This is a genomic window from uncultured Allobosea sp. (assembly GCF_945956895.1).
GTDB lineage: Bacteria > Pseudomonadota > Alphaproteobacteria > Rhizobiales > Beijerinckiaceae > Allobosea.
This window is the reverse complement of record NZ_CAMFJF010000004.1, coordinates 1-56,123: the sequence shown is the minus strand read 5'-3', so window position 1 is coordinate 56,123 and position 56,123 is coordinate 1. Positions and strand designations below refer to the sequence as shown.

The following is a 56,123-nucleotide window of genomic DNA, read 5'->3' as shown; positions in this document are numbered from 1 at the left end:
CCGGAAAAATGGCTGGCGCGGACGCGCAAGCTCGCCCTGCCGATCTCCCGCATCGACAGCCTGGGCGAGGGCGTGCGCGACACGGAGGTCGCCCCACTCGAGATCGAGGACCTGCTGGTGCGCTCGACCGTCGCGATCGATCGCGAGCGGCTCGGCTCGTTCCTCAAGGGCAAGCGCGTCATCGTCACCGGCGGCGGCGGCTCGATCGGCTCCGAGATCTGCCTGCGCTGCGCCGCCTTCGGCGCGGCCGAATTGCTCGTCGTCGAGAGCTCGGAACCCGCCCTGTTCCAGATCAGCGAACAGCTCTCGGTTCAAGCGCCTGACACCACCGTCTCCGGCGTTCTGGCCGATGTCCGCGACCGCGAGCGGATCATGCCGCTTTTCGCCGGTTTCAAGCCCGATATCGTCGTTCATGCCGCGGCGCTGAAGCATGTGCCTTATCTGGAGGCCGACTGGAGCGAGGGCATCAAGACCAATATCTTCGGTTCGGTGAACGTCATCGATGCCGCCGTCGCGGCCGGTGTCCGGACTTTCGTCATGATCTCGACCGACAAGGCGATCGAGCCCGTCTCGATGCTGGGCGCGACCAAGCGCTTCGCCGAGATCTATGCGCAATCGCGCGATGCCGAGCTCGTGGCCGCCGATTCCGGCATCCGCCTTGTCGCAGTGCGCTTCGGCAACGTGCTGGGTTCGGCCGGCTCGGTCGTACCGAAATTCAAGGCACAGATCGCCCGGGGTGGGCCGGTCACCGTCACCAGCCCGGAGATGATCCGCTATTTCATGACGATCCGCGAGGCCTGCGACCTCGTGCTGACCGCCGCCTCCCATGCCCGCGCCGGCGATGCCGAAGCTGATCGCGCCGCCGTCTACGTGCTCAAGATGGGCCAGCCGATGCGGATCATGGACCTGGCCGAGCGGATGATCCGCCTCGCCGGCTTCGAGCCGGGCGAGGACATCGAGATCGTCGTCTCCGGCGTCAGGCCGGGCGAGCGGTTGAACGAGATCCTCTTCGCCCGGGACGAGCCGATGGCCGAGACCGGACTCGACGGCATCATGGCAGCCAAGCCGATCTTCGCCGGCCGCGCCCGGATCGAAGCCTGGCTGGCGCAGCTCCAGGCCGCGGTGAAGGCCAATGACCATGCCGCGGCCAATGCCGTGCTCGACGAGGCGATTCCGGACTTCAGCCGGCGCGAGCAGCAGCAGCCAGCCGCGCCAGTGCCGATTTCGTCTCTGCCTGCGGCTGCCAGCCAGCACTGAGCAGGCGCTCCGGCCGCGCAACGAGGCTCCCCGCCAGCTTCAGGAACGTCTCCTCGCGGCCGGCGAGACGCGCCAGCCGGCGCAGCCAGGCCTCGGGCACGGGCAGCAGACCGGGGCCGCGCCCCAGTCCCGCGCGCATCGCCGCCAACATGTCCGCGACGCTGACGGGATCGGGGTCGGCAGCGGCATAGGCCCGTCGCGTCGGGCAGGCCGGCGTCAGCGCGAACAGGACGGCACTGGCCAGATTCTCGACGGCAAGCAGTGAGCGCGGCGCCTTCAGCCCGCCGAAAGGCAGGGGCACGGGCAGTTGCGCCAGCTTGAGCAGCGCCGCCATATTGGCCTTCACCCCCGGCCCGTAAATCAGGACCGGACGCAGCGCGACCCAATCGAGCTCGAGCGCGGCCAACCCTCGCTCCGCGGCGAGCTTGGAGCGGCCATAGGCGTCGCCAGGCGCCGGTTGCATGTCTTCCCGCAAGGGAGGACCGTCGAAGGCATCGGTCTGCGCCTTGATCGAGGACAGGTAGACGAAGCGCCGGACGCCGGCCGCTTCGGCCGTGCGGGCGAGCTCCAGCGTGGCCTCGGTGTTGATGCGCCGGTAGAGCGCCTCCTCAAGGCCGGGTCCCGCATGGGCGAGCCCGGCCATGTGCACGACATGGTCGACACCCTCGAGCGCGGCGCGCCAGTCGACGGGCGCCGAGAGATCGCCGGTCACGATCGCTTCCGCCCCCGCTGGGACTGGTTGCCGGCTGCGCTGAGCGAGGCGCAGGCGATAGCCGGCCTGCAACAGCGCTGCGACGACATGCGGCCCGACGAAGCCGCTGGCGCCGGTGACGAGAACCCGTCCCTCAGCCATGGCGGGGGCCGGTTGCAAAACGACGCAATAACGAGCCGGTGAGCAGGGCGGCAATGGCCAGGCAGACGAACTGGGCCGGGAGAGCCGGCCAGGCCAGCGAAATGCCGGCGAGCGCGACGAGCGCGAGATTGAGCAAGGCGACGCGGCCGACCACACCCATCACGCTGAATCCGTTCGTCGTCGCCTGCTGGTAGAAATGCGAGCGATGCGCCTCCCAGACCTTCTCGCCACGGGCGAGGCGCCGCAGCAGCGTGATCGTCGAATCGGCGATGTGATAGAGCGGCAGGATCACGGCGGCGGCGAAGGCGCCCGTGCCGGCAAGGCGGTAAAGCAGATAGGCGGTGAGGAGCCCGATCGGCAGCGAGCCGACATCCCCGAGAAAGAGACGGGCCACCGGCCGGTTGAAGGGAGCGAAGCCGAGGAGCCCGCCGCAGAGCCCGGCGGCAAGCCAGCCCGTCACCGGATCGATCGCGCCGGCCATGCCGGCGAGCGCCAGCGCCGCTGCCAGCGGCACCATGCCGGCCACCGTGATCCAGTCGAGCCCATCCATGAAATTGACGAGGTTGACGAACCAGACGCCCGCCAGGAGCGCCAGCGCGCGCTCGACCGACAGGGGCAGGAACTCGGGAAACAGGCGGAGCTCCGGCGCCGCGCGAAACAGCACGAAGCCGACGCAGAGCGCCTGCAATACGAGCCTGACGCTGGCCGGCAACGGGCGGATATCGTCCCAGGCGCCGACGATGCCGAGCCCCGTCACCGCGAACGCGAGCACCAAGACGGGGCGAGCCGCTTCACCCTCGACAGGAGCAAGCCACAGCGACGTGCCCAACGCGGCGAAGGCACCGACGAGAACGGCGATGCCGCCGCCCTGCGGCGTGGGAATCTTGTGGCTCGAGCGCGCATTCGGCCGTGCCAGCGCATAGCGCAAAAGGAGCGGGCGCAGCACCACGCAGAGCACCGCGGCCAGAGCAGCGGCGGCAGCACAGATCGTCAGGGGTCGGAGCACGTTATCCAAAGTGCCCGCACCATAGTCGAGGCGGCGCAAAAGCCTAGGGGCTACCTCGCCTTATCCGAGCCGCAACGACCCAGCCTATTGCCGGAAGCCGATCAGGACGCCGTCCGCACCGAGCTGAAGCTGGAGGCCCTGGCGGCGAGTCGCGAGCTTGAGCGTCACGCCCTTGTCGTTGCGCAGCCAGGTGGTGCCACGACCCGCGTCACCGACCGCCCAGCCTCCTTGAGCTGGACGTAAGCCCCAGCGAAGTCCGAGACGCGATGCAGCCCGTAAACCGTGCCCGTGGCGACCGAGCGCGCCGCGCCGATCGAACCGATGCCGAGCCCGCCGACCGTGACCGGATAGGAGCGGCCGCGAAAGCGCAGCGTCCCGCCGCCGGCCTCACCGGAAGCGATGAAGCCCGCCTGGACCTGCTCAAGGCGCACGGTCCCCGTCGAGGGGCCCAGCGAGCGCTGCTGCGCCATGGCGGGCGAAGCCAGCATCAGAACGGCGGCGATGGTGGTGGCTGTCTGCCTGATCGTGATCATATCCTGCTCCTTGCGCCGAATCGGCGGCGCAGGAGGTCAACCCGCGAAACGCGGATTCGATCCCATCACGCGAACGGGATTGCGTCAGCGATGCCACGATAACCGGGAAACCGCGCCGCGGTCCCGGAAAGCCTGGATCACTTGCTGCCCTTCTCGTTGCGCAGGGCGTTGGCGACCTTGTCGACGAGACGACGCGGATCAGGATGCCCGTCATATTCGATGACGCCGACTTTCAGCGTGTTCTGGAGCACCGTCTGGCCGTTGATCGAAAAATGGGTCGCGGCATAGCTTTGGACGATGCCGCGGGCGAAGGTCGCCGCTTCCCGGGCATCCGTCCCGACGCGGATGATCAGGAAGGTCTCGCGCCCCATGCTGAACACCGTATCGCTCGATCGGACCGCATTGAGCAGCATGGCGGCCGTCTGCTGCACGACCGTATCGGCGCCGCCTTCGCCGAGGCGGGCTCGCAAGGTATCGAATTGCGAGATCTCGAGCATGATCATCGAGAAGGAGCGGCTCGTCTTGCGGCGCAGCGCGACCTCCCGCGAGATCGCAGCCCGGAGGTAGCGACGGTTCAGCAAGCGCGACAGTGGATCCTTGGCGCCGCCCATGTCGAAGGAATGGCTGAACTGGACGCTGAGCAGGTTGTTGACCTGGCAGACGATCTGCCTGATCTCCCGCAGAAGCTTCTCGCGGCGTGACGCATCCGCCTCATCGCGCAACTGCCGGACGAGTTCGTCGGCCTCAACCACAAGCCGGGCGATCGACGCATATTCCGCCGTTCGGCCGAACAGGAGATTCGCCCTGTGGGAAAACCACAGGCCGAATTCGGAGCGGCTCAGCGGCAGCACGCCATCGGCCCCGCCGGCGATATGAGACCCGAAGAAGACGGCCTGCGCCCATTCGGCCAGCGATGCTTTCTGCTTCTCCCGCTCGGCACGGAAATCATGGTCGATCGAGACCTGGCGAAGCGCATCTTCCGCCCGCAGGTTGCGATCCAGCCCGCTGAGATGGGCGGCGGTGATCGCCGCGGTCGCGACATCGATGACCCCCGAGACATAAAGCGCGGCATGGACGAATTCGTCGCGCGACAATCGCGTGTGCTTGAGATTGTTGTAGATGCCTCGCTTGAACGCGCGCGCCACGAGCATGCTCAGCGAGGTCGGAATCTGGATGCGGGCATGCGTCGACCCGATCTCCGACTGGCGCATGAGGAAAGGCGTGGCGTCGATCGGCTCCTTCGGAAATATCTCGACGAGCCATTGCGACAGGGCGCCCTGAAATCGGCGGGCAATGACCTCATTGTCGAACAGGGCCTGAACCCGGGCATGGTGCGCGAGATCCGCCCAGAGCTCGTCGACCAGCTCAACGGCGAAATGCTTGACCGTACTCGCCACCATAGCGCGCACCGGCGCTGGCACATTGCTGCTCAAGGTTGAAATCTCAACCTTCAGTTGCGCGAAATCTTCGTCTTCCCAGAGCACTGCGCTCAGCATCTCACCTCTTCCGGCAGAATATAGGCTCCTGATGATGTCAATCGATAGTATCTTATAGTTATCAAACGGCAACAAACCTATGTCCAGCCCGTTAATAATACATTAATACCTGTTAACGCGTTAACAGAAAATCGCCCAAAACCACGCCCAGGAAACCGAAATCGCGGCTAGGCGCGGCGCTTCTTCCCTAGAAGGAGGCTACGATTCGTTAATTCGATTGATGCCGCTCAACTTCGTTAACAAGGCATTAAACACATCCCCTAACGGCAGATCTCGTTATTTAACTTGGCTAGAGCTTTCTTCCTTGCGTCGCATCGCGTCGGGACGGACAATGGGCTTCAATATTTTCAGCAAAGACACTGCTGCGGCGCAGATCGAGGCGGTCCATCGCTCTCAGGCCGTGATCGAGTTCGACCTCGCGGGGGCCATCCTCTTCGCCAACGATCATTTCCTGTCGACGACGGGCTACCAGCTGGCGGAGGTCGTCGGGCGCTCTCACGCGATCTTCCTACGCAAGGAGGAGGCGGAAGCGCCGTACTACAAGGCATTCTGGAGCGCGCTGCGCCAGAGAGAGCCGCAGGAGGGCCAGTTCCTGCGGATCGGCAAGGATGGTACGCCGTTCTGGCTCCAGGCGATCTACGCGCCGGTTCTCGGGCGCGACGGCAAGCCGACCAAGATCGTGAAGTTCGCGACCGACATCACGGCCCAGAAGGCGGAGATCGCCAATTCGGAAGCGCAGATCGCCGCCATCCGCAAATCCCAGGCCGTGATCGAATTCAACCTCGACGGCATCATCCTCGATGCCAACGACAACTTCCTGAACGCCGTCGGCTATCGTCTCGACGAGATCCGAGGCCAGCATCACCGCTTGTTCGTCGGATCGGAGGAGCATCAGTCCGAGACCTACAAGCGCTTCTGGTCCAAGCTCGGCCGCGGCGAATATGACGAGGGCGAATATTTGCGCATCGGCAAGGGCGGCCGCCGGATCTGGATCCAGGCCACCTACAACCCGATCCTCGATTCGGCCGGACGGCCCTACAAGGTGGTGAAATTCGCCTCGGACATCACGCAGCGCCATCTCGAACAGGAGGCGCTCCAGCTCACGGTCGCGGAGACGCAGCAGGTCGTTGCAGCGGCGAAGCAGAGAAACCTCAATCCACGCATCGACATGGCCGGTAAGGCCGGTGATCTCCGCAATCTCTGCGAGGGCGTGAACGCGCTGATCGAGACGCTCTGCGACGTCGTGACGACGACCGCCGACATTTCCGGCACGCTCACGGCCGGCTCCTCGACGATCAACCAGGACAGCCGCAACCTCGCCCAGCGAACCGAGGAACAGGCGAGCAGCCTCGAAGAGACGGCGGCGACGACCGAGGAGCTCGCGGCGTCCGTCAAGCAGAGCGCCGCGCGGGCGCAGGACGCAACGGCCCTTGGCGAGAACGCCAATGCCATCGCCAATCGCGGCGGGGAGATCGTCAGCGCCGCCATTGCAGCGATGGAGCGCATCGAGAGCGCCTCGGCCAATATCGCCGAGATCATCAACGTCATCGACACGATCGCCTTCCAGACCAATCTGCTGGCGCTGAACGCCGCAGTCGAGGCGGCGCGGGCCGGCGAGGCGGGCCGCGGCTTCGCGGTGGTGGCTTCGGAAGTGCGGGCGCTGGCCCAGCGCTCGAGCGATTCGGCCAACGATATCAAGAAGCTGATCACGAACTCGGCCGAAGAGGTCTCCGCCGGCGTGAAGCTGGTCCAGGAAGCCGGCACCGCGCTCACCGAGATCGTGCAGTCGTCGCGGCAGGTCTCCACAGCGCTTGCCGACATCTCGATCGCCTCGCAGGAACAGGCCAACGGAATCGAGGAGGTCGCCAAGGTCGTGGCGCATCTCGACGAAATGACGCAGCAGAACGCCACGATGGTCGAGCAGAGCCACGCCGTTGCCGGCACACTCGAGGATTCGGCAAAGCGCCTTCAGTCCCTCGTCTCCTCGTTCCAGATCCCGCTGGAGCGGCTGAATGCCAGAGCCGACGCGATCTCCTTCGCGCGACCGGCGCCGGTCGAGGTCGAGCCGGCCGCGACCGCTCCCGCCCGGCTGCAGCGCAAGGTGCTGCGCGCCCTGAGCGGCGGCCGCGACGACTGGTCGGAATTCTGAGCCGCCCGGTTGCCCGCCTTCCGTCGGCGCCTTTCAGCCACCGCTCGAAGAGCGCACCATTTCCGAGGACAAGACGATGACCCAGGAAGACCTCAGCCATTGCGTCGCCGGGCTGGCCAGCGCCCAGATCAGCCTGTTCGGCATTCTGTTCAAGCATCTGGAGAACCGCTTCGGCAGCGGGATCAAGAACGACTTCGCGGATGAGCTCAGCCGGATCATGACGACCGCCGAGCAGAGCGGGCAGCCGATCCAGCCCTTTCAGCGCATCATTTTCGAGCATATCGCCGACTGGCTGAAATCCTCCGGGCGCGGCTGGACGCCGGTCGTGATCGACGGCGCGAAAGCGGCGCAGGCCATGGCGGGCGAAGCTACGCCGGCACGCCGTGGCTGAGCGTCGGGCAACCGCAGACCATCGATTTCCGGAGAAAATTGGAGCGGGCGATCGGGATCGAACCGACGACATTCAGCTTGGGAAGCTGACGTTCTACCACTGAACTACGCCCGCATGCCCTTCACGCTGGCGAAGCAACGCGCGGCAGGCCCGCGTTCATAGCGGGTCCGAGCCCAAGTGTCATCCGGGAATTGCTCGCGATCGAGGGAAGACCGGAGCGAGCGTCTGCTCAACCCTTGAAGTGCTTGGAGAGCTTCAGGGCCTGGCCCTGGTAGTTCGACTTGAGATCGGCGCCGTAAAGCGCTTCCGGCCTGGCCGCCATCGTCTCATAGACGAGGCGTCCGACGATCTGGCCGTCCTCGATGATGAAGGGCACGTCGCGGGAGCGGACCTCGAGCACGGCGCGCGCGCCCTGGCCACCGGCGGCGCGATGGCCGAAACCCGGATCGAAGAAACCGGCATAGTGCACGCGGAACTCGCCGACCAGCGCATCGAAGGGCGTCATCTCGGCAGCGTAATCCGGCGGGACATGCACCGCCTCCTTGGAGGCGAGGATGTAGAACTGGCCGGGATCGAGGATCAGGCTGGCCGAACCGTCGTTGTGGATCGGCTCCCAGAAATCGGCGGCGCGATAGGCGCCGACGCGATCGACATCGATCAGCGCCGTGTGATGTTTGCCGCGATAGCCGAGTAGACCGTCGAAACCGGAGAGATCGACGCTGACGGCGACGCCGCCCTGGAAGGAGGGCTCGGCCGCGCTGACCAGCGTCTCACGCTGATGAATCTCGCCGAGCGCGCGGTCGTCGAGGCGCGTCTCGCCGGCCCGGAAGCGGATCTGCGAGAGGCGCGAGCCGGAGCGGACCAGCACCGGGAAGGTGCGCGGCGAAATCTCGATGAAGAGCGGGCCTTCATAACCATCCTCGACCAGATCGAACTCGCGGGCTCGGTCGGTGATGACGCGGGTGAAGACGTCGAGCCGGCCGGTCGAGCTCTTCGGATTGGCGGCGGCGCGCAGGCCCTTGGGCAGGCGCAGGCCTTCCATCAGTTCGGCGATATAGACGCAGTCGGTCTCGAGCACCGCGCCCTGCGTCAGGTCGATCTCGTGCAGCGAGAGATCCTCGATCCGGCTGCGCACCGTGCGCTCCGGGCCGGGAAGGAACGAGGCGCGGACGCGATAGGCACGCGCGCCCAGGCGCAGGTCCAGGCTCGCGGGCTGGATCTGCCCTTCGGCCGGCGGCTTTGCGAGCGTGATCGCTCCCGCCTCAATGAAGGCGCGGATGGAGCTGTCGGGCTGGATGCCGGGCTTGAAGGTCAGCATGCGCGTTCCGCAAGGGATAATCGATCATAGCTAGCGAACGAGACCCTGAAGGCCAAGCACGGGGGCAACGGGGCATGCACGGGTTGCCGGGTTGTCCACGCCAGAATCGCAGCCTCGCCGCATTGACGCTGGCGCCGGCAGGCCGATAACACATCAGCATCGGTAGAGCCGCTACCGGCCGAGGCGGAGCCTTCGATGTATCAGGCCCAGACGCATGGCGTGCGTGTGACCGCGGCGCCCAGTTTCATGGATGCGGAATCCTCGCATGCGCAGGGCCGCTATTTCTGGGCCTATGCAATCGAGATCGTGAATCTCTCGACGCAAACCGTGCAGCTGATGACCCGGCACTGGTTCATCACCGACGGACGCGGCGAGATCCACGAGGTCCGCGGCGAAGGTGTGGTCGGCAAGCAGCCGGTGTTGCGGCCGGGCGAGAGCTTCAACTATACCTCGGGCTGCCCGCTGACGACGCCCGACGGCTCGATGCATGGTTTCTACGCCATGCAGGATGAGAACGGCACGATCTTCGATGTCGAGGTGCCGCTCTTCCCGCTCGATTCCCCCTATGTGAAGAAGGTTCTGCATTGACCGCCTCCGTTCCAGCCGGGCAGCGCCATACGCCGCTCGAGATGCTCGCCCGCCTCGTCGCCTTCGACACGGTGAGCGACAAGTCGAACCTCGCCCTGCTCGACTTCGTCGAGGACTATCTTGCCGGCTGGGGCGTCTCCTCGGTGCGCTTCCCGAATGAAACCGGCGACAAGGCGGCTTTGTTCGCGACCGTCGGCCCGCAGGATCGCGGCGGCATCGTGCTGTCCGGCCATACCGATGTCGTGCCGGTGGCGGGCCAGGCCTGGAGCCGCGACCCGTTCACGCTGCATGTCGAGGATGGCAAAGCCTATGGCCGCGGCGCCGTCGACATGAAGGCCTTCCTGGCGCTGGGTCTGGCGCTGGTGCCGGATTTCCTGGCGGCGAACCTGAAGACGCCGATCCATCTCTTCCTGTCCTATGACGAGGAGGTGACTTGCCTTGGCGTGGTCGACGGCATCGCTGCCATGGGCAAGACCCTGCCGCGGCCGCGCGCCGTCATCGTCGGCGAGCCGACCATGCTCGACATTTGCGACGCGCATAAGGGCGTGCGGACCTTCCAGACCGTGGTGAAGGGTTTTGCCGCGCATTCCTCCAAGCCGCAGCTCGGTGCCAGCGCCGTCCATGCCGGCGCCCTGCTCGCCGCCGAGCTCGACCAGATGGCGGAAGATGCCAAGCAGCGACCGGATACGAGCGGCCGCTTCGACCCGCCCTATGACACCATCCATATCGGCACCTTCCATGGCGGCATCGCCCGCAACATCCTGGCCGATCGCTGCGAAATCCTCTGGGAGATCCGGACGGTTCCGAGCTCCGATCCCGAGGCCGGCCCGGCCCGTTTCGCGAAGACGGCCGACAAGGTGCTGGCGCGGATGCGCTCGACCGCGCCGAGCGCGGCGATCGAGACGCAGATGACCTCGGACGTGCCGGGGCTGGCGCCCGATCCGGGCTCCGAGGCCGAGCGGCTCGCCATGCGGCTCTCCGGCCGGAACCACACGATCGCGGTCGCCTATGCGACCGAAGCCGGGCATTTCCAGCAGGCGGGGCTTCCGACCGTGGTCTGCGGCCCCGGTTCGATCGACCAGGCGCATCAGCCGGACGAATACATCACGCTGGAGCAGTTGGCGGCCGGCGAGACCTTCATGCGCAAGCTGATGGCGGAGTGTCAGGCGGGCTGAGGCCCATCCTCCATCGTCATTCCGGACAAGCTGCGAAGCGGCACCGATCCGGAATCCATCAAAGGGCGCCGCGCTCTATGATGGATTCCGGGTCTTCGCTGCGCTGCGCCCGGAATGACTGAGAGAGAGAGATAAATGGGCAGAGAACCTACTGCCCAGCTGCCTGCCCCTCTTCGACCTCGACCGGGTCGAAGGAATAGCGCCGCGAGCAGAACTCGCAGGTGACGCCGAGCCTGCCGTCATCGGCGATCATCGCCTTGCGATCTTCCGGCGCGAAGCCGCGCAGCATCGAGAGCACGCGCTCGCGCGAGCAACGGCAGGCCTCATGCACGGTGACCGGCTCGAAGACGCGGGCGCCACGCTCGTGGAACAGGCGATAGAGCAGCCGCTCGCTTTCCAGCGTCGGGTCGAGCAGTTCGTGGTCCTCGACCGTCTCGACCAGCGAGCGCGCCTCCATCCAGGCATCGTCGGCGATACCGTCAGGATCGGCATTGGCGAGAATCTCGTGGCCCTCGGGCGCGTCGCCAGGATGCATGTCGGCCGCGCGCAGGCGGTCCGGCGAATGCGGCATGAACTGCACGAGGATGCCGCCGGCGCGCCAATGCGGGCGCCCGCCCGTGGTGACCGTGCCGACGCCGAGGCGAACCCGCGTCGGGATCTGCTCGGACTGGCGGAAATACTGATGCGCGGCCTCTTCGAGGCTCTGGCCCTTCAGCGCGACGATGCCCTGGTAGCGCGTCGTGGCCGAGCCCTGGTCGACGGTCATGGCGAGATGGCCGTCGCCGAGCAACTCCCCGGTCGAGACCTTGTCGAGCGCAATCGCCTCGACCAGCTTGGCCTCGTCGATATGGGCAACGGCGCGGAAATTATCGGGCGCATTGAAATCGACCACCATCATCGTGATCGCGCCGTCGCTCTTGGTCTGGAGCTGGAAGCGGCCCTCGAATTTCAAGGCCGTGCCGAGCAGGACGGTGAGCGCCGCAGCCTCGCCGAGCACGCGCGAGACGGGCTCGGGATAGTCATGACGCTCGAGGATCGTGTCGATCGAGGCGCCCAGCCGCACGACGCGGCCGCGCACGTCGAGATCGGGCACGGCGAAGGGAATGACCCGATCGTCGAGCCCGGCGGCGCTCATGCTGTCGTCCACGGCCATCAGGCCGCCACTCCGCCGAAGCACCAGGCGAGAATGCCCTTCTGCGCGTGAAGGCGGTTCTCGGCCTCGTCGAAGACGGCCGATTGCGGGCCGTCCATGATCGCGTCCGTGACCTCCTCGCCGCGCGAGGCCGGCAGGCAATGCATGAAGATCGCGTCCTTCTCGGCGCGCTGCATCAACCGGTCGTCGACCTGATAGGGCCGCAGCAGGTTGTGGCGGGTGCCTTCCTCATCGCCCATCGAGACCCAGCAATCGGTGATGACGCAGTCGGCGCCCTCGACCGCCTCCTCAGGTCGGTTGGTCAGCTTGATCCTGGCGCCTTGCTTCTTGGCCCAGGCGATCAGGGCCGGCGGCGGCGCCAGCTCCTCGGGCGTCGCGACGGCAAGCTCGAAGTCGAGCCGGCCGGCGGCGTGGACCCAGGAGGTCAGCACGTTGTTGGTGTCGCCGGTCCAGGCGATACGCTTGCCTTCGATCGCGCCCTTGCGCTGCTCGAAGGTCATGACATCGGCCATGACCTGGCAGGGATGCTGGCGCTTGGTCAGGCCGTTGATCACCGGGACGGTGGCGTATTTCGCCATCTCGACCAGCGAGTCGTGATCCAGGATGCGGATCATGATCGCGTCGACATAGCGCGAGAGCACGCGGGCGGTGTCCGCGATGGTCTCGCGCTCGCCGAGCTCGATCTCATGGCCGGCAACCATCATCGGCGATCCCCCGAGTTCGCGGATGCCGACATCGAAGGAGACGCGGGTGCGCAGGCTCGGCTGCTCGAAGATGGTGGCGACGACCTTGCCCTCGAGCAGGCGGTCTCCGGCGGCGGCGGGGGTACGGCGTCGCGACTTGATCTCCTCGCCCGTGCGCAGGATCGCGCGCAGCTCGCTGCCGGAGAAATCGGAGAGATCGAGGAAATGGCGCGTCACGGGCGCTTCCTTCGCTTCGCTGGTGTGGGTCTGGGGTGAACTTATTCGGCGGCCGGCCGCTTCAGCGCGGCTTCGATCGCGCCCGCCGTCTTGTCGAGACGCGACACCGCTTCCGCGACATCGGCCTCGGTGATGATCAGCGGCGGCAGCAGGCGCACGACATTGTCGCCGGCGCCGACGACGAGCAGGCCGTGGGCGCGGGCCTCGTTGACGAAGTCGGTGTTCAGCGTGTGCAGCTTGAGGCCGAGCATCAGGCCCTCGCCGCGGATCTCGGCGATCACCTCGGGATGTTTGTCCTTGAGCTCGGCCAGAGACTGCTTGAGCCTGAGTGCGATCTGACCGACGCGCTCGATGAAGCCGGGCGCCAGCACCACGTCGAGCACGGCATTGCCGACCGCCATGGCGAGCGGATTACCCCCGAAGGTGGTGCCATGTGTGCCGAGCGTCATGCCGGAAGCGGCCTCTTCGGTCGCGAGGCAGGCGCCCATCGGGAAGCCGCCGCCGATGCCCTTGGCGATCGACATGATGTCGGGCGTGACGCCGTACATCTCATGGGCGAAGAACTTGCCGGTGCGGCCGACGCCGGTCTGGATCTCGTCGAAGATCAGCATCAGGCCCTGCTCGTCGCTGAGCTCGCGCAGCAGCTTGAGGAAGCGGGCCGGCACGGAGCGCAGGCCGCCCTCACCCTGGATCGGCTCGATCATCAGCGCGGCGGTTTCCGGCGTGATCGCGGCGCGCAGCGCCTTCTCGTCGTCGAAGGGCACCTGGTCGAAGCCTTCGACCTTGGGGCCGAAGCCGTCGATGTACTTCTGCTGGCCGCCGGCGGCGATGGTCGCCAGGGTCCGGCCATGGAAGGCCCCCTCGAAAGTGATGATGCGGTAGCGCTCGGGATGGCCCTTCGCGGCATGATATTTCCGCGCCATCTTGATGGCGCACTCGTTCGCCTCGGCGCCGGAATTGGTGAAGAAAACGCGCTCGGCGAAGGTCGCCTCGCAGAGGCGGCGGGCCAGCCGCTCGCCATCCGGCGCGCCATAGAGGTTCGAGGTATGCCAGATCTTGCCGGCCTGCTCGGTCAGCGTCTTGACGAGATGCGGATGGGCGTGGCCGAGCGCGTTGACCGCGATGCCGGCGCCGAAATCGAGATAGCGCGTGCCGTCGGCCGTGATCGCCCAGGGGCCTTCCCCGCGCTCGAACGCGACTGGGGCACGGGCATAGGTCGGCACGAGCACGGACTGGCTGGGGGAAACAGGGGCGGGAGCCATGAGACGAAGATCCTCGCGAAGGGGACGGGGTGAGAAACGGATTGGCGCTGAACGGAGAACGACGATCCGGGATGGATGCTGCAGGCATGCAGCCACGATAAGACCCGGCGGCGACGTTATCGTCGCACCCAGCTCCTGATCTCTCGTCGCGCCGTCATCCGCATCGTCGGAACCTTGATCCGCCAAACATAAGCGCCGCCCGAGCGGGGCGGCGTCACCTTGTGGATAAATATGCTTAAGGCGGCTGCGACTGTCAATTCAATGCCGCTGGAACAGTGTTGCCGAAAGGATTCGCTTGACCGCTCAATCGCGAATCGTCTGGGGAAAAGCCCAATTCGGATTCGCCGACTCTTGTTCGCGAGTCACCGCAGCTTGTATGGTCGGCTTCGTCAGATACGACATTTCGTGCGGCGCCTCCTGTACCGTCTGTTGCGACAGCAACGGCCTTGCCCCTGCGGCAGAGCCGCCGGTCCCGGATTCCGTCACGAAGCGCCCTTAAAGGCAGGTCCCGCGAGGAGCCGGCCGGACAAGACAGGTGATGCGGATGAACGAAGCCGGAGCATGGACGGAAGAGCGCGTCGAGCAGCTCAAGAAGCTCTGGAGCGACGGGCTGAGCGCCAGCCAGATCGCCGCCGAGCTGGGGAACGTCACGCGCAACGCGGTGATCGGCAAGGTCCACCGTCTCGGCCTGTCGGGCCGGGCCAAGAGCGCGGCACAGCCCGCCGCGCCGCGCAACAACGCCCCGCGCAAGGCCCCGGCCCGCTCGCCGAGCCATCCGATGGCTGCGCCCGCCCCGGCCCGCTCGCCGAGCCATCCGATGGCTGCGCCCGCCCCGACGCGCGGCGCCCATGCGCTGGCGCCCGTTTTCGCCCCCGAGGCGGAGATCGAGGTCGAGGCTGCGCCGCTGCCCTCCGACGACGTGGTGATCCCGTTCTCCGAGCGCGTCACCATCATGGACCTGCGCGAGTATATGTGCCGCTGGCCGATGGGCGATCCGACGACCCCGGAATTTCGCTTCTGCGGCGCCCGCTCGCAGACCGGCCTGCCCTATTGCAGCCACCACGCCCGCATCGCCTACCAGCCCGCCGCCGACCGTCGGCGCGACCGGAGCAAGGTCCGGGCCTGATCAGGCTTCACGGCACCGAATAAAGAAAACCGGCCGAAAGGCCGGTTTTTTTGTTGGACGGTCGAAGGGCGCGTCATGCTCGGGCTTGACCCGAGCATCTCATGACAAGGAGGCGCCAGAGCTTCCTCCTGAAAGAGATTGTCGGGTCTGCGCTGCGCTTCGCCCGAGAATGACGGCAACCTCATAGCCTCCGCTTCTTCTCCAGCGAGCGGCTCCAGCGCGACAGCGCGAAGCAGATCAGCCAGTAGATCGCGCCCGAGAAGGCATAGGCCTCCATGTTCATACCGACCCAGTTGGGATCGGCGAGCGAGGCCTGGGCGATGCCGAGCAGATCGAGGATCGAGACGACCAGCACCAGCGTGGTGTTCTTGATCAGCGCGATAAACTCGTTGGTCATCGCCGGCAGCGAGATGCGCAAGGCCTGCGGCAGGACGATCAGGCCCGTCGCCTTCCAGTAGTTCAGGCCCAACGCCGTCGCCGCCTCGCGCTGGCCCTTGGGCAGGGCCTGCAGGCCGCCGCGCACCGCTTCCGCCATATAGGCGGCGATGACGAAGCCGAGCCCGATCACGGCGCGCGCCAACCGGTCGATGCCGATGCCGCCGGGCAGGATCAATGGCAGCAGGAGCGAGGCCAGGAAGATCACCGCGATGATCGGCACGCCGCGCCAGAACTCGATGAAGATGACGCTGATCAGGCGGATGATCCGGAGTTCCGACTGCCGCCCGAGCGCGAAGAGGATGCCGAGCGGGATCGCGATCAGGCTCGAATAGACCGAGATGAACAGGGTGAGCATCAGCCCGCCCCATTCGCGCGTCTCGACATAGGACAGGCCGAGACCGCCCGAGAGCAGCCAGATGCCGAGCGGCGGCAGGATGACCAGCATCGCGAGGCCGAGCTTCAGCCGGAAGCGCTGCGGGGCGAAGACGACCGCCAGGACGCCGAGCACGGCGAGAATCCCGGCGATATCGACCCGCCAGCGCTGGTCGACGGGGTAGAGCCCGTACATGAACTGGCCGAAGCGGGCCCGGATAAAGACCCAGCAGGCGCCGCCGGGGGCGCAATCGGCCCGCGTCGAGCCGACCCAGGTCGCGTCGATCACGGCCCAGCGGATCAGCGGGATGGCGATCCAGGAGATCAGCACAAACAGCACCACCGAGACGAAGCCGGTGAAGGGCGTGCCGAACAGGCGCTCGCGCCAGATCGAGAGGGAGGAGGTGCGGGTCATCGCGTCACCAGGGCGATGCGGGCGTTGTACCAATTCATCAGGGCCGAGACCGCGAGGCCGATGACGAGATAGACCGCGAGCGTCATGGCGATGATCTCGATCGCCTGGCCGGTATTGTTGAGCGCCGAGCCCATGAACAGGCTGACCACGTCGGGATAGGCGATCGCAGCGCCGAAAGACGAGTTCTTGAGCACGTTGAGATACTGGTTCGTCAGCGGCGGGGTCATCACGCGCAAGGCCTGCGGGATAACGACGAGGCTGAGGATGCGGCCGGGCCGGAGGCCCAGCGCCGAGGCGGCCTCGCTCTGGCCCTTCGCCACGGATTCGATGCCGCCGCGCACGATCTCCGCGATGAAGCCGGCCGTATAGGTGACGAGCGCCGCGAGCAGCGCGACGAATTCGGGAATGACGACGAAGCCGCCGCGATAGTTGAAGCCGCGTAGCACGGGGATGTCCCAGCGCGTGGCGAGGCTGGCCCAGGCGATGGCGAGCGCCGGGACGACCAGGATCAGGCCGATGCCGATGGCGAGCAGCGGCGCATCCTGCCCGGTGCGGTCCTTGCGGCGGCGCGCCCAAGCGCTGGCCAGCCAGTAGCCGAGCCAGGAAACGAGGATCGCCAGCGCCGCCCAGCGGAAATTGCCGGGCGCGTCCGGCAGCGGAATGGTGATACCGCGGTTGTTGAGGAAGGCGACGCCGAACAGGCCGATGCTCTGGCGCGGCTGCGGCAGGGCGGCGATGACGCCGAAATACCAGAACAGCACGAAGAACAGGAGCGGGATGTTGCGGACGAACTCGATATAGGCGCCGGCGATCGTCGAGAGCAGCCAGTGCGAGGACAGCCGCGCGATGCCGATGGCGAAGCCGAGCAGGGTCGCCAGCACGATGGCGATCACGGTCACCAGCATGGTGTTGGCGACGCCGACCCAGAACAGGGCGAGGATGTCGTCAGACTGGGTGTAGCCGGTCAGCACGAAAGGCACCTCGATGCCCGAGGTGCGCCAGAGGAAGTCGAAACCCGAGGCGATGCCGGCCTTGACCATGTTCTCCGAGGCATTTCGCACGAAGAACACGGTGAGGCCGACGAGCAGCAGGATCAGGGCGATCTGGTAGAACCAGTCCCGGACGCGCTTGTCGTTGATGAAGGATAGAACCTGGGCCAAAGGCAGTCCTCCGGCAAGAGGCTGGGAGGAAAGCCAGCCGTCATTCCGGGCGAAGCGAAGCGGAGACCCGGAATCCATCGCAGGGCACGGTGCTCTACGATGGATTCCGGATCGGCGCCGCTACGCGGCTTGTCCGGAATGACGGCTGCGCTTCATTGTCGAGCAAAGACGTCCGAGAGCCCCGCTCTCACTGGAAGGGCGGAGTGAAGAGCAGGCCGCCCTTGGTCCAGAGCTGGTTCTGGCCGCGTTCCAGCTTCAGCGGGGAGCCCATGCCGACGGTGCGCTCATAGCTTTCGCCGTAATTCCCGACCTGCTTGATGGCATTGTACATCCAGTCGTTCGAGAGCCCCATCATCGCGCCGAAACCGCCCTCGGCACCGAGCAGGCGGCGCACTTCGGTGTTCTTCGAATTCGCCTTCATCTCGTCGACATTCTTGGAGGTGACGCCGAGCATCTCCGCCGCGATCGTGCCGTTCAGCACCCAGCGCACGATCAGCTGCCAGCGCTCGTCGCCCCAGCGCGTTACCGGGCCCTGCGGATCGTTCGAGATCGGCTGGGTTAGGATGACGTGCTCTTCCGGGTTCTTGAGTTTGGCGCGCTGGCCGGCAAGCGCGCCGACACCGGCGGTATAGGCGTCGCAGCGGCCGGCATCATAGGCGGCGATGGCGTCGTCGTTCTTCTGGAAATTGGTGATGGTGGTCTTGAGGTTGCGCTCGCGGAACCAGTCGGCGGCGTTCTTCTCCTCGGTCGAGCCGGCGGCGACGCAGACCGAGGCGCCGTCGAGGCCGGCAGCCTCCTTCACGCCCGCCGACTTGCGGACGATGAAGGTCTGGCCCTCGTAGAAATTGATACCCTGGAAATTCAGGCCGAGCGTCGCGTTGCGCGAGAAGGTGATGGTCGAGTTGCGCGAGAGCACGTCGACCTGGCCCGATTGCAGGATCGGCCAGCGCTGCTGCACCGAGGTCGGCGTGTACTTCACCTTGTTGGCATCGCCGAGGACGGCGGCGGCGAGCGCCTTGCAGTAATCGACGTCGAGCCCGCTCCACTCGCCCTTGTCATTGGCGAAGGAGAAGCCGGGCAGGCCGAGATGCACGCCGCATTCGAGATTGCCGCGCGCCTTGATGGCGTCCAGCGTCGGGCTCGGCGCGAGCTGCTGCGCCTGCGCCATCGAAGCTCCCGCGGCGAGCAGGGCCGCCGCACCCAAGATCCTGATCGTCATATCCGTCTCCCCGAAGCCGTCGGGCGGCTCTCTATGTTGCAGGGCGACTATGCAACAGGCGCAAGGAAAGCGGTAGCGGCGGAAATGCCAATCCGCGTCAATTGCCGAAGATGGTGTTGAGCTGGCTGCCGACCATGATGAAGGTGGTGCGCTTCGACATCTCCTTCAGGCGGACCGCGCCGATATAGGTCATGGCCGAGCGCACGCCGCCCATCAGTTCCTGCATCGTGCCCTCGACCGGGCCGCGATAGGGCACCTCGACGGTCTTGCCCTCGGACGCCCGGTACTTGGCGACGCCGCCGGAATACTTGTTCATCGCCGTGTCCGAGGACATGCCGTAGAAGGTCATCGCCACCGGCACCTTCTCGCCGTCGCGCTCCTCATAGCGGATCTCGCCCTCGCATTCGTCATGGCCGGCGAGCATTCCGCCCATCATCACGAAGTCCGAGCCACCGCCGAAGGCCTTGGCGACGTCGCCCGGCACGGTCAGGCCGCCATCGCCGCAGACCAGGCCCTTCAGACCATGGGCCGCGTCCGAACATTCGATGATCGCCGAGAGCTGGGGGTAGCCGACGCCGGTCATCTTGCGGGTAGTGCAGACCGAGCCCGGCCCGATGCCGACCTTGACGATATCGGCCCCGGCGAGGATCAGCGCCTCGGTCATGTCGCCGGTGACGACATTGCCGGCCATGATCGCCGCATCGGGGAAGGCCGCGCGCGTCGCCTTGACCGTGTCGACGAATTTCTCGGTGTAGCCGTTGGCGACGTCGAGGCAGATCTTGGTGATCGGCGACTGGGCGTGGACGGCCTTCAGCTTGTCATGGTCGGAATCGGTCGTGCCCAGCGAATAAAAGGCATTGGCGGAGCCGGGCTCGCGGAAGAAGGCGATCAGTTGCTTGGCGCTGTAATGCTTGTGCAGGGCGACCATGGCGCCATGCTTCAGGAGCGCGCGGGCCATGGCCATGGTGCCGACCACGTCCATGTTGGCGGCGATGAGCGGAAAGCCCGTCCACTCCTTGCCGGTATGGGCGAAGCGGAAGCTGCGCTCGACATCGACCTCGGCGCGGCTGCCCAGCGTCGAGCGCTTCGGACGAATCAGCACGTCGCGGAAGTCGAGCTTCGGGTCGTTCTCGATGCGCATGATCCGGCCTCTTGATGTCGTGCCGCGCGGGACAGAGCCGGGCGGCCGCACGCGGGAGAGGCGTGCGCCGATTCATAGCGCCAGCGACGGGAACCGCGCAATCCCGGCCCGGATGGCGATCAGACTGCCGCGGGCGGCGCAGTCGTGCGGGCGTTCTTGCGGATCGTGTAGAGCGTCGCACCGACGACGACGGCCGCGCCGAGCCAGGTGGTGAGCTCGGGAATCTCGGCGAAGAAGACGAAGCCGGTGAAGCTCGCCAGCAGCAGGCGGCTGAAATCGAGCGGGGCCAGCGCCGCCGCCTCGCCGACCTGATAGGCGCGGGTGATCAGCCATTGCCCGGCCGTACCGAACAGGCTGAGCGTGATCAGCCAGAACCACTGATCGGGCGTCGGCACCTGCCACCAGAGAAAGGTCGGCAGCGCCAGCAGGACGATCAGCACGATGCCCTGGTAGAGCAGGATCGTGTCCGTGCGCTCGCTTGCCGCGAGCTTGCGGACGCTGACGGTGATGGCGGCGCCGCAGATCGCACCGGCGACCGCGAGCATCGCGTAGATATCCAGCCCCTCCGAACTCGGCCGCAGCATGATCAGGACGCCGGCGAAGCCGATCACCGTCGCGACCCAGCGCCTGATATCGACAACCTCCTTGAGGAAGAGGACAGCCGCGATGGTGACGAAGAGCACCTGGCTGAAGCCGATCGCGGTCGCCTGGGCGAGCGGGATTTTGACGACGGCGGTAAAGCCGCAGAGCATCGAGAGCAGCGTAACCACGCTGCGGAAGACCTGCAGGCCAAGCCGGTCGGTGTGCAGCGCCTGCCGCAGGCTGCCGGCGGCGAAGAGCAGCAGGATCGCGGTCATGATCACCTGCCGGATCAGCAGGATCTGCACCAACGGGATGCCTTGCCCGACATGCTTGATGCCGGCGACCATCACCGCATAGACGAGCAAGGCCGCGAACATGAAGACCGAGCCGCGCAGATTCGGACTCGCACCGCGCCACCAGTAGCGCAAACGCTGCCTGCGGCTCTCGAGCCAGCCGCTTCGGCGTGAATGCGCGCCACCGGGCGGCTCGGCCTCGACGATCAGGACAGAGCGGGATGGCGCGGGCTCGGGAGGCACGAAAGCGGCCGGCTCGTGCCATGCCGGGGCATCACCCTCGAACCCCGGCCGACCTTGCCGGCCGGACTGCCGCTCCTCGCTCATCACCCTCAGCCAATGGTCGGCGGCCGATGCCCGGCCCGGCATTTCATCCCTGCCGCAAATCATTGAGGAAATGCGGCAATTCGGCCATCGACAAAGTCACATGGCCGCGTTGTCCCGGCCGCGCGACGCGCAGGGGCGGCATACCCGGCACGGGCTGTGCAAGGGGATAGCGAGATTCTAGGAGGAACCGGAAAGGGACCCTGCCGCTTGACGCTTCGAGACCGAGCCTCATCCCGCCTCCGGGCCATGGAGACCGACCGGCTGATCCAGCGCGGCGGAACAGGCCGATGAAGGTTCTGCTCGACGACTTCGTCGGCGGACTGCGCCAGCTGGCCCCCAACCGCTTTCCCTACCGCCGCTTCGCGCTGGCTCTTGCGCTCGGCGGGCTCGGCGGCTGGCTCTTCGTGCAGGCCAGATTGCCCCTGCCCTGGATGCTGGGCTCGATGGTGTTCTGCACTTTCGCGGCGCTGATCAGCCTGCCGGTCGCGGCGCCGGCCGTGATCCGCCCGCCGATGACGGCGGTGATCGGCGTGATGCTCGGCGCCTCCTTCAAGCCGGAGGTCGTCGCGCAATTGCCGAACTGGCTGCCGACGCTCGCCGGGCTCGTGCTGTTCATGATCGCCTGCGGACTGTGCTGCGTCAGCTATTTCCGCCGCGTCGCGGGGTTCGATCCCGTCACCGCCTTCTTCTCGGGCATGCCGGGCGGGCTGATCGAGATGGTCACGGTCGGCGAGGAGAAGGGCGGCGATGCCCGCATCATCGCGCTGATCCATTCGGCCCGCATCCTGCTCGTGGTGATGACGCTGCCCTTCATCGTGCAATGGATCGGCGGCGTCAGCTTAAGCGGAGGGCGCGTCGCCGGCCCGTCCTTCGCGCAGACGCCTGTCAGCTCCGAGCTTTGGCTGATCGGCTGCGGCATCGCGGGCGTCATCGTCGGGCACTGGCTCCGGATGCCCGCAAAATATCTTCTCGGCCCGATGCTGGTCAGCGCGGTCGTGCATGTCGCCGGCCTGAGCGCCGCCGTGCCACCGGCGGAAATCGTCAACGCGGCGCAGCTCGTGCTCGGCGTGACGATCGGCTGCCGTTTCGTCGGCACCGCGCCGCGCATCATCCTGCGCGTGCTCATGCTCTCGGTCGGCTCGACCGTGATCCTGCTGGCGCTGACGCTGGGCTTCGCCTGGCTCGTCGCACTGGTCTCGGTGCACGGCCATGTCCCACTGATCCTGGCCTATTCGCCCGGCGGCCTCGCCGAGATGAGCCTGATCGCACTGGCGCTCCACACCGAAGTCGCCTTCGTCGCGGCCCACCACATCATCCGCGTCTTCCTGGTGATGGTCTCGGCCGGGCCGATCTTCGGCCTGATCGGCCGCCGAAGCAGCAAGGCCGCCGCGGAATAGCCGCATCGGTCACGACAGCGACACGGCTCCAGGCAGGCCCGCCGGTCAGGAGCCTCTCGGCGAACTCACCGGCTCCGCCGGCCGCCGACCGACCGCCGCATATTGCCGGGCCATGCGCAGGAGGAAAGCCGGGTTTCCGAGCACATAGCGACGCCAGAGCCGACGCGGCTCGAGCCAGAGCCGATAGAGCCATTCGAGCCGCACCCGGCGCAGAAGCTCAGGCGCACGCGGCACCGCGTCGGCGAAGAAATCGAACAACGCCCCGACGCCCGCCGCAATCGAGCAGTGCTGCGGCCCAAGCTTGTCGGCGATGAAGCGTTCCTGCAGCGGATTGCCCATCGCCACCAGCAGCAGATCGGGACGCTGTGCCTTCAGCCTGTCGAGGAGCGCGCCTTCCTCGTCGGCGGAAAAATAGCCGTGCGAGAGCACGCTGAAACGATGCGCCGGATAGCGCTGCGCCAGATTCGCGACAGCCCGATCCGCGATGCCCGGCCGGCCGCCCAGCAAGGCGACCCGCATCGGCCGCCCCGAGCGGGCGAAAAGCGCCGGGAAGAAATCGGTCCCGTTGAGATTGGCCGGAAAGGCGCCACCGTAGAGCATCCGGCTGCCGAGATCGACGCCGAGGCCGTCGGCCAGGACGAGGAAACCCGAGAGGCTGCGTTGAAGCGCGGCATCGCCAGCGGCGACATTGACCAGATTGGCGTTGCAGAAGGCCAGCTTCATGTGGCCGCCCGTCAGCACCGTGTCGGTAACCTCGGCGATTGCGGCCTCGCGCTCCATCACGGCGATGCCGACGCCGCCGATATCGCGCTTGGCATAGCCCTGCAGCTTGCGGCCCCCGGCTTCGCTGGCGAGGGTGAGGGAGGCGGTTGCGCTCACGGCAATCTCGATCAGGGGCAAGGCGGCCCATTGCGACTATCACGACTGTCTTGGCTGTTCCGGGGCTCGGGTCAAGGCAAAGCCGGCTGGAAGGTGAACGGCTTATTTTCGCGATCCGCGAGCGCGCGTTAATGGCAATCCTCTTGCAGCAACAAGGCCTTGTACCGAGCAGACACAAAAGCTGCCGCCGGGCTCGCCGCCCCTCCCGGACCCGTCCCGCTCCGACACAAGCTCCGCCCCCGACTGTCTCGATCCGCCACGCCGCAGAGACCGTCCTTCTCGGTTTTTTTGCAGCCGCCCTTAACGGCGCGCATGGCTGGTCTGCGCATTTTTCCGAAGTGGCCGCGCCCTCTGGCCGGTGCCAATTCGGGCAGCTAGGGTGACCCGCACAAAAATTCGGGAGGGCTGGGCATGAACCAAATCGATTTAAAGAAGCGCGTCGCCATCGTGACCGGCGGGGCGCAAGGCATCGGCCGCGCCGTCGCCGAGCGTTTCGCCCAGAGCGGCGCAACGGTCGCGATCTGGGACGTGGATGCAGCGTTGGCCGCGAAGGCCGCAGCCGAAATCGGGCATGGCGCGATCGGCGTGGCTGTCGACGTGACCGATGCCGAGGCCGTCCAGAAGGCCAGCGACGCGCTGGAAACCCAGCATGGCAGCATCGACATCCTCGTCACCAGCGCCGGCATCGCCGGGCCCAACCACAAGACCTGGGAATACCCGCTGGAGGACTGGGCTCGGGTCATGAAGCTCAATGTCGACGGCACGCTGCATTGCTGCCGCTCGGTGATCCCCGGCATGGTCAGGCGCAATTACGGCCGCATCGTCCTCGTCGCCTCGATCGCGGGCAAGGAGGGCAACCCCAACGCCTCCGCCTATTCCGCCTCGAAGGCGGCGGTGATCGCGCTGACGAAATCGCTCGGCAAGGAGCTCGCCGACAAGGACATCGCGGTGAACTGCATCACGCCAGCGGCGGCGCGCACCCGCATCTTCGACCAGATGAGCGAGGAGCATATCGGCTACATGCTGGCGAAGATCCCGCGCGGGCGCTTCCTGCTGCCGGACGAGGTCGCCTCGATGGTCGCCTTCCTGGCTTCGGCCGAGAACAGCTTCACTACGGCCGGGGTATTCGACCTCTCGGGCGGCCGCGCTACGTACTAAAAGAGCTGCGTTATCCGACTTCTCGCCGTCATTCCGGGCTTGACCCGGAATCTATCGTAAAGCGTCGAGCCTTACGATGGATTCCGGATCGGCGCGGCTTCGCCGCTTGTCCGGAATGACGGCGTGTTCTGGTCGAGTAGAGCACGCTGCCTAGACCCCACCGATGCCGTGGCGGAGAAGCTGCTTGGCGAAATTGCCGGTCGCGGTTTTCGAAACCCTGCTCTAGCTTGACGGTATGACGCAGATGCTCCCCTCCGCCGCCGTCCTCGGCGCCCGTGCCTTCGCCGCGCTGGCCGGCCTCAACCGCTTCAGCGACGAGCCCGGCAAGCTGACGCGCCTCTATCTCTCACCCGCGCACAAGCAGGCAGCGGAATGGGTCAAGGGCGCGATGGAGGTCGCGGGTCTCACCGCCTTGATCGACGCCGCAGGCTCGGTGCAGGGCCGGCGCGAAGGCACCGTGCCGGGGGCGCCCGCCGTGCTGATCGGCTCGCATATCGATACGGTGAAGGATGGCGGGCGCTTCGACGGCAATCTCGGCGTCGTCGCCGGCATCCTGGCAGTGCAGGCGCTGCGCGATGCCGGAATCAGCCTGCCCTTCCCGCTGGAGGTGATTGGCTTCGGCGATGAGGAGAATGTCCGCTTTCCCACGCATCTCTCGACCTCGGAGGCGCTGGCCGGCGCCTATGACCCAGCCTGGCTGGAGGCGCGCGACAGCGAGGGCGTGAAGCTCGGCGATGCCCTCGTCGCCTTCGGTGGCAATCCGACGGGGATCGCGGCACTTGCCCGCAAGCCGGGCTCGATCCAGGCCTATCTCGAAATCCATATCGAGCAGGGCCCTGTCCTGGAGGCGGAAAACGAGCCGGTCGGCATCGTCACCGCGATCAACGCGCAGAGCCGCGCACAGGTGCGCGTCACCGGCGAGGCGGGCCATGCCGGCACCGTACCGATGGCGCTGCGCAAGGATGCCTTGACCGCGGCGGCCGAGATGGCGCTGGCACTGGAGCAGATCGCGGGCGCGCATGAACTCGCGGTCGGCACGGTGGGCGTGCTCCGGCCGGAGCCCGGCGCGACCAATGTCGTTCCTGGCGCGGCCGAGTTCACCATCGATTTTCGCGCGCCGAAGGACGAGACGCTCGCAGTCATGGATGCGGAAATCCGCAGCCGCTTCGGCGAGATCGCGGCGCGGCGCGGCGTCGGGCTGGAGATCATCCCTTACGCCAAGGCTGCGGCCGTGCCGATGGAGCCGAGGCTACAGGACGCCTTCGCCGCCGGCATCGCCCGGGCCGGCAGCAATCTCGCCGGCCGACGCCTGCCTTCCGGCGCCGGGCATGACGCGATGGCGATCGCGCAGGTCGCGCCCGTCGCCATGCTCTTCGTGCGCAACGAGAAAGGCATCAGCCACTCGCCGCTGGAGAACATGACCGAGGCCGATGCCGGCATCGCCATCCGCGTCCTCATCGAAACGATTCTGGAACTGGCCGAGCACGCGAAGTAGAACGATTCCAGCCGCGACACCGCGCACCATTCCGCAAACGGCCCGGAAGGCCTAGGAGAGGCGCGCCGCAGGAGGCTGGAATGGATTTCGAGAACTTCTTCCGCGAGGAGCTGGACGGGTTGCGCCGCGAAGGCCGCTATCGCGTCTTCGCCGATCTGGAGCGCCAGGCCGGCCGCTTCCCGCTCGCGACCTATCACGGCGAGGGTGGCCCGCGTGAGGTCACCGTCTGGTGCTCGAACGACTATCTCGGTATGGGCCAGCATCCGAAAGTGCTGGCCGCGATGCATGAGGCGCTCGACGGCAGCGGAGCCGGCGCCGGCGGCACCCGCAATATCGGCGGCACCAACCACTACCATGTCCTGCTGGAGCGCGAGCTTGCCGACCTGCACGGCAAGGAAGCCGCGCTGATCTTCAATTCCGGCTATGTCTCGAACTGGGCCTCGCTCTCGACCCTGGCCGCGCGCATCCCCGGCTGCATCGTGCTCACGGACGGGTTGAACCATGCCTCGATGATCGAGGGCATCCGCCATTCGCGCGCCGAGAAGCACATCTTCGCCCATAACGACCCGGCCGACCTGCGCCGCAAGCTCGCGGCGCTCGATCCGAACCGACCGAAGCTGATCGCCTTCGAGTCGGTCTATTCGATGGATGGCGACATCGCCCCGGTCCGCGAGTTCTGCGACATCGCCGACGAGTTCGGCGCGATGACCTATATCGACGAGGTCCATGCCGTCGGGCTCTACGGCGCGCGCGGCGGCGGCATTTCGGAGCGCGAGGGGTTGACCGACCGGCTCACCCTGATCCAGGGCACGCTGGCGAAATCCTATGGCGTGATCGGCGGCTATATCACCGGCTCGACCGCGCTCTGCGACTTCATCCGCAGCTTTGCGTCGGGCTTCATCTTCTCCAGCTCGCTGCCGCCGGCCGTGGCGGCGGGTGCGATCGCCGCGATCAGGCATCTCAAGGAAAGCTCCGCCGAGCGCGAGCGCCAGCAGGACCGCGTCGCTGCGCTGCGCGCCAAGCTCGATGCAGTCGGCATCCCGCATCTCGCCAATCCCAGCCATATCGTGCCGGTGATGGTCGGCGAGGCGAAGGCCTGCAAGGCGATCAGCGACGAGCTGCTCGCCCGCTTCGACATCTATGTCCAGCCGATCAACTACCCGACCGTGCCGCGTGGCACGGAGCGGCTGCGGATCACGCCCTCGCCCTTCCACTCCGACACCGATATCGACCGGCTGGTGGCAGCGCTCGGCGCGATCTGGGCGCGGGACGGGCTGAAGCGGGCGGCCTGAGGGGCGCCAAAGGGCGTCATTCTCGGGCGGAGCGAAGCGCAGACTTTCCCTTCTCCCCTTGCGGGAGAAGGTGGCTCGGCGAAGCCGAGACGGATGAGGGGTCTCTCACGCTCCAATCGCAAGCGGAGCGCGAAACGCAGACGATTCAGAGGTGCGCGACCCCTCTCCCCAACCCTCTCCCGCAAGGGGAGAGGGGGCAGGCCGCGGTTCCCTTGCCTCAGAGATTGAAGACGCGGTGGGGGATGAACTCGCCGTTCTGGACCGAGCCTGTCGAGACCAGCGTGCCGGCGCAGGTGGCGTAGGCGGCCTCCAGCTCGATCGGGGCGCCGGCACCGCGCAACAGGGCGCTCTGGCCGCGCTTGAGGCGGGCGGCGGCGTCGCGATGAAGCACGATCTCCGGGATCAGCGTCAGCGCCGCCTTGACCGGCTGCAGGGCGGCCAGCGCGCTTTCCGGGCTTTCGCGCAGGGTCTCGACGCTCGCGGCTTCCGTGACCGTGAAGGGGCCGACGCGGGTGCGGCGCAGATGCGCGACATGGCCGAGGCAGCCCAGCTCCAGGCCGAGATCGCGGGCGATGGCGCGAACATAGGTGCCCTTGCCGCATTCGGCCTCGAAGGTGGTGGTGGCGCCGTCATGGCTGACGATGCGGAGCGCGTCGATCTCGACGGGACGTGCCTCGAGTTCGACCTCCTCGCCGTCGCGGGCGAGATCATAGGCGCGCTCGCCGGCGATCTTGATCGCCGAGAATTTGGGCGGCGTCTGCAGGATCGTGCCGGTGAAGCGCGGCAACAGGGCTGCGATCGCCGCCTCGTCGGGGCGCTTGTCCGAGGTCGCGATGACGCTGCCCTCGGTGTCGTCGGTATTGGTCTGCGTGCCCCAGGCGACAGTGAACTGATAGGCCTTGCGGCCATCCATGACGAAGGGGACGGTCTTGGTCGCCTCGCCGAGCGCGATCGGCAGCAGGCCGGAAGCCAGCGGGTCGAGCGTACCGGCATGGCCGGCCTTCTTGGCGCCGAAGGCGCGCTTCACGACGCTGACCGCATGGGTCGAGGTCATGCCGATCGGCTTGTCGAGGATGACCCAGCCATGGACGTCGCGCTTCTTCGGGCGCGGTGCCGGGGCGGCGTCCTGGTTCGGGGCGGCTTCGGATGGATTCTCAGCGGTCATCGTCACGGCGGTCGTCTTCAGGGGCTTCGTCTTCGTGATCCTGGTCGATCCTGAGGCGCTGGACCTGCGTGTCGCGGCGCACGGCCTCGGTATCGAGCAGCGCATCGATGCGCTCGGCCTCGGCGAAGCTCTCGTCAGCGCGGAAGCGGAGATCCGGCGCGTATTTCAGGTTCACGCGATGCGCGATCTCGCCGCGCAGATAGCGCTTGTTGGCGTCGAGAGCCTTGAGCACCGGGGCGATGTCCAACCCGCCGAGCGGCATGATGTAGCAGGTCGCGAGCTTGAGATCCGGCGAGAGGCGCACCTCCGGCACGGTCACGACATGCTTCGCGAGCACGTCGTCATGGATGTCGCCGCGCGCCAGCATCTCGGCCAGCGCATGGCGGATCAGTTCGCCGACGCGCAATTGCCGCTGGGACGGGCCGGAAGGTTTTGCAGGTTTTGCCATGGTTCTCGTTTCTCCGGGATCGGACCGGACCAAACGTCCCGGCGGGCCAGGCCCGCCGTCTCAGGATGATCAGGCGCTGGACGCGCTCTTCTCGTCACGAGATGGCCGGGCCCCAAGACCCGGCCATGACGCGCTGTTTCGGGCAACGCAGCCCTCAGAGGCTGCGCTTGATCTCCTCGACGCGATAGCACTCGATCACGTCGCCGACGCGCATGTCCTGGTAGTTCTCGAAGGACATGCCGCATTCCTGGCCGGCCACGACTTCCTTGGCGTCGTCCTTGAAGCGCTTGAGCTGGCCGAGCTTGCCCTCGTGAACCACGACGTTGTCGCGGATCAGGCGGACATTGGCGCCGCGCTCGATCGTGCCGTCGGTGACGCGGCAGCCGGCGATCTTGCCGACCTTCGAGACGTTGAAGATCTCGAGGATCGACGCGTTGCCGAGCATGGTCTCGCGCAGGGTCGGCGCCAGCAGGCCCGACATCGCGTCCTTCACGTCATCCATGAGGTTATAGATGATGTTGTAGTAGCGGATCTCGACGCCAGCCCGCTCCGCCGCCTCGCGCGCTTCCTTGTGCGCACGGACGTTGAAGCCGACCACGACCGCGCCCGAAGCCTGGGCGAGCGTGACGTCCGACTCGGTGATCGCGCCGACGCCCGAGGAGAGGACGCGGGCCCGCACCTCATCGTTGCCGACCTTCTCGAGCGCACCGACGATGGCTTCGACCGAGCCCTGCACGTCGCCCTTGACGACGAGCGGGAATTCCTTGCGGCCGGCGCCTTCCTTGAGTTCGCGCATCATCTCGGCGAGCGAGCGGCCGGCGCCCGAAGCGGCGCCGCGGGCGGCAAGGCGGTCGCGACGCTGGCGCTCGCGATAATCGGTGATCTCGCGGGCACGCGCTTCCGACTCGACCACCGCGACGCGGTCGCCAGCCTCGGGCGTGCCGTTGAAGCCGAGAACCTCGACCGGCATGGAGGGCGGAGCCTCCTTCACCTGCGCGCCGGTATCGGCGATCAGGGCGCGGACGCGGCCCCATTCGGCGCCGGCCACGACGATATCGCCGGTGCGCAGCGTGCCGCGCTGGACAAGGACGGTCGCGACCGGACCGCGACCACGATCGAGCTTGGCCTCGATGACGGTGCCTTCGGCCGGGCGATGCGGGTTGGCCTTGAGGTCGAGCAGTTCTGCCTGCAGCGAGATCGCCTCGAGCAGCTTGTCGAGGTTGTGGCCGGTCTTGGCGGAGACCTCGACCTCGAGCGTCTCGCCGCCCAGCGTCTCGACCTGGATCTCGTACTGGAGCAATTCGGCGCGGACACGGTCGGGATTGGCGTCAGCCTTGTCGACCTTGTTGATCGCGACGATCAGCGGAACGCCCGCCGCCTTGGCGTGATGGATCGCCTCGGCGGTCTGCGGCATGACGCCGTCATCGGCCGCGACGACCAGCACGACGATATCCGTCACCTTGGCGCCGCGGGCGCGCATCGCCGTGAAGGCGGCGTGGCCGGGCGTGTCGATGAAGGTCACCTGCGAGCCCAGCGGCGTCGTCACCTGATAGGCGCCGATATGCTGGGTGATGCCGCCGGCCTCGCCGGTGACGACCTTGGTCTTGCGGATCGCGTCGAGCAGCGAGGTCTTGCCGTGGTCGACATGGCCCATGATGGTCACGACCGACGGCCGCGACTCCAGGGTCTCGTCGGTGTCCGGCGTGTCGAACAGGCCTTCCTCGACGTCGGATTCGGCGACGCGCTTGACGGTGTGGCCCATTTCCTCGGCGATGAGCTGGGCGGTGTCGGCGTCGATCACGTCGGTGATCTTGTGCATCGCGCCCTGCTTCATCAGCAGGCGGATGACGTCGACGCCGCGCTCCGTCATGCGGTTCGCGAGTTCCTGGATGGTGATCGTCTCGGGGATGATCACCTCGCGCATCACGCGCTCTTTCTGGGCATCCGACGCGCGATGGCCGGTCATGCGCTGCACGCGCCGGCGGAACGAGGCGACCGAGCGTGTCCGCTCGTCGTCGCCACCGGTGGCGGTGGCGAGCGTCAGGCGGCCGCGGGGCTTGTCGTTCGTGGTCTTCGGCGTCTTGGGCGCGGCGGGAGCCGGGCCACGACCGGGGCCGGCGCTCAGGCCGGGGCGACGGAAGGCGGCCTTGACGTCGACATCATCCGAGCGATTGCGCGTGGTGTTTGCCGAAGGCGCCTGGCGCGCCGGGCGGGCGACCGCCGGCTCGGCCGGGGCCGAGGTATCGAGCCGCGGCGGGCGCGGAGAATCGGAGCGCGGCGGACGGCTGTCGAGCCGCGGCGGGCGGGCGCCGGTGTCGCGCATCGGCGGGCGCGAGGTGAACTCGCGCGGGCCGGACGGAGCCGGGCGGCCGTAATACTGGGTGGGCTGCGGCGCCGGAGCCTGGGGCGCAGGCGCGGCCTCGCGAGCCTGCGGCGGCGGGGCAGCCGGGCGGACCGGCTGCTCGTCGCGCTGGCGCGCGGCCATTTCGACCCGGCGCTTCTGGTCGTCTTCCTGGCGGCGACGCTCTTCCTCCTGCCGCTGGCGGGCGGCGGCAGCTTCACGCTCCTCGCGCTCGCGCTCGGCGACGGCGGCACGCTGGCGCGCCTCGTCCTCGGCGATGCGGCGGGCTTCGGCCTCGCTGCTGCGGGCTTCCGAAAGGGCGCGCTGGCGGGCGTCCTTCTCCTCGTCGGAGAGGGTGCGCAGCAGCATGCTGCCGGCGGGACGCTGGGGCGGCTGCGGAGCGGCCGGGCGCGGCGGGGTCGCCTGCGGAGCCGGGGCCTGCGGCGCACGCGGAGCGACGGGCTCCTTGACCTCATGCCCGGCGGCGCGGCGCTTGACCTCGACGACGACCTGCTTCGTACGCCCATGCGAGAAGCTCTGGCGAACAGTGCTCTGCTCGACAGGCCGCTTCAGCGACAGGGTCTTGGGCGGGTTGACGGTAAGAGTCTTGTCGCCCGGGTTCTTGGTATCGGTCATTCCGCGTTCGGTCCTGCCGGTTCGGTCGTGTCTTCGGTGTCGTTCTGGTCGGATGCGGCGGTATCGTCCGTCCGATACCGGACGAGCCGACGCCAGCGGGAGAGCACACCCTCGGCCGCCGGTCCCGGAGCAAGCGCGGCATGTATCACATGTGCCCGCCCCAACGCCAATTCCAAATCCGCCGTCGTGAAAATAGCGACGACGGGCAGTTCGCGGGCCTTGAGCCCTTCGGCTTCGCGCGCCACGCCGAGCCGCCGGATGGCCTGGCCGATCTTGCGCTTGCCATCTTCGGCACCGTCACTGGCGGCGATGACGCCGACGCAGCGCCCGGAGCCGATCAGAGCCTCGACCTTGGCGAAGCCCGCGATCACGAGCCCCGCCTTGTTGGCCATCGACAGGGCCTGCAGCGCATCGCGCAGCATCAGCGCGTCGATCATCTCCGGAAGGTCGGCGGGAACCGCGACCTTCGCCTTGAGCGAGCGCTCGAAGGCCTTGCGCTTGATCGCCTCGGCCACCGTCTTGCGGCTGAGGCTCGCCCAGACACCGCGCCCGGGCAACTTCCGCCGCAGATCGGGCACCAGAGTGCCGTCCGGCCCCGCGACGAAGCGGATCAGATCTTCAGGCGCCTTCACGGTCCGCGTCACGACGCAGCTCCGTTCAGATCCCTCGTTCCGAGCCGCCTTCACCGCGACGATCCCGCTCAGGCCTCGGCCGCCTCGTCGGCTTCCGCCTCAGGCTCATCGGCCGGCGCCTCGATCCAACCCGCATGGATGCGCGCGGCCATGATGATCGCTTCCGCGTCCTGACGCGACAGGTCAAACCCGTCGAGATAGCCGGAGTGACGGGTGGTCTCGCCGTCCTTGCGTTCGGTCCAGCCGACGAGATCGTCCGTGGCGCAGCCCGCGAGATCCTCGACGCTCTTCACATCGTTCTCGCCGAGCGCGACCATCATGGAAGTGGTGACGCCATCGACCTCGCGCAAGGCGTCCTCGACACCGAGCGCACGACGCTTCTCGTCAAGCTCGGCCTCGACGGCGGCGAGATGCTCCTGCGCGCGGCTCTGGATCTCGCCGGCGGTGTCCTCGTCGAAGCCCTCGATCGAGGCGAGCTCGGAGAGGTCGACATAGGCGAGCTCCTCGACATTGCGGAAGCCTTCAGAGGCCAGGAGCTGGCCGACCGTCTCGTCGACGTTCAGCGCGTTCATGAACAGATCCGTGCGCTGCACGAATTCCTTCTGGCGGCGCTCGGACTCCTCAGCTTCAGTCAGAATGTCGATATCCCAGCCGGTGAGCTGCGAGGCGAGGCGCACGTTCTGGCCGCGGCGGCCGATGGCGAGCGAGAGCTGCTCGTCGGGAACCACGACCTCGATCTTGTCGGCTTCCTCGTCGAGCACGACCTTGGCGACTTCCGCCGGCTGCAGCGCGTTGACGACGAAGGTCGCGACATCCGGCGACCACGGGATGATGTCGATCTTCTCGCCCTGGAGCTCGCCGACCACGGCCTGCACGCGCGAGCCGCGCATGCCGACGCAGGCGCCGACCGGATCGATCGAGGAATCGCGCGAGATCACGGCGATCTTGGCGCGCGAGCCGGGATCGCGGGCGACGGCCTTCACCTCGACGATACCGTCATAGATCTCGGGCACTTCCTGGCCGAAGAGCTTGGCCATGAACTGCGGATGGGTGCGCGACAGGAAGATCTGCGGGCCGCGCGGCTCGCGGCGCACGTCGTAGACATAGGCGCGGGCGCGGTCGCCGACCTTGAAGGTCTCGCGCGGGATCATCTCGTCGCGACGGATGATGGCTTCGCCACGACCGAGATCGACGAAGACATTGCCGTATTCGACGCGCTTGACCGCGCCGTTGACGATCTCGCCGATGCGGTCCTTGTACTCGTCATACTGGCGGTCGCGCTCGGCCTCGCGCACCTTCTGGACGATGACCTGCTTGGCCGACTGGGCGGCGATGCGGCCGAAATCGAAAGGCGGCAGCGGATCGGCGATGACGTCGCCGACCTGCGCAGCCGGATTATGGCGCTTGGCCTCGTCGACCGTGATCTCGATCGCCGGGTTCTCGACGGTGTCGACGACCTGGAGATGGCGGGCGAGACGCAGTTCGCCGGTCTTGGTGTTGATCTCGGCATGGACGTCCGTCTCGATGCCGTAGCGCGAGCGGGCGGCCTTGGCGATGGCGTCCTGCATCGCATCGACGACGATCTGGCGGTCGATCGACTTCTCGCGGGCGACCGCGTCGGCGATCTGCAGCAGTTCGAGCCGGTTGGCGCTGACGACCATGACGCTCACTCCTCTTCGTTGTCTTCTTGCGGGGCCTGCGTGTCGGCCTTCTTCGGCCGCGGCCCCAGCGATTTCCCTCGGCCCTTCTTCGGGCTGGCGATGTCATCGGCCGGCGGCATTTCCGGCGGCAGGCCGGACTTGCCGCGGCGCAGCGCCTCGGTGATGAGCGCGTCGGTCAGGACGAGCCTGGCCTCGGCGATCGCGCGCATCGGAATCGCGACGTCGCGCTCTTCCTCGGTCTTGGCGTCGTCGCGCGTCAGCAGTGCATCCTGGCCGGCCGCGCCGCGCAGGATACCACGGAAGCGCTTGCGGCCGGCGACCGGCTCGCTCGTGTCGATCTTGGTGAGGTGGCCGGCCCAGCGCTCGAAATCGCTGGCGCGCACCAGTGGCCGGTCGATGCCCGGCGACGACACTTCGAGATGATAGGCCGCCTGGATGGGGTCGTCGACGTCGAGCGCCGGCGAGACCGCCTGGCTGATCTCCTCGCAACCCTCGACATTCATCGTGCCGTCCGGCCGCTCGGCCATGATCTGCACGGTACAGCCGTTCTGACCGGTGACGCGCACGCGCACCAGCCGGTAGCCGAGATCGACGATCGCCGGCTCGATGATCGCAGCGACGCGCGCCGCCACGCCGCCCTCGACGACGAGGCGGGGTTCCTGATCGGGTGCCGTTGTCGGCTCGTGGGTGGGTTCACTCATGGCCTGAGACCGTTCCGTCTGCCTCCGGCGGGTCGCGGCCAATAAAAAAGAGCGGGCCGGTGGGCCCGCTCTTGATCATCGGCGTTAACCGATACCAGAGCTGTTGCCGCTATTTAGTCCGCATCGCCCCGATATGCAAGCTCGGTTGCGGCGGCGCTAACCCAATGGTCATCCTTCGCGTGCCAGGTTACGCAACGGGATACCGGTTGAGGACTTGGTATGAGTGCGGTCGGCTCGCTGCTGCGAGATCTCGAATCCACGATGCTGCGCGGCTCGAGCGACGAGCGCGCCGACATCCTTTCGCGGCTGACGGACCTGTTCCTGGCCACGGCCGTCCATATGGACGAAGAGCAGATCGGCGTCTTCGACGTGGTGATCGGACGCCTGTCCCGCGCCATCGAGTTGCGGGCCCGTGTCGAATTGTCCGAGCGGATCGCGCCGGTTCCGAATGCGCCGAGCGGCGTCATCCGCCAGCTCGCCCTCGACGAGATCGCCGTGGCGCGCGCCGTGCTGGTGCAGTCGCCGCGCCTTTCCGACCAGGATCTCGTTGCCATCTCGGCTGCCAAGGGGCGCGACCATATGCTCGCCATCACCGAGCGGGCCGAGCTCGGCGAACCCGTGACCGATTTCCTGATCCTGCGCGGCGGACGCGTCGTGACCCATGCCGTCGCCGCCAACCAGACCGCGCGCTTCTCCCACCACGGCATGGGCGTGCTGGTGATGCGGGCGGCGCAGGACGATGCGCTCCAGGCCACGCTGGGCTTGCGGCGCGACATTCCGGCCGAGCTCGTCGCCCAGCTCATGACCGCCGCCAAGAACTCCGCCCGTCGTCGGCTCAGCGAAGGACTGGAGCCGACCTTGGTCGGCGATGTCGACAGCGCGGTCGAGCGCGGGGCGGATGCCATCGCCGCCGGCGGCCAGATGCCCGGTGAGCTCGGTGCGATCAGCGCGGCCCTCGTCGAAATCCGCGAACTCAACGAAGCCGGGCAGCTCGACGAGGCCAAGGTCCGCACTTACGCCCGCGAGGGCGCGACCGAGCATGCGACCTGCGGCGTCGCCGTGCTGGCACAGCTCAGCCTGCCGGCGAGCGAGCAGATCATCCTCGGCAGCGACCGCGAGGCCGTCCTGCTTGTGGCCCGCGCGCTCGGCTGGTCCTGGGAAACCACCGCGGCGCTGATCTCGCTGCGCAAGGATCTCGGCAAGTCGCAGGCCGCGGTCGAGCGCGCCCGCGAAAGCTTCCGCAACCTCGCCCAGGGCACCGCCCAGCGCGTGCTCGGCTTCCTCAGGATGCGCGACGCAAAGCCGTGAGATAGCTGGAGATGCGCCCCTCGCGGACCGCCTTCGCCTCATAGCGGGTGCGGATCCAGCCGGGATAGGGCGTGCGCCAGTCGCCCGGCCGCTCGTCGGTCCAGTCGAAATCAGGCGAGGCCATCAGGCGCGACAGGGTCCAGCCGATATAGTCGTCGATATCGCTGGCGAAGCGGAAGCGTCCGCCGGGCCTCAGCGCACGGGCAAACAGGCCCAACGTGTGCTCCGAGACGAAGCGGCGCTTGCGCTGACGGCGCTTCGGCCAAGGATCGGGGTAGAGCAGGTCGATCGCATCGAGGCTGCCGGCCGGGAAGCGGGGCAGCATGAGCGCGGCATCGTCGTCCCAGACCCGGATATTGGTCAGCCCTTCCCGCTCGGCCACCGCCAGGAACTTGGCCATGCCGTTAATGAAGGGCTCGACGCCGATGAAGCCGATCTGGGGGCTCTCGCGCATCCGCATCAACAAGTGCTCGCCGCCGCCGAAGCCGATCTCCAGCCGGACCGCCTCGACGGGCTGCGGAAACAACACCTTGAGGTCGGCAATCTCGCCTTCCGGCAAGCGCAGACGCGGCAGCGTATGCTCCATCAGATGGCTCTGGCCGTCGCGCAGGGCCTTGCCCTTGCGGCGGCCGTAGAAGGCGCGGTCGTCATGATCGGGGCTGTAGGTCATGATCGTCTTCGTATCGCTTGTCCGATAGAGCCGTCATTCCGGACGCAGCGAAGCGGAGATCCGGAATCCATCACAGAGCTGCGAAGCCTTACGATGGATCCCGGGTCAGGCCCGGGATGACGGGGGTGTTTCAGCGACCTTATCCACCAAGTCAAAGAAAAAAGGCCGGGCGAACCCCGGCCTTTCCATTCATGACCTCACGGTCGGTCTCAGGCGACGGCCTTCTTCAGCACGTCGACGAGATCGGTCTTCTCCCAGGAGAAGGAGCCGTCGCGGCCGGCCTTGCGGCCGAAATGGCCGTAAGCCGAGGTCTTGGCGTAGATCGGCTTGTTGAGGCCGAGATGGTTGCGGATGCCGTTCGGCGAGAGATCGACCAGCTTGCCCAGCACGTCCTCGAGCTTGGCCTCGTCGACCTTGCCGGTGCCGTGCAGGTCGACATAGATCGACAGCGGCTTGGCGACGCCGATGGCGTAGGAGAGCTGGATCGTGGCGCGGTCGGCGAGCTTGGCCGCGACGACGTTCTTGGCGAGATAGCGCGCCGCATAGGCCGCCGAACGGTCGACCTTGGTCGGGTCCTTGCCCGAGAAGGCGCCGCCGCCATGGGGCGCCGCGCCGCCATAAGTGTCGACGATGATCTTGCGGCCGGTGAGGCCGGCATCGCCGTCCGGGCCGCCGATGACGAACTTGCCGGTCGGGTTGATGTGCCAGACCGTGTCCTTGGAGATCCAGCCATCCGGCAGTGCCTGGCGGATATAGGGCTCGACGATCTTGCGGACGTCGGCGGAGGTCAGGCTCTCGTCGAGATGCTGGGTCGAGAGCACGATCTGGGTGACGCCGACCGGCTTGCCGTTCTCGTACTTGACGGTGACCTGGCTCTTGGCGTCCGGGCCGAGCTTGGCGGCGTCGCCCTCGCCCTTCTTGCGGGCGAGCGTCAGGGTCTCGAGGATCTTGTGAGCGTAGTAGATCGGGGCGGGCAGCAGCTCGGGCGTCTCGCGGCTGGCATAGCCGAACATGATGCCCTGGTCGCCGGCGCCGACATCCTTGTTGCCGGACTCGTCCACGCCCTGCGCGATATCCGCGGACTGCGGATGCAACAGCACGTCGATCTTGCACTTCTTCCAGTGGAAGCCGTCCTGCTCGTAGCCGATGTTGCGGATCGCCTTGCGCGCGGCCGACTTCACCTTCGACTTGATCTGCTTCTCGTCGAGATGGGTGCGGACCTCGCCGGCGATCACCACGCGGTTGGTGGTCGCCAGCGTCTCGGCGGCGACGCGGACCTTGGCGGGCTCATAGCCGGCCTTGATTGCTTCCTTGAAGAACAGATCGACGATCTCGTCGGAGATGCGATCGCAGACCTTGTCGGGATGCCCCTCCGAGACGGACTCGCTGGTGAACAGGTAATTCTGGCGTGACACGGTCGGGGATTCCCTGAATCGGCACATGGAAAAGGCCGGCGCAGCGACGCCAGCCCAATGAACGGTCCGTCATTGCAGCGGACGCGTTCGCCGTCAAGCGCAAAAATCCGCTTATCGGGAGGATCGTTCGTCACATCGAACGAAACGAGGATGATATCACGCTGTTCCGGCGTCTTCCTCGGCCAGAGCCTCGACGAGATCGATAATTCGCCGCCGCACCCGACCGCTCTTGATCCGCGTGAAGGCCTTGGTGAGCTGCACGCCTTCGCTGGTGGTGAGGAATTCGGAGATATAGGTCGTCGCGGCCGAATCGGCGAAGCCAGGTTCCGGCATGTCCCCGGTCGGAGCACCGTCGAAAAAGAAGGAGACCGGCACGTCGAGCATCTTGGCGATCTGCTGCAGGCGGCTCGCGCTGATGCGGTTGGAGCCCTTCTCGTATTTCTGCACTTGCTGGAACGTCAGCCCCAGCGCCTCGCCCAGCTTCTCCTGGCTGACTCCAGCGAGCATTCGACGCATGCGGACGCGGCTGCCGACATGCTTGTCGATCGGATTCGGGACCTTCTTGATCATGATTCACCCTGCTTAGGCATCAGTGTCATGACCAGGAGCCGCCATCCTGGTCGGCGCGCGGAAGCCGTCATGTATTATACGCTTGGCAGGTGGTCTACCCAAAAAGTCCCACTTGGGATCATTCCCGCGCCCGAAGACGGGAAGCCGCGAGGAAGAGAAACAAGAGCCCGGCGAAGACGATATCCCCCGCCCGCCCATAGAGGGTGACGGGCCCGGCGCGCGGCAATGTCGCGTCGAGCACGCCTTCCACGCCGAGCGGCAGGCTCGCCACGACCCGGCCGTAAGCGTCGACCACCCCGGAAATCCCGGTATTGGCGACGCGCACCAACGGCAGGCCTTCCTCGATGCTGCGAAGCCGGGCCTGCGCAAAATGCTGGTAGGGCCCGCTGGTCTGGCCGAACCAACCGTCATTGGTCACGTTCAGGAAGAAGCCGGCACGCGGGCCGCGCCCGGCGACCTCACCCGGAAAGACCGCTTCATAGCAGATCAGCGGCGCCGCGGTCGGCAACCCCTTGATCGCGAGCGGCGCCCGCGCACGCCCCGATGCGAAACCGCCGGGGATCGAGACGAATTGCGACAGGCCGGCGCCACGGATCAGCGTGTCCAGGAAGGGCGGCAGGTATTCGCCGAAGGGGACGAGGTGGACCTTGTCGTAGCTCGCGACGATGACGCCCTCGTCATCGACCACCTGGATCGCATTGTAGATCGGCGGCCGGCTCTCACCCGGCAGCATCTCGCCGGCGCGCGCCGCGCCGGTGATCAGCGTCACGTCGGGCGGGAGCACCGCGCCGATGCGCGACAGGGCGCCGGGCGTGCGGCCGAGCAGGAAGGGAAAGGCCGATTCCGGCCAGATCAGATGGGTGATGCCCTGCAGGCCGGGCGTCGTCGGGCTGGTCGCCCGGTCGCTCAACGCCAGGTAGCCGTTGAGGATCGCCTCGCCGTTCCGGCCGTTGAACTTCGCATCCTGCGGCAGGTTGGGTTGCATCAGCCGCAGCTTCACCCCCGCAACGACCGGCGAAGGGCCGGCCGGCACGCGCCCGTATCCGAACGCGAAGAGGCCGGCCAGCATCGCAAGCGCCAAAAGCGGCGGCATAGAGTGCCCCGCCGGGGTCCGTGCCGTTCCGAGCACGGCCGGAGCCGCGCCGATCGCCACCGCGAACAGGGTCAGGCCGTAGAGCCCGGTCAGCGATGCAGCCTGCGCGAGATGGATCTCGCCCGCCAGCATCATGCCGTAGACGTTCCAGGGGAAGCCGGTCAGGACATGGCCGCGCAGCCACTCGCTGAGTCCCAGCATCGCGGCGAGCACGAGGATGCGCCCGGCACCCTTGGGCCAGACCAGCCGCGCGACGCCGAAAGCGCTCGCCGGAAAGATGGCAAGGAAGGCCGGCAAAGCGACGACGCCAAGCGGCATCGCCCAGGCGAATTTGTCGGCCTCGACCAGAAAGGCGGCACCGAGCCACCACAATCCGGCGAGGAAGAAGCCGAAGCCCCACCACCAGCCGACCGCGAAACCGGCCCGGAACCGGCGCCAGGCACTGGTGCCGACGGCGCCGTCGATCAGCCAGACCGCGACGGTCATCGGCACGACGATGAGTGGCCAGAGATCGAGCGGAGGCAGGGCGAGCGCGCCGCTCGCACCGGCGATCAGCGCGATCAGGCGCTTCCGCCAACCCCAGCCCAGGATGACGGCCTCGGCGACCCGCGCCAACGCCATCAGCCCGACTCCATCGCCGGCTCTTCGGTCGCGGGTTCGCTGTGGCAATGGATGGTCAGGCGCTTCACGCGGCGCTGATCGGCATCGAGAATCTCGAAGCTGAGGCCTTCCGGCCCCTTCACCGTCTCTCCCACGGCCGGCACGCGGCCTGCGAGCGTGACGATCAGCCCGCCCAGCGTGTCGATGTCGTCGGCGACCTCGTTCCCGGAGAGGTCGACGCCGGTCGCAGCCTTGAGCTCGGCCAGCGTCGCGCGGGCATCCGCCGTGAAACGGTTCTCGCCGGCCGGGACGATCGGCGTCTCCTCGAGATCGTGCTCGTCCTCGATATCGCCGACGACGATCTCGATCAGGTCCTCGATCGAGACGAGACCGTCGGTGCCGCCATATTCGTCGATGATCAGCGCGATATGGGTGCGGGTCGCCTGCATGCGGACGAAGAGATCGACCGCCGGCATCGAGGGCGGAACGTAGAGGACGGGGCGCAGCAGTTTCGTCTCGGAGAGCCGTGTCGAGAGATCGACGGCGGAGAGCGTGTGCGGAACGGCGAGCTTGCCGCTCTCCTCCGAGAGATCATTCTCCCCGGGCCGGGCCTTCTCGGCGATGTATTCGAGGAAATCGCGGATATGGACCATGCCGCGGGGATCATCGAGCGTATCGTCGAAGACCGGCAGGCGCGAATGGCCGGCGGTGCGAAAATGCGCGAGCAATTCGTCCAGCGTCGCCTCGGAGGGGACGGCGACGATATCGGCGCGCGGTATCATGACATCGCCGACACGGCGCTCGCGCAGGCTCAGCACATTGCTGAGCATCGCACGTTCCTGGACGGAGAGGTCGGCGAGTTCGCCATTCTCCTCGGCCAGGGCCTCGACGATCTCTTCGCGCGCGGTGCCACCGGCGCGCAGGCCGAGGCGTTCGAGGAACTGACCGAGCCAGTGGCCGAGGCCGCGGCCGGCGGTTTCGTTCTGGGATTGTCGACTGTCGTCGCTCATGGTCGTGGGCTTACGCGGAAGAAGGGCTGGGCGCCGTGACAAGCTCGGCACCGGCATAGGGGTCGGACACGCCGAGACGGGCGAGGGCCGCGACTTCGAGCGCTTCCATGCGGCGCGCCTCGGCCTCGGTCTCGTGATCCTCGCCGAGGAGATGGAGCAGGCCGTGAATCGCGAGATGGCGCAGATGATCCGCCACGCTCTTGGATTCCGCCTCGGCCTCGCGCAGCACCGTCTCGTAGGCGATGACGATGTCGCCGAGCAGCGGACTCTGCGCGATGCGCTCCGGCGGTGCGGCCGGGAAGGAGAGCACGTTGGTCGCCTTGTCGAAGCCGCGCCAGTCGCGGTTGACGATGCGGATGCGCTTGTCATCGGTCAGCAGCAGGCTGAGCTCGGCGCCGGGCATGGGCTTGCGCGGAGACACCGCGATCCCGGCCTCGAGCGCCTCGTTCAGCAGCGCCCGCAGGCCCGGCAGCTTGCCAAGCTCATGCCAGCGGCGCGATTGCGCCCTGAGGTCGAGATGAATCTCCGGAGACGTCTTCTCGGGTGGCGGCACTGAGCGCCGCCCACGAGGTCGATCGTTCATCGCGGCCGCTCCCGCGCCAACATCCGCTTCAGCCCTTCGCTGTCGCCTTCCCGGTTGAGGTCCGGGGGCGTTTCGGGATTGCGCAAGCGCTCTTCCCGTTCCGCGCGCTCATGGCGCGCAGCGCTCTCATAGGCCATGACGATGCGCCGCACCAGTTCATGCCTGACGACGTCGCCCTCCTCGAAGCGGGCATAGCCGACGCCCTCGACATCCTTGAGCAGCTTGACGGCCTCGACCAGGCCGGAGCGCTGGCCTGCGGGTAAGTCGATCTGCGAGGGATCGCCGGTGATGATCATGCGCGAGCCCTCGCCCAGGCGGGTAAGGAACATCTTCATCTGCATGGAGGTCGCGTTCTGCGCCTCGTCGAGCAGCACCACGGCATTGGAGAGCGTGCGGCCGCGCATGAAGGCGAGCGGCGCGATCTCGATCATGCCGGTCTGCAGGCCGCGCTCGACATGGCGGGCCTCCATGAAGTCGTTCAGCGCGTCGTAGATCGGGCGCAGATAGGGATCGACCTTCTCGCGCATGTCGCCGGGCAGGAAGCCGAGCCGCTCGCCCGCCTCCACCGCCGGACGCGACAGGATCATGCGCTCGACCACGCCCTGCTCGATCAGCGAGACGGCGTGCCCGACCGCGAGCCAGGTCTTGCCGGTACCGGCCGGACCTTCGGCGAGCACCAGTTCGTGACGCTTCAGCTGGCGCAGATAGGCGTCCTGTGCCGCATTGCGCGCCCTGACCGGTCCGCGCTTGCGGGTCACGACCGCATCGAAGGAGGCCTTGCCAGCATCCGTCGTCGGGAAGAGCGAGCGCTGGACATTGCTCTCCTCGATCGCGCCGTCGACCTCGCCAAGCGTGACCGGCGCGCCGGCCTTGGCACGGGCATAGAGCGTCTTCAGCACGCGCCCGGCCTGCTCGGCCGTCTCGCGGGCGCCCTTCACGGTGACGTGATTGCCGTTGGGGCTGACCACGACGCCGAGCCGCCGCTCGAGATGGGCGAGGTTCTGGTCGTACTGGCCGAAAACGAGGCTCGCGAGGCGGTTGTCCTCGAAGGAGAGCACGACCTCCGTCGCCGCAAGCCCTTCGCGGCCCGCGCTTTCGCGCACGCCGCCCTCGGGGCGGGCGGGCGCCAGATCGCGCCGCGGGTTCCGGTCGGGTCTTTGCGTCGAGTCAGCCTGTGCCAAATGCGTCGCCTCTCGTCAGGCCGGGGTGGCCGATGGTCTGGCCCCGGCGCCTGTTCCAGCTGGGCAGGAGCGCCCGGCCGGATCGTCTCGCAGCATAACCGGACGCAACGATCTCAGCCTGATGACAGGCCGCCGCCCGTCCCTCGCAAATGGTCATGGGACCGGGCACGCTCAAGCGGCCAGGCCCTTTCCATCGGGTTCTCCGGCTTCCACCAGCCGGCCGAACAGGGAATTCGTGCTCGTCTTCTCGATCACCACCCGCACGATATCGCCGATCTGATTCGCATCGCTCTCGATTTGCACAGCCTGCAGGTAGGGCGACTTGCCGGCAAGCTGTCCGGGGTACCGTCCAGGCCTTTCCAGCAAGACATCCACCGTCCGTCCGACCATGGCCCGGTTGAAGGCCTGCCGGTGATGCTCGATGCGCTCCTGCAAACGGTAGAGCCGCTCGTTCATCAACTCGCGCGGAATCTGCGCCTGCAACTCGGCCGCCGGCGTGCCGGGGCGCGGCGAATAGTTGAAGGAATAGCTGGAGGCGAAGCCGATCTCGTCGACGAGGCGGATGGTGTCCTCGAAATCGGCATCGGTCTCGCCGGGGAAGCCGACGATGAAATCCGAGGAGAGCGCGATATCGGGCCGGGCCTCGCGGATGCGATCGATCAGGTGACGATATTCGTCGCCGGTATGCTTGCGGTTCATCGCGGCGAGGATGCGGTCCGAGCCCGCCTGCACCGGCAGATGCAGGAAGGGCATCACCTGCGGCAGGTCGCGATGGGCGGCGATCAGGTCATCGTCCATGTCGCGGGGGTGGCTGGTCGTATAACGGATGCGGGCGATGCCCGGCACATCGGCGACGCGATGCATCAGGCGCGCCAGGCTCCAGACGGCGCCGTCCGGCCCCTCGCCATGATAGGCGTTGACGTTCTGGCCGATCAGGGTGACGTCGCGCACGCCGGCCTCGGCGAGGCGTTCGACCTCGGCCATGATCTGCGCGACCGGCCGCGAGAACTCGGCGCCGCGCGTATAGGGTACGACGCAGAAGGCGCAGAACTTGTCGCAGCCTTCCTGCACCGTCACGAAGGCCGAGACGCCGCGTGCCAGAATCGCCTGCCGCTTCGGCGCCGGCAGGAAGCCGAACTTGTCCTCGACCGGCAGGTCGGTATCGACGACGCGGCGCTTGCCGGCTTCAGCCAGCAATTCCGGCAGGCGGTGATAGGCCTGCGGACCGACGACGAGATCGACGGCGGGCTGGCGACGCTGGATCTCGCCGCCTTCGGCCTGGGCGACGCAGCCGGCGACGACGATCTTCGTCTCCTGGCCTTCGGCGCCCTGCGCCTTCTTGATGTCGCGGAGCTTGCCGAGCTCCGTATAGACCTTCTGCACGGCCCGGTCGCGGATATGGCAAGTGTTGAGCAGAATGAGATCCGCGCCCTCCGGCGTGGCCGTCTCCTCATAGCCCTGATGGCTCAGGATGTCGGCCATGCGCTGCCCGTCATAGACGTTCATCTGGCAGCCGAAGGACTTGATATGGACTTTCTTCATCGGGGCGGATCGGGTCTCCAAAACGCATCCTTTACTGCGGATCGGGCGCCTTGGGAACGGCCGCGGGGCGCAGAGGCAGGAGAAGCAAGCAGCGGACCAACCGGCGTCATTCCTCGGAGCGGCCGGTGACGGCCTGACGCCGGGCCTTGCGCACCGAGGCTTCGGCGAGCCGCGTCGCTTCCTTGCGCGAGGTCGTGCGACCCATCACGATCGGCTCGCCCCAGACCAGTTCGACATCGATCGCGCCGCAGTCCAGCACATGCTTGAGATGCGGCCAGAGTTCCGTGTCCCCATACCAGGCGAGCGCCGCCCGGCCGACGCGTCCGCCCGGCAGGTTCTGCCAGCCGGTATAGGTGATGGTCAGCGGATAGACCGTGACGTCCGCCGTGGCATCACCCATCGCCTGATGCGCCGCGCCGAGCAGGGAGGAGCGGAAGGGCAAGATGCGCGTGCCGTCGCCGGTGGTGCCTTCGGCGAAAAGCACGACCTCCTCGCCATTGGCGATGCGCTCGCCCATCGTCGCCGCAACGCCGGCGGTGGCCCCACGGCGCTGCCGGTCGATGTAGAGGGTGCGCTGGAGATTGGCGAGGAAACCGACCACCGGCCATGTGCCCACCTCGCTCTTGGCGACGAAAGCCAGTTCGCGCTCGGCGCCGATGACGCCGATATCGAGCCAGGAAACGTGGTTGGACACGATCAGCGCCCCGGTTCCTGCCGGTGGCGGAGCGCCGCGTACCTGTCTGCGCACGCCGAGGCACCAGCAGGTCAGGCGATGGAAGCGCAGCGGCAAGGCCCCGCGCCGCGACGGCAGGGCCCGCATGACGACGAGCTGGGCGAGGACGAGCCCGAGCGTGCCGGTGCACAGCATCGCCAGACGGGCGAGCGCGCCGAAGCGGAGTCCGTTCATGCTGAGGCGTGTCCGGTCATCGACGAAAGAATGGTCTCATGGGAAGTCAGAGTGCCGTCAATGGCGCGATTGGGCCGTGTTGTCACGCGAGATCGAGCCGCATCGCGATCGCGGTCGCGCGCGTGCCATCCGGCTTGGGGTAGTAGCCCTTGCGCCGGCCAACCTCACGGAAGCCGAAATGGCGGTAGAGCCGCTCCGCCGGCAAGTTGCCCTCCTCGACCTCGAGGAAGACCTGGACCGCGCCTTCCTCGGCCAGTCGCGCGAGATGTGCGGCCAGCAACGCTCTGCCAAAACCGTCGCGGCGGCGGGCCGGTGCGACCACGATGCTCAGGATCTCCGCCTCGTCGGCGGCCTTGCGGGAGATGACGAAACCCTCGGGATGATGGCCACCGCCGCTGAAGACACCGTCGGCCGCGACCGCCGCATCGGCGATCAGCGCCGCGCATTCGGCCGGCTCCCAGCCACGGGCGAAACCGCCCTGATGATGCAGTCTCGCGACATCAAGGGCATGGCCGGCATCGAGCCGCATCGTCCGGAGCGGGACCGAATCAGGACGAAGCAGTTTGTGCAGCCAGGCCATGCCACCTGTTCGCACGGACTGACGCAGCGGCAACCACCATTTGGGGGACAAGCTCACCGGCGCGGCAAACGGGCTTTGTCCTGCGGCGTCGTCTCGGGCGCCTTCAGGTAGAGCGGCCGGGGTGGGGCGCTTTCAGGATCCGCGATGAAGCCCAACCGGGCGACCCAGGCGATATCGGGCGCCTTGGCATCGTCGATCACCAGCGCATCGAGCCCGATCGCCCAGGCTTCGTTGGCGACGGCCAGAGCCGAGGAGCCGACGAGGCTGACGGGGCCGGCGCCGATGGCACGGGCCGCGTCGCGATAGCTGACCTGCCGGAGCGAGACCAGCGGCTTGCCCTCGGCCGTCAGAGCCTGGAACCAGACCTGCCCGTGCCTGGCATCGAGCGCAGCGGCGATGACGCGGCCGGATTCGCGCCCGATCAGGGGCGCAGCGCAAGCGGCTACCGTGGTGACGCCGACAGCCGGAATACCGGCCGCGAAGGCGATGGCGCGCGCCGCGCTGACGCCGACGCGCAGGCCCGTGTAGCTGCCGGGGCCAACGGTCACGGCGACGCGCGAGAGCGAGCCGAAGCCGCCCTCGACATTCTTCATCACGCGCTCGACGAGCGGCATCAGCGCCTCGGCATGGCCGCGATCCATCGCGAGCTGCTCGACCGCCAGGGGCTTCACCATGTCGTCGGTGTCCAGCACGCAGGCCGAGCAGGCGCCGAGCGCGGTATCGATCGCGAGAATGCGCATCAGGGCAGAACTCGGCCTATTCTCAAGTACCCAGGAAATACGCGGTCATCCCGGACAAGCGGCAACGCCGCGCCGATCCGGGATCCATGCCTGAACCTATCCTCGATCTGCTCCGGCATGGATCCCGGGTCTCCGCTTCGCTCCGCCCGGGATGACGGCGCGGAGATGGGTTAAGTGATCAGACGGCTTCGACTTCGCGCACATCCGGCAGGAAGTGACGCAGCAGGTTCTGGATGCCGTGCTTCAGCGTCGCGGTCGAGGAGGGGCAGCCCGAGCAGGAGCCCTTCATCGCCAGGTAGACCGTGCCGTCGCGATAGCCGCGGAACGTGATGTCGCCGCCATCGCCGGCCACCGCCGGACGGATGCGGGTCTCGAGCAGGTCCTTGATCGTCTCGACGGTCTGCGCGTCGGCGGGGTCGAAGAACTCACCCTCCTCGATCACGTCTGCAGCCGAACCGGCGGCGAGGACCGGGGCGCCCGACATGAAATGCTCCATGATCGCGCCGAGGATCGCGGGCTTCAGATGCGGCCATTCGCCGTCCGACTTGGTGACGGTGATAAAATCGGAGCCGAGGAAGACGCCGGAGACGCCGGAGACGCCGAACAGGCGCTGCGCCAGCGGCGAACGCTCGGCGTCGGCGACATCGCGCAGGTCGAGCGTGCCGTCCGGCATGACGGCGCGGCCGGGAAGAAACTTCAGGGTCGCCGGATTCGGCGTGGCTTCGGTCTGGATGAACATGGACTTGCCTCCGGTACCGGCGATTCAAGGTCGCCGTTCCTGGCTCCGATATAGGCTGCCGGCTGGAATCATTCCAGCGCGAAGGGAGGACACGAATCGTCATTGCGAGGAGCGCAGCGACGAAGCAATCCAGGGGGGCTGGGCTAAACGGTTCGACCCAGTCCCCCTGGATTGCTTCGCTGCGCTCGCAATGACGGGATGCGGCACGTCAGGCGAGAGCGTCGATCTCCTCGTCCTCCAGATGCCCCGGCACGATGGCGACAGGGATCGGGAAGCTCGCCGAGGACTTGCCGGCGAGCGCGCTGACGAGCGGACCGGGCCCCTCGCGGCCGGTGCCGGCCGCAAGCACGAGCAGCGAGATATCCTCGTCCTCCTCGATCAGCTTGACGAGCTCGTCGGCCTTGTTGCCGACGCGCACGACCTTCTCGGGTTCAAGCCCCGCAAGGCTCCGCACCGCCGCGGCAGCGGTTTCAAGGCGCTTCTCGGCCTCGGCTTCGGCCTCGGCCTGCATGACCTCGCCGACGCCGAGCCAGGTCTCGTGCTCGGGCGGGGTGGCGACACCTAGCAGAACGATCGCCGCGCCGACACGGGCGCAGCGGCGCGCGGCGAAGCGAATCGCCTTGGCGCTTTCCTCGCTGCCATCGACCACGGCGAGAAATTTCGGGCGATGGCCCGTCTCGTAGGAGCGCCGTCTCTTGACCATGAACTGTCCTGCCGCGCTTCAGGGGCGGGCATGGTGGCCTGCGCCGGCATCCCGACGCAAGTGCACCCTGCGTCACCGGCTGCGGACGAAGCCGACGATGTCCTTGACCTCGCGCATGATCGGCGCCGCGATCGCATCGGCACGGGCCGCCCCTTCGCCGAGGATCGCGTCGATATGGCTGGGATCCGCCAGCAGGCGGCGCATCTCGTCGGCAATCGGCGCGAGCTTCTCGACCGCGAGATCGACCAGCGCCGCCTTGAAGCCGGAGAACTGGCCGCCGCCGAACTGCTTGAGCACGGCGTCCTTCGAGGTGCCGGAGAGGCCGGCATAGATGCCGACGAGGTTCTCGGCCTCCGGACGACCTTCCAGGCCCTTCTCCTCGGAGGGCAGCGCCTCCGGATCGGTCTTGGCCTTGCGGATCTTCTGGGCGATCGCCTCGGCATCATCGGTCAGGTTGATGCGCGAATAGTCGGACGCGTCCGATTTCGACATCTTCTTGGTGCCGTCGCGCAGGCTCATCACGCGCTGCGCCGGCCCCATGATGATCGGCTCCGACAGGGGGAAGTAGCCCTGCTCGCCCGTCCCAAGTCCGAGTTCCGCGATCCGCTCCGCGAAGTCGTTGTTGAACTTCTGGGCGATGTCGCGGGTGAGCTCGAGATGCTGCTTCTGATCCTCGCCGACCGGGACATGCGTCGCCTTGTAGAGCAGGATGTCGGCGGCCATGAGCACCGGATAGTCATAGAGGCCGACCGAGGCGTTCTCGCGGTCCTTGCCGGCCTTCTCCTTGAACTGCGTCATGCGGTTCAGCCAGCCGAGCCGGGCGACCGTGTTGAAAACCCAGGCCAGTTCGGCATGGCCGGCGACCTGGCTCTGATTGAAGATGACGCTCTTCTTCGGATCGACGCCAGCGGCGATGTAAGCGGCGGCGACCTCGCGAATCGCGCCCGTCAGCACCTTCGGGCCGCCCCAGACGTCGAGCCCCTGGGTGATCGCGTGCATGTCGACGACGCAATAGATGCACTCATGCGTATCCTGCATCGCCACCCAGTTGGTCAGCGCGCCCAGATAGTTGCCGAGATGCAGCGTCGAGGTCGGCTGCATGCCTGAGAATACGCGCTGATGAAAACCCGACATGGGGCGCTCCGTCGTCACGATGGAGAAGGGAAGCGGCGCTTCTGGCTCAACCCCGCCGCTTGCGCAAGGGGAGAGCGCCGAACGCACCGAGCGACCAGCCCGCCGCGCCATAGCTCGCAAGCCCCGCAAGGCAGAGCAGGCCGAGCGCTCCGACCCGGTGCAGGGCCGGCTGATCGAAGGCCAGCGGCCCCTTCAGCAACCTGAGCAGCAGTTCCAGCACGGCCAGCATGATCGCGCTGGCGGCAACGCCGGCGGCGATCGGCCGCAAGCTGCCGACGCTCGGACGCCAGATGCCATCGCGCAGCAGCATTCCGCCCAGCAGGCAAGCTTGCGCCACGAAAGCAAAGCTCGCGGCGAGAGCAGCCATTCCCGCTGCATTGCCCTCGCCCGCCAGGCAGAACCCGATCAACGCAGCGACGAGCACCGCAAGTCCGCCGGAGATCAAGGGCAGGCGCGGCGCGCGGCGGGCGAAATAGACCTGGCCGAAGACCTTTGCGGCAATGGCGAAGGGCAGGCCGTAGCCGAAGGCAGCGAGCGCCGCCGCCGTGCGGGCGCGATCGCCGGCATCGAAGCGGCCATATTCGAACAGCGCCGAAACGATCGGTTCGGCCAACGCCACAAGCGCTGTCGCAGCGGGCAAGGCGAGCGCGAGGCCCAGTGCGAGAGCCTGACCCAGCATGGCATCGGGGCCTTCGCGATCTGCCGCCAGCGCCATGTCGGAGAGCACGACGGTGCCCATCGCGACGCCGACGAAGCCGAGCGGAAGCTGGAAAACGCGATCGGCATAGTAGAGCGCAGCGACAGCCCCCGGGCCGGTCGAGGCGATCTGCGTCGCGACCAGCAGGACGAGCTGGGCGGCGGAAGCGGCGAGCAAGGTCGCACCGCCTGTACGGACGAGCCGCGTCATGTCCGGCGACCAGCGCAAGCTCAGGCGTGGCAGGCCGGGGCCGCGTAAGGCGAGCAGAATCATGACGAGATGGGCGAGGCCGGTCAGGCTGGTGCAGAGCGCAAGCCAGCGCGCGCCGGCTTCCGGCGGCGCGCCGCTCGCATGCAGCAGCAGGAGCACGACCAGCAGGATCGCGTTCATCAGCGCCGGAGCGAGCGCCGCGACGGCGAAGCGCTTCTCGGCATTGAGCAGCGCCGCCAACATGGCTGCAAGCGTGGTGAGGAACAGGAAAGGCAGCATCAATCGCGTATAGGACGCCGCGAGCGCCAGGGTTTCCGGTGCATCGGCGAAGCCGCCAGCTAGGCCGAGCACCAGCCAGGGCGCGAACAGTTCGCCCAGGCCGACCAGAACCAGCAGCAGCATGCCGATCTGCCCTGCCGCCTCGCCGGCAAAACGGCGCGCTGCAGCCTCGCCACGCTCGCCCTTGATGGAGAGATAGAGCGGCACGAAAGGCGCGTTGAGCCCGCCCTCTCCCAGCACGCGCCGCACGAGATTGGGCAGGCGCAGGGCTGCCAGGAAGGCATCGGCCACCGGCCCGCCCCCGAGCAACCGCGCGATCAGGACGTCGCGGGCGAAACCAAGCAGGCGCGAGGCGATCGTGGCCGCGCCGACGACGGCGGAATCACGAGCGAGGCGGGAAGGCGGTTCGCTCATGGCAGGGGATTCCCGGTCACAATCCGAAATCCTCGCGGAACCGATCGATCTGATGCATGCGTTCGTGAAGAAGCGTCACGATGCCGATATCGCCATTCGACAGCCTGCGCCAATACACGACATGGCTTTCATAGCGGAACGTAAAACCGTCGACGCCAAAGGCTGCCGGCACCGGGCGGGAGAGCGCGCCATGCGTCGCGATCTTGCCGAAGGCCTCGAAGAGCTCCTCGATATAGCGTGCAGCCTGAGCGGCACCGAACTGCTCCAGGGTGTACCGATAAATGTCGTCCAGACGACGCGACGCCGCTTCCTGGATTCGAACAGTCGTCACGTCCGCGCCTTGTTGCGCGCAATCACGTCCGCTGCCGTCAGGGGCTGGTAACTGGAATCGGGAGCGGCGAAGGCATGAGTCAGCTCGGCCTTGAGCCGCTCGAAAGCCTCGCTTTCCGCCCGTTCTTTGTCGCGTCGGATCAGGTCGCGGACATATTCGCTGACATTCTCATAAGGACCGTCATCGCCGACCTTGCCCGCCACAAACTCGCTCAGCGTCCTGCCGATGCGCACCGTCATGGTCGTCGTGCGTGTCATGGTTGCGGCTCCCTTCTGTCTTCAAGATACACAATCTTGAAGACAGAAGCCACGGCCGCGCTGGCTAGCTCACGCTCTCGTCAGAGAATGAACCGGCTCAGGTCGGCGTTCTTGGCGAGGTCGCCGATGCGGGCCTCGACATAGGCGGCATCGATGGTCACCGCCTCTCCGGAGCGGTCCGGCGCCGTGAAGGAGATTTCGTCCAGAATGCGCTCGATCACGGTCTGGAGCCGGCGGGCGCCAATATTCTCGACCGTGGAATTCACCTCGACAGCGATGCGCGCGATGGCGTCGATCGCATCCGGCGTGAAGGTGACCGTGACCTCCTCGGTCGCCATCAGCGCCACCGACTGCTTGATCAGACTGGCTTCCGTCTCGGTCAGGATGCGCTTGAAATCCTCGATGTCGAGCGGGTTGAGCTCGACGCGGATCGGCAGGCGGCCCTGCAGTTCCGGCAGCAGGTCGGAAGGCCGCGAGACGTGGAAGGCACCCGACGCGATGAAGAGGATATGGTCGCTCTTTACCGCGCCATGCTTGGTCGCGACCGTCGTGCCCTCGATCAGCGGCAGCAGGTCGCGCTGCACGCCCTCGCGCGAGACATCGGCGCCGCCCTTGCCCTCGCGAGCGCAGATCTTGTCGATCTCGTCGAGGAAGACGATGCCGTTCTCCTCGACCTCGCGGATCGCCGCCTGGATGATCGCATCCTGATCGATCAGCTTGTCGCTCTCCTCGGCCAGCAGCGGCTGGTAGGCATCCTTGACCAGAACGCGCTTGGGCTTGCCCTTCTGGCCGAAGGCCTTGCCGAGCATGTCGGAGAGGTTGATCGCACCGATCGAGGCGCCGGGCATGCCGGGAACCTCGAACATCGGCGCAGTCGCGCCGGCGCCAGCGGCCACCTCGACCTCGATCTCCTTGTCGTCGAGCTCGTTGTTACGCAGCTTGCGGCGGAAGGAATCGCGCGTCGCCTGGCTGGAATTGGCGCCGACAAGGGCATCGAGCACGCGCTCCTCGGCCGCGACATGGGCCTTGGCCTGGACATCCTTGCGCCGGCTCTCGCGCACCAGTGCGATCGCAACCTCCAGCAGGTCGCGCACGATCGATTCGACGTCGCGGCCGACATAGCCGACCTCGGTGAACTTGGTCGCCTCGACCTTGAGGAAGGGCGCGTTGGCGAGCTTCGCCAGGCGCCGGGCGATCTCGGTCTTGCCGCAGCCGGTCGGCCCGATCATCAGGATGTTCTTCGGCGAGACCTCCTCGCGCAGCGGCCCTTCGAGCTGCTGGCGGCGCCAGCGATTGCGCAGGGCGATGGCAACGGCGCGCTTGGCGTCCTTCTGGCCGACGATGAAACGGTCGAGCTCGGAAACGATCTCGCGGGGGGAAAAGCTGGTCATGGCAATACTATATCCGGTGAACGGGCCTGACGAGAACGTCAGGCCGTTTCGAGCGTCTCGATGACGAGCGAATGGTTGGTGTAGACGCAGATGTCGCCGGCGATCTTCATCGCCTTGCGCACGATCGCCTCGGCATCGGGCTCGACATCGATCAGGGCACGCGCGGCCGAGAGGGCGTAATTGCCGCCGGAGCCGATCGCCATGACCGCACCGTGCTCGCTCGCTTCCGGCTCCAGTACATCGCCGGTGCCGGAAATCAGGAGCGAGACCTCTTTGTCGGCGACGAGCAGCATCGCCTCCAGCCGGCGCAGGTAACGGTCGGTGCGCCAGTCCTTGGCGAGCTCGACGCAGGCGCGCAGCAGCTGGGTTGGATATTGCTCGAGCTTCTTCTCCAGGCGCTCGAACAGGGTGAAGGCATCGGCCGTGGCACCGGCGAAACCGGCGATGACCTCTCCCTTGGCGAGGCGGCGGACCTTGCGGGCATTGCCCTTCATGATGGTCTGGCCGAGCGAGACCTGGCCGTCGCCGCCGATGACGACGCGCCCGCCCTTGCGCACCATCAGGATGGTGGTGGCGTGCATCACGGGGGCATTGCTGTTTTCGGACATGAGATGGCTAACCGGAGATCGGGACGGGGCGGCGGATGACGCCAAACATGTTCAGGCGAGGCCGCTCTATCAAGGGGCAGGCCGGCATGCCACCCCGGCGGCCCAGAGGTTGAGCGTAAATCATAAGCTGTGTTGTCATGGATTATCGAAGACGAATGTCAGCTTTCGTGATGCAGCGGCAGCAGAAGTGGAACTTGCCAAAGTGCTAAACTTTTAAGCAGTTTTTTATGATTTCCGCCCAAAGGTCAGGGTTTAGATCGGCTTCCACTGTCGGGAAGCCGCCCGGGGCCACTCATGAAATCCATTCGCCTGAAAATCCTTGCCATGCTGGCCATCGTCGCCGGCGGCGCCATTCTGTCGGCGATCATCAGTATCTATGGCCTGTACAAGGCCGACGATCTGAACACGCGCTCCGAGATCCAGGGCAATGTCGCGCTGCTCACCCAACGCATCAACGGCGTGGTCACGGCCGTGGTGATGGATTCGCGTGGCATCTACATGGCAAAGACCAGCAAGGAGGCCGAGCCTTTCGTCAAAGGGGTCGAGGATCGCTTCCCGGTCCTGCGCAAGTTCACGGCCGACCTCCAGAAGACCGCCCCGGCGGAAGAACGCGAGACGGTCGGGCAGATCGCCAAGGCGGTCGAGGAATTCATTACCTTCCGGGCCGAGACCGTGCGCCTCGGTCGCGAGGTTTCGCCAGCGGCAGCGAACGAACAAGGTAACAACGAGGCCAATCGCGCCAATCGCAAGGCCCTGAACGACGTGCTGAGCGGCTTCAGCCAGCGCGTGGAAAAAGCCAGCATCGCAATCAGCGACGAGGCGACCGCCTTCACCCGGCAGGTCCAGTGGCTGTTGCCGATCGTTCTGCTGACGACGCTCCTGGTTTCCGTCGGTGTCGCGCTCGTCTTCGCGCAGCGCTCGATCACCCGGCCGATCCTCGACCTGAGTCAGGTCATGGAGAAGCTGACGGCCGGCGATACGCGGATCGATGTTCCTCATGCCCAACGTGAGGACGAGATCGGCGCCATGGCGCGCGCGGTCTCCGTACTGCGTGAGAGCACCGAGCAGGTCGCCTTGCTGCAGGAGCAGGAGCGCGCTGCCGCTGCGGCGCGCCTTGCGCGGGCGCAGTCGATGGAAGCCGTGGTCTCCGATGTCGGCGAAGTCGTTGCCGCAGCCGCGGCCGGCGATTTCTCGGCACGCCTGCAGATCGACGATGCCGACGAACAGATGCAGCGGCTGGTGGCCGGCATCAACGAGATCAACGCGGTTGTTGACGGTGCGACGACAGAGTTCGCCGGGGCCTTGTCGGCGATCGCGGGCGGCGACCTGACCCACCGGGTCGAGACCGCCTATCGCGGCCGCTTCGCCGACCTCAAGGGCGCGATCAACGAGACGGTGGACCGTCTCTCGGACACGGTCGCGACGATCCAGACCACCTCGGCCGATGTCGGCCTCGCCGCCCGCGAGATCAACATGGGCGCCGACGACCTGTCGAAGCGCACCGAGGAGCAGGCCTCCTCGCTGGAGGAGACCGCGGCCACGACCGAGGAGCTCGCAGCCTCGGTCAAGGCCTCGGCCCAGGCCTCGAAGGATGCCGCGCGCATCGCCGACGAGGCGATGCAGGCGGCCGAAAGCGGCGGCATGATCGCCGGCCAGGCGGTCGACGCCATGGCCCGGATCGAGAGCGCCTCGCAGAAGATCTCCGACATCATCCGGGTGATCGACGACATCGCCTTCCAGACCAACCTGCTGGCGCTCAACGCCGCGGTCGAGGCGGCCCGAGCCGGCGAGGCCGGCAAGGGCTTCGCCGTGGTGGCCTCGGAAGTCCGCACGCTGGCGCAGCGCTCGGGCGAGGCGGCCAAGGACATCTCGGCGCTGATTTCCTCGTCGAACACCGAGGTCGGCGAAGGCGTGAAGCTGGTGCGCCAGGCCGGCGACCAGCTGGCGCGCATCCTGGCGGCCTCGCAGAAGGTCGCGGCGACGATCGCCGACATCTCGGCGGCGTCCGGCGAGCAGGCCAACGGCATCGATGAGATGAGCCAGGCGGTGGCCCATCTCGACGAGATGACGCAGCAGAACGCGGCCCTGTCCGAGCAGAGCGCGGCCTCGGCCAATTCGCTCTCCGGCCGGATCGAGCAGCTCAACGCCCTGGTCGCGGCCTTCCGCACCGGCCGCGAAGCGA

51 protein-coding genes and 1 tRNA gene (1 of these 52 running past the window's edge) are annotated in these 56,123 nt (G+C 67.1%); 12 read left to right on the top strand and 40 right to left on the bottom strand.

Features of this window, described 5'->3' with window-relative positions; genetic code table 11:
• Window positions 1–1,257, top strand: the 3' portion of a protein-coding gene (locus Q0Q02_RS03970) for a nucleoside-diphosphate sugar epimerase/dehydratase (protein WP_293807091.1). It extends 708 nt beyond the left edge of the window; only the last 1,257 of its 1,965 coding nucleotides appear in the window; its start codon lies off the left edge, out of view; the stop codon is at window positions 1,255–1,257.
• Here the strand turns inward: Q0Q02_RS03970 and Q0Q02_RS03965 are convergent.
• The 4 genes from Q0Q02_RS03965 to Q0Q02_RS03950 form a co-directional block, all read right to left on the bottom strand.
• On the bottom strand, window positions 1,181–2,110 hold the full coding sequence (locus Q0Q02_RS03965) for an NAD-dependent epimerase/dehydratase family protein (RefSeq protein WP_293807089.1): 930 nt from the start codon (window positions 2,108–2,110) through the stop codon (window positions 1,181–1,183). The two genes, Q0Q02_RS03970 and Q0Q02_RS03965, sit on opposite strands and share 77 nt — an antisense overlap.
• Window positions 2,103–3,116, bottom strand: a complete 1,014-nt coding sequence (locus Q0Q02_RS03960; RefSeq protein ID WP_293807087.1) for a glycosyltransferase family 4 protein — start codon at window positions 3,114–3,116, stop codon at window positions 2,103–2,105. Before Q0Q02_RS03960 ends, Q0Q02_RS03965 begins: the two co-directional genes overlap by 8 nt.
• A 164-nt stretch (window positions 3,117–3,280) precedes the next feature.
• Complete coding sequence (locus tag Q0Q02_RS03955; RefSeq protein WP_293807085.1) at window positions 3,281–3,649, bottom strand: hypothetical protein; 369 nt, start codon at window positions 3,647–3,649, stop codon at window positions 3,281–3,283.
• A 137-nt stretch (window positions 3,650–3,786) separates the two neighbouring features.
• Window positions 3,787–5,082 carry a GGDEF domain-containing protein gene (locus Q0Q02_RS03950; RefSeq protein ID WP_293807083.1) on the bottom strand — a complete coding sequence of 432 codons (1,296 nt, stop codon included), beginning with the start codon at window positions 5,080–5,082 and terminating at the stop codon, window positions 3,787–3,789.
• Between the two features lie 394 nt (window positions 5,083–5,476).
• Here Q0Q02_RS03950 and Q0Q02_RS03945 point away from each other — a divergent pair, with 394 nt between their 5' ends.
• Together Q0Q02_RS03945 and Q0Q02_RS03940 are read left to right on the top strand one after the other, a co-directional pair.
• A complete protein-coding gene (locus Q0Q02_RS03945) occupies window positions 5,477–7,294 on the top strand; it encodes a methyl-accepting chemotaxis protein (protein ID WP_293807081.1) in 1,818 nt (605 codons plus the stop codon).
• Between the two features lie 76 nt (window positions 7,295–7,370).
• Window positions 7,371–7,685 (top strand): hypothetical protein, encoded by a 315-nt coding sequence (locus tag Q0Q02_RS03940; RefSeq protein WP_293807079.1) that lies wholly within the window; start codon window positions 7,371–7,373, stop codon window positions 7,683–7,685.
• Window positions 7,686–7,724: 39 nt separating this feature from the next.
• Here the strand turns inward: Q0Q02_RS03940 and Q0Q02_RS03935 are convergent.
• Together Q0Q02_RS03935 and Q0Q02_RS03930 are read right to left on the bottom strand one after the other, a co-directional pair.
• A tRNA-Gly gene (locus Q0Q02_RS03935) sits at window positions 7,725–7,799 on the bottom strand.
• Between the two features lie 115 nt (window positions 7,800–7,914).
• The gene (locus Q0Q02_RS03930) at window positions 7,915–9,003 is read right to left on the bottom strand and encodes a 2'-deoxycytidine 5'-triphosphate deaminase (RefSeq protein ID WP_293807077.1); all 1,089 of its coding nucleotides are present in this window, start codon (window positions 9,001–9,003) and stop codon (window positions 7,915–7,917) included.
• A 195-nt stretch (window positions 9,004–9,198) separates the two neighbouring features.
• Between Q0Q02_RS03930 and apaG the strand changes: the two genes are divergently transcribed.
• Entirely contained in the window at window positions 9,199–9,591 is a 393-nt protein-coding gene (gene apaG, locus Q0Q02_RS03925; RefSeq protein WP_293807075.1) for a Co2+/Mg2+ efflux protein ApaG, read from the top strand.
• Window positions 9,588–10,766, top strand: a complete 1,179-nt coding sequence (argE, locus tag Q0Q02_RS03920; protein ID WP_293807073.1) for an acetylornithine deacetylase — start codon at window positions 9,588–9,590, stop codon at window positions 10,764–10,766. The genes apaG and argE overlap by 4 nt, the downstream gene beginning before the upstream one ends.
• A gap of 148 nt (window positions 10,767–10,914) precedes the next feature.
• Here the strand turns inward: argE and Q0Q02_RS03915 are convergent, their stop codons facing one another.
• From Q0Q02_RS03915 to Q0Q02_RS03905, 3 genes are read right to left on the bottom strand one after another with little or no spacing between them, the layout of a single operon-like run.
• Complete coding sequence (locus tag Q0Q02_RS03915; protein ID WP_293807071.1) at window positions 10,915–11,919, bottom strand: Hsp33 family molecular chaperone; 1,005 nt, start codon at window positions 11,917–11,919, stop codon at window positions 10,915–10,917.
• Window positions 11,919–12,839: an ornithine carbamoyltransferase gene (gene argF, locus Q0Q02_RS03910; protein ID WP_293807070.1), complete on the bottom strand. Its 921-nt coding sequence runs from the start codon at window positions 12,837–12,839 to the stop codon at window positions 11,919–11,921. Before argF ends, Q0Q02_RS03915 begins: the two co-directional genes overlap by 1 nt.
• Window positions 12,840–12,880: 41 nt before the next feature.
• Window positions 12,881–14,101: an aspartate aminotransferase family protein gene (locus Q0Q02_RS03905; RefSeq protein ID WP_293807068.1), complete on the bottom strand. Its 1,221-nt coding sequence runs from the start codon at window positions 14,099–14,101 to the stop codon at window positions 12,881–12,883.
• A gap of 544 nt (window positions 14,102–14,645) precedes the next feature.
• Here Q0Q02_RS03905 and Q0Q02_RS03900 point away from each other — a divergent pair.
• On the top strand, window positions 14,646–15,227 hold the full coding sequence (locus Q0Q02_RS03900) for a GcrA family cell cycle regulator (RefSeq protein ID WP_293807066.1): 582 nt from the start codon (window positions 14,646–14,648) through the stop codon (window positions 15,225–15,227).
• 181 nt (window positions 15,228–15,408) lie between these two features.
• Here Q0Q02_RS03900 and Q0Q02_RS03895 read toward each other — a convergent pair whose 3' ends face one another.
• From Q0Q02_RS03895 to Q0Q02_RS03875, 5 genes are all read right to left on the bottom strand, one after another.
• Window positions 15,409–16,452: an amino acid ABC transporter permease gene (locus Q0Q02_RS03895; protein ID WP_293807064.1), complete on the bottom strand. Its 1,044-nt coding sequence runs from the start codon at window positions 16,450–16,452 to the stop codon at window positions 15,409–15,411.
• On the bottom strand, window positions 16,449–17,612 hold the full coding sequence (locus tag Q0Q02_RS03890) for an ABC transporter permease subunit (protein ID WP_293807062.1): 1,164 nt from the start codon (window positions 17,610–17,612) through the stop codon (window positions 16,449–16,451). Before Q0Q02_RS03890 ends, Q0Q02_RS03895 begins: the two co-directional genes overlap by 4 nt.
• 187 nt (window positions 17,613–17,799) lie before the next feature.
• Window positions 17,800–18,831 carry an amino acid ABC transporter substrate-binding protein gene (locus Q0Q02_RS03885; RefSeq protein WP_367275013.1) on the bottom strand — a complete coding sequence of 344 codons (1,032 nt, stop codon included), beginning with the start codon at window positions 18,829–18,831 and terminating at the stop codon, window positions 17,800–17,802.
• A 97-nt stretch (window positions 18,832–18,928) separates the two neighbouring features.
• Window positions 18,929–19,972 (bottom strand): GMP reductase, encoded by a 1,044-nt coding sequence (locus Q0Q02_RS03880; protein ID WP_293807060.1) that lies wholly within the window; start codon window positions 19,970–19,972, stop codon window positions 18,929–18,931.
• A gap of 119 nt (window positions 19,973–20,091) precedes the next feature.
• Complete coding sequence (locus Q0Q02_RS03875) at window positions 20,092–21,216, bottom strand: DMT family transporter (protein WP_293807058.1); 1,125 nt, start codon at window positions 21,214–21,216, stop codon at window positions 20,092–20,094.
• Between the two features lie 245 nt (window positions 21,217–21,461).
• Between Q0Q02_RS03875 and Q0Q02_RS03870 the strand changes: the two genes are divergently transcribed.
• Entirely contained in the window at window positions 21,462–22,571 is a 1,110-nt protein-coding gene (locus tag Q0Q02_RS03870; RefSeq protein WP_293807056.1) for an AbrB family transcriptional regulator, read from the top strand.
• A 45-nt stretch (window positions 22,572–22,616) separates the two neighbouring features.
• Here Q0Q02_RS03870 and Q0Q02_RS03865 read toward each other — a convergent pair whose 3' ends face one another.
• A complete protein-coding gene (locus Q0Q02_RS03865) occupies window positions 22,617–23,450 on the bottom strand; it encodes a WecB/TagA/CpsF family glycosyltransferase (protein WP_293807054.1) in 834 nt (277 codons plus the stop codon).
• 411 nt (window positions 23,451–23,861) lie between these two features.
• Here Q0Q02_RS03865 and Q0Q02_RS03860 point away from each other — a divergent pair, with 411 nt between their 5' ends.
• From Q0Q02_RS03860 to hemA, 3 genes are all read left to right on the top strand, one after another.
• Window positions 23,862–24,608, top strand: coding sequence for an SDR family NAD(P)-dependent oxidoreductase (locus tag Q0Q02_RS03860; protein ID WP_293807052.1), 747 nt, complete (start codon window positions 23,862–23,864; stop codon window positions 24,606–24,608).
• A gap of 244 nt (window positions 24,609–24,852) precedes the next feature.
• Window positions 24,853–26,103: an allantoate amidohydrolase gene (locus tag Q0Q02_RS03855; protein ID WP_293807050.1), complete on the top strand. Its 1,251-nt coding sequence runs from the start codon at window positions 24,853–24,855 to the stop codon at window positions 26,101–26,103.
• An 80-nt stretch (window positions 26,104–26,183) separates the two neighbouring features.
• Complete coding sequence (hemA, locus tag Q0Q02_RS03850; protein ID WP_293807048.1) at window positions 26,184–27,395, top strand: 5-aminolevulinate synthase; 1,212 nt, start codon at window positions 26,184–26,186, stop codon at window positions 27,393–27,395.
• Between the two features lie 217 nt (window positions 27,396–27,612).
• Here hemA and truB read toward each other — a convergent pair whose 3' ends face one another.
• The 6 genes from truB to rimP form a co-directional block, all read right to left on the bottom strand.
• Window positions 27,613–28,560 (bottom strand): tRNA pseudouridine(55) synthase TruB, encoded by a 948-nt coding sequence (truB, locus tag Q0Q02_RS03845; RefSeq protein ID WP_293807321.1) that lies wholly within the window; start codon window positions 28,558–28,560, stop codon window positions 27,613–27,615.
• A complete protein-coding gene (gene rbfA / locus Q0Q02_RS03840) occupies window positions 28,550–29,008 on the bottom strand; it encodes a 30S ribosome-binding factor RbfA (RefSeq protein ID WP_293807046.1) in 459 nt (152 codons plus the stop codon). The genes truB and rbfA overlap by 11 nt, the downstream gene beginning before the upstream one ends.
• A gap of 154 nt (window positions 29,009–29,162) precedes the next feature.
• On the bottom strand, window positions 29,163–31,985 hold the full coding sequence (gene infB, locus Q0Q02_RS03835; protein WP_293807044.1) for a translation initiation factor IF-2: 2,823 nt from the start codon (window positions 31,983–31,985) through the stop codon (window positions 29,163–29,165).
• The gene (locus Q0Q02_RS03830; RefSeq protein ID WP_293807042.1) at window positions 31,982–32,671 is read right to left on the bottom strand and encodes an RNA-binding protein; all 690 of its coding nucleotides are present in this window, start codon (window positions 32,669–32,671) and stop codon (window positions 31,982–31,984) included. Before Q0Q02_RS03830 ends, infB begins: the two co-directional genes overlap by 4 nt.
• Before the next feature lie 14 nt (window positions 32,672–32,685).
• Window positions 32,686–34,278: a transcription termination factor NusA gene (gene nusA, locus Q0Q02_RS03825; protein WP_293807040.1), complete on the bottom strand. Its 1,593-nt coding sequence runs from the start codon at window positions 34,276–34,278 to the stop codon at window positions 32,686–32,688.
• Between the two features lie 5 nt (window positions 34,279–34,283).
• Window positions 34,284–34,979 carry a ribosome maturation factor RimP gene (gene rimP / locus Q0Q02_RS03820; RefSeq protein WP_293807038.1) on the bottom strand — a complete coding sequence of 232 codons (696 nt, stop codon included), beginning with the start codon at window positions 34,977–34,979 and terminating at the stop codon, window positions 34,284–34,286.
• 219 nt (window positions 34,980–35,198) lie between these two features.
• Between rimP and Q0Q02_RS03815 the strand changes: the two genes are divergently transcribed.
• Window positions 35,199–36,287 (top strand): DUF2336 domain-containing protein, encoded by a 1,089-nt coding sequence (locus Q0Q02_RS03815; protein ID WP_293807036.1) that lies wholly within the window; start codon window positions 35,199–35,201, stop codon window positions 36,285–36,287.
• Here Q0Q02_RS03815 and Q0Q02_RS03810 read toward each other — a convergent pair.
• The 19 genes from Q0Q02_RS03810 to hslV all read right to left on the bottom strand — a co-directional run bounded on the left by Q0Q02_RS03810 (window position 36,262) and on the right by hslV (window position 53,941).
• Window positions 36,262–36,957 carry a tRNA (guanine(46)-N(7))-methyltransferase TrmB gene (locus tag Q0Q02_RS03810; RefSeq protein WP_293807035.1) on the bottom strand — a complete coding sequence of 232 codons (696 nt, stop codon included), beginning with the start codon at window positions 36,955–36,957 and terminating at the stop codon, window positions 36,262–36,264. The genes Q0Q02_RS03815 and Q0Q02_RS03810 overlap by 26 nt on opposite strands.
• Window positions 36,958–37,166: 209 nt before the next feature.
• The gene (gene metK, locus Q0Q02_RS03805; protein WP_367275012.1) at window positions 37,167–38,399 is read right to left on the bottom strand and encodes a methionine adenosyltransferase; all 1,233 of its coding nucleotides are present in this window, start codon (window positions 38,397–38,399) and stop codon (window positions 37,167–37,169) included.
• A gap of 129 nt (window positions 38,400–38,528) precedes the next feature.
• Window positions 38,529–38,942, bottom strand: a complete 414-nt coding sequence (locus Q0Q02_RS03800; protein WP_293807031.1) for a helix-turn-helix transcriptional regulator — start codon at window positions 38,940–38,942, stop codon at window positions 38,529–38,531.
• A gap of 118 nt (window positions 38,943–39,060) precedes the next feature.
• Window positions 39,061–40,656 (bottom strand): apolipoprotein N-acyltransferase, encoded by a 1,596-nt coding sequence (gene lnt / locus Q0Q02_RS03795; RefSeq protein ID WP_293807029.1) that lies wholly within the window; start codon window positions 40,654–40,656, stop codon window positions 39,061–39,063.
• On the bottom strand, window positions 40,656–41,645 hold the full coding sequence (locus Q0Q02_RS03790) for a hemolysin family protein (RefSeq protein ID WP_293807027.1): 990 nt from the start codon (window positions 41,643–41,645) through the stop codon (window positions 40,656–40,658). Before Q0Q02_RS03790 ends, lnt begins: the two co-directional genes overlap by 1 nt.
• Window positions 41,646–41,655: 10 nt before the next feature.
• On the bottom strand, window positions 41,656–42,228 hold the full coding sequence (gene ybeY / locus Q0Q02_RS03785; protein WP_293807025.1) for an rRNA maturation RNase YbeY: 573 nt from the start codon (window positions 42,226–42,228) through the stop codon (window positions 41,656–41,658).
• Window positions 42,225–43,331 carry a PhoH family protein gene (locus Q0Q02_RS03780; RefSeq protein WP_293807023.1) on the bottom strand — a complete coding sequence of 369 codons (1,107 nt, stop codon included), beginning with the start codon at window positions 43,329–43,331 and terminating at the stop codon, window positions 42,225–42,227. The genes ybeY and Q0Q02_RS03780 overlap by 4 nt, the downstream gene beginning before the upstream one ends.
• Before the next feature lie 249 nt (window positions 43,332–43,580).
• Window positions 43,581–44,951: a tRNA (N6-isopentenyl adenosine(37)-C2)-methylthiotransferase MiaB gene (gene miaB / locus Q0Q02_RS03775; RefSeq protein ID WP_293807021.1), complete on the bottom strand. Its 1,371-nt coding sequence runs from the start codon at window positions 44,949–44,951 to the stop codon at window positions 43,581–43,583.
• 106 nt (window positions 44,952–45,057) lie between these two features.
• On the bottom strand, window positions 45,058–45,858 hold the full coding sequence (locus Q0Q02_RS03770; protein WP_293807019.1) for a lysophospholipid acyltransferase family protein: 801 nt from the start codon (window positions 45,856–45,858) through the stop codon (window positions 45,058–45,060).
• An 82-nt stretch (window positions 45,859–45,940) separates the two neighbouring features.
• Window positions 45,941–46,438 carry a GNAT family N-acetyltransferase gene (locus Q0Q02_RS03765; protein WP_293807018.1) on the bottom strand — a complete coding sequence of 166 codons (498 nt, stop codon included), beginning with the start codon at window positions 46,436–46,438 and terminating at the stop codon, window positions 45,941–45,943.
• Between the two features lie 53 nt (window positions 46,439–46,491).
• Window positions 46,492–47,178: a tRNA (adenosine(37)-N6)-threonylcarbamoyltransferase complex dimerization subunit type 1 TsaB gene (gene tsaB / locus Q0Q02_RS03760; RefSeq protein WP_293807017.1), complete on the bottom strand. Its 687-nt coding sequence runs from the start codon at window positions 47,176–47,178 to the stop codon at window positions 46,492–46,494.
• A gap of 178 nt (window positions 47,179–47,356) precedes the next feature.
• Window positions 47,357–47,917, bottom strand: a complete 561-nt coding sequence (locus tag Q0Q02_RS03755) for a NifU family protein (RefSeq protein ID WP_293807015.1) — start codon at window positions 47,915–47,917, stop codon at window positions 47,357–47,359.
• 208 nt (window positions 47,918–48,125) lie between these two features.
• Window positions 48,126–48,620 (bottom strand): universal stress protein, encoded by a 495-nt coding sequence (locus tag Q0Q02_RS03750; protein ID WP_293807013.1) that lies wholly within the window; start codon window positions 48,618–48,620, stop codon window positions 48,126–48,128.
• A 72-nt stretch (window positions 48,621–48,692) separates the two neighbouring features.
• Window positions 48,693–49,754, bottom strand: a complete 1,062-nt coding sequence (gene trpS, locus Q0Q02_RS03745) for a tryptophan--tRNA ligase (RefSeq protein WP_293807011.1) — start codon at window positions 49,752–49,754, stop codon at window positions 48,693–48,695.
• Between the two features lie 46 nt (window positions 49,755–49,800).
• Window positions 49,801–51,354, bottom strand: a complete 1,554-nt coding sequence (murJ, locus tag Q0Q02_RS03740; protein WP_293807010.1) for a murein biosynthesis integral membrane protein MurJ — start codon at window positions 51,352–51,354, stop codon at window positions 49,801–49,803.
• A 16-nt stretch (window positions 51,355–51,370) separates the two neighbouring features.
• Window positions 51,371–51,685: a type II toxin-antitoxin system RelE/ParE family toxin gene (locus Q0Q02_RS03735; RefSeq protein ID WP_293807008.1), complete on the bottom strand. Its 315-nt coding sequence runs from the start codon at window positions 51,683–51,685 to the stop codon at window positions 51,371–51,373.
• Window positions 51,682–51,924: a transcriptional regulator gene (locus tag Q0Q02_RS03730; protein WP_293807006.1), complete on the bottom strand. Its 243-nt coding sequence runs from the start codon at window positions 51,922–51,924 to the stop codon at window positions 51,682–51,684. The genes Q0Q02_RS03735 and Q0Q02_RS03730 overlap by 4 nt, the downstream gene beginning before the upstream one ends.
• A gap of 98 nt (window positions 51,925–52,022) precedes the next feature.
• Entirely contained in the window at window positions 52,023–53,333 is a 1,311-nt protein-coding gene (gene hslU, locus Q0Q02_RS03725; protein ID WP_293807004.1) for an ATP-dependent protease ATPase subunit HslU, read from the bottom strand.
• A gap of 38 nt (window positions 53,334–53,371) precedes the next feature.
• Window positions 53,372–53,941 (bottom strand): ATP-dependent protease subunit HslV, encoded by a 570-nt coding sequence (gene hslV / locus Q0Q02_RS03720; protein ID WP_293807002.1) that lies wholly within the window; start codon window positions 53,939–53,941, stop codon window positions 53,372–53,374.
• A 294-nt stretch (window positions 53,942–54,235) separates the two neighbouring features.
• On the opposite strand from hslV, the gene Q0Q02_RS03715 reads away from it, so the two are divergent.
• On the top strand, window positions 54,236–56,123 hold a 1,888-nt coding region (locus Q0Q02_RS03715; RefSeq protein WP_293807000.1), incomplete at its 3' end, for a methyl-accepting chemotaxis protein.

What these genes read in the sequence shown, in the direction of transcription:
- Q0Q02_RS03770 (WP_293807019.1), bottom strand. Translation starts at nt 45,858, where the DNA reads ATGAACGGACTCCGCTTCGGCGCGCTCGCCCGTCTGGCGATGCTGTGC.
- Q0Q02_RS03930 (WP_293807077.1), bottom strand. Translation starts at nt 9,003, where the DNA reads ATGCTGACCTTCAAGCCCGGCATCCAGCCCGACAGCTCCATCCGCGCC.
- Q0Q02_RS03810 (WP_293807035.1), bottom strand. Translation starts at nt 36,957, where the DNA reads ATGACCTACAGCCCCGATCATGACGACCGCGCCTTCTACGGCCGCCGC.
- rbfA (WP_293807046.1), bottom strand. Translation starts at nt 29,008, where the DNA reads ATGGCAAAACCTGCAAAACCTTCCGGCCCGTCCCAGCGGCAATTGCGC.
- lnt (WP_293807029.1), bottom strand. Translation starts at nt 40,656, where the DNA reads ATGGCGTTGGCGCGGGTCGCCGAGGCCGTCATCCTGGGCTGGGGTTGG.
- metK (WP_367275012.1), bottom strand. Translation starts at nt 38,399, where the DNA reads ATGTGCCGATTCAGGGAATCCCCGACCGTGTCACGCCAGAATTACCTG.
- Q0Q02_RS03790 (WP_293807027.1), bottom strand. Translation starts at nt 41,645, where the DNA reads ATGAGCGACGACAGTCGACAATCCCAGAACGAAACCGCCGGCCGCGGC.
- Q0Q02_RS03870 (WP_293807056.1), top strand. Translation starts at nt 21,462, where the DNA reads ATGAAGGTTCTGCTCGACGACTTCGTCGGCGGACTGCGCCAGCTGGCC.
- hslU (WP_293807004.1), bottom strand. Translation starts at nt 53,333, where the DNA reads ATGACCAGCTTTTCCCCCCGCGAGATCGTTTCCGAGCTCGACCGTTTC.
- Q0Q02_RS03730 (WP_293807006.1), bottom strand. Translation starts at nt 51,924, where the DNA reads ATGACGGTGCGCATCGGCAGGACGCTGAGCGAGTTTGTGGCGGGCAAG.
- Q0Q02_RS03800 (WP_293807031.1), bottom strand. Translation starts at nt 38,942, where the DNA reads ATGATCAAGAAGGTCCCGAATCCGATCGACAAGCATGTCGGCAGCCGC.
- Q0Q02_RS03945 (WP_293807081.1), top strand. Translation starts at nt 5,477, where the DNA reads ATGGGCTTCAATATTTTCAGCAAAGACACTGCTGCGGCGCAGATCGAG.
- rimP (WP_293807038.1), bottom strand. Translation starts at nt 34,979, where the DNA reads ATGAGTGAACCCACCCACGAGCCGACAACGGCACCCGATCAGGAACCC.
- Q0Q02_RS03940 (WP_293807079.1), top strand. Translation starts at nt 7,371, where the DNA reads ATGACCCAGGAAGACCTCAGCCATTGCGTCGCCGGGCTGGCCAGCGCC.
- Q0Q02_RS03885 (WP_367275013.1), bottom strand. Translation starts at nt 18,831, where the DNA reads ATGACGATCAGGATCTTGGGTGCGGCGGCCCTGCTCGCCGCGGGAGCT.
- infB (WP_293807044.1), bottom strand. Translation starts at nt 31,985, where the DNA reads ATGACCGATACCAAGAACCCGGGCGACAAGACTCTTACCGTCAACCCG.
- Q0Q02_RS03765 (WP_293807018.1), bottom strand. Translation starts at nt 46,438, where the DNA reads ATGGCCTGGCTGCACAAACTGCTTCGTCCTGATTCGGTCCCGCTCCGG.
- Q0Q02_RS03815 (WP_293807036.1), top strand. Translation starts at nt 35,199, where the DNA reads ATGAGTGCGGTCGGCTCGCTGCTGCGAGATCTCGAATCCACGATGCTG.
- Q0Q02_RS03755 (WP_293807015.1), bottom strand. Translation starts at nt 47,917, where the DNA reads ATGTTCATCCAGACCGAAGCCACGCCGAATCCGGCGACCCTGAAGTTT.
- murJ (WP_293807010.1), bottom strand. Translation starts at nt 51,354, where the DNA reads ATGAGCGAACCGCCTTCCCGCCTCGCTCGTGATTCCGCCGTCGTCGGC.
- Q0Q02_RS03965 (WP_293807089.1), bottom strand. Translation starts at nt 2,110, where the DNA reads ATGGCTGAGGGACGGGTTCTCGTCACCGGCGCCAGCGGCTTCGTCGGG.
- Q0Q02_RS03875 (WP_293807058.1), bottom strand. Translation starts at nt 21,216, where the DNA reads ATGCCGGGCCGGGCATCGGCCGCCGACCATTGGCTGAGGGTGATGAGC.
- Q0Q02_RS03855 (WP_293807050.1), top strand. Translation starts at nt 24,853, where the DNA reads ATGCTCCCCTCCGCCGCCGTCCTCGGCGCCCGTGCCTTCGCCGCGCTG.
- Q0Q02_RS03915 (WP_293807071.1), bottom strand. Translation starts at nt 11,919, where the DNA reads ATGGCCGTGGACGACAGCATGAGCGCCGCCGGGCTCGACGATCGGGTC.
- Q0Q02_RS03860 (WP_293807052.1), top strand. Translation starts at nt 23,862, where the DNA reads ATGAACCAAATCGATTTAAAGAAGCGCGTCGCCATCGTGACCGGCGGG.
- miaB (WP_293807021.1), bottom strand. Translation starts at nt 44,951, where the DNA reads ATGAAGAAAGTCCATATCAAGTCCTTCGGCTGCCAGATGAACGTCTAT.
- hemA (WP_293807048.1), top strand. Translation starts at nt 26,184, where the DNA reads ATGGATTTCGAGAACTTCTTCCGCGAGGAGCTGGACGGGTTGCGCCGC.
- hslV (WP_293807002.1), bottom strand. Translation starts at nt 53,941, where the DNA reads ATGTCCGAAAACAGCAATGCCCCCGTGATGCACGCCACCACCATCCTG.
- Q0Q02_RS03905 (WP_293807068.1), bottom strand. Translation starts at nt 14,101, where the DNA reads ATGGCTCCCGCCCCTGTTTCCCCCAGCCAGTCCGTGCTCGTGCCGACC.
- tsaB (WP_293807017.1), bottom strand. Translation starts at nt 47,178, where the DNA reads ATGCGCATTCTCGCGATCGATACCGCGCTCGGCGCCTGCTCGGCCTGC.
- trpS (WP_293807011.1), bottom strand. Translation starts at nt 49,754, where the DNA reads ATGTCGGGTTTTCATCAGCGCGTATTCTCAGGCATGCAGCCGACCTCG.
- Q0Q02_RS03900 (WP_293807066.1), top strand. Translation starts at nt 14,646, where the DNA reads ATGAACGAAGCCGGAGCATGGACGGAAGAGCGCGTCGAGCAGCTCAAG.
- ybeY (WP_293807025.1), bottom strand. Translation starts at nt 42,228, where the DNA reads ATGAACGATCGACCTCGTGGGCGGCGCTCAGTGCCGCCACCCGAGAAG.
- Q0Q02_RS03895 (WP_293807064.1), bottom strand. Translation starts at nt 16,452, where the DNA reads ATGACCCGCACCTCCTCCCTCTCGATCTGGCGCGAGCGCCTGTTCGGC.
- apaG (WP_293807075.1), top strand. Translation starts at nt 9,199, where the DNA reads ATGTATCAGGCCCAGACGCATGGCGTGCGTGTGACCGCGGCGCCCAGT.
- Q0Q02_RS03880 (WP_293807060.1), bottom strand. Translation starts at nt 19,972, where the DNA reads ATGCGCATCGAGAACGACCCGAAGCTCGACTTCCGCGACGTGCTGATT.
- nusA (WP_293807040.1), bottom strand. Translation starts at nt 34,278, where the DNA reads ATGGTCGTCAGCGCCAACCGGCTCGAACTGCTGCAGATCGCCGACGCG.
- Q0Q02_RS03750 (WP_293807013.1), bottom strand. Translation starts at nt 48,620, where the DNA reads ATGGTCAAGAGACGGCGCTCCTACGAGACGGGCCATCGCCCGAAATTT.
- truB (WP_293807321.1), bottom strand. Translation starts at nt 28,560, where the DNA reads ATGACCGCTGAGAATCCATCCGAAGCCGCCCCGAACCAGGACGCCGCC.
- Q0Q02_RS03955 (WP_293807085.1), bottom strand. Translation starts at nt 3,649, where the DNA reads ATGATCACGATCAGGCAGACAGCCACCACCATCGCCGCCGTTCTGATG.